Source organism: Porphyromonas sp. HMSC065F10 (assembly GCF_001808555.1).
Taxonomy (GTDB): domain Bacteria; phylum Bacteroidota; class Bacteroidia; order Bacteroidales; family Porphyromonadaceae; genus Porphyromonas_A.
The window spans coordinates 35,954-93,624 of sequence record NZ_KV793784.1; the positions used below are offsets into that span (position 1 = coordinate 35,954).

Here is a 57,671-nt window from a genome sequence, read left to right on the forward strand (position 1 = left end):
TTTCCATAAACTCCCGATAGGTGCCGACCTTCTCCTCCTCGGTCGCCATCCCGATGTGGCACTCGTAGATCAGGAGTGGCTCGTGCCCGAGGATGGGGCGCTTGCTCCGGAAGGTAAAGGGTCTCTCGGGGTCCCATACAACGGCGCTGAAGAGATGCGTCTCCGGATCCTGCACCACATAGTCGGCCCATGCGGGGATGCGTAGACCGCTACCACCATCCCACTCCACGAGGAGCTTGTAGTGCGTGCCGTGAGCGAGTGTGTCGGCGGGTAGTCTCACCTCCCACGATCCATTGCTGAGGGCGCTGAGACGATACGCCTCCTCCTTGGCCCAGCCGTTGCCGTCACAGAGGAGGTAGATGGCTGTTGCATTAGGCGCCCACTCTCTCAGGACCCACTTGCCTCCCTCTATGCGGTGAAGCCCGTAGTAGAGGTACCCGTCAGCAAAGTCGGAGAGGCTGCCATTGGTTTCTTTTGTCAGTTCACGGAGTTTCCACTTGGCATACTCATACCGTCCCTGTATAGGGGACTCGTAGGGCTCCAGCCATGGGTCTTTCTCAATTAGTCGTAGCATAATAAGGTGAGGGTAAGAAGGTGAGTGTCAAAAGGGGTCGCGATAGCGCCTCGTCAGGTCGTCGTAGTGATCGATCCGCCGATCGCGGAGGAAGGGCCACCAGCGGCGGACCAATTCGCATCGCTTGAGGTCTATGTCGATGATCTCCGTCGCCTCCTCGGTGAGCGGAAGCTCCGTGAGCATCTCGCCCTGAGGCCCGGCAGCGAAGGAGCTGCCCCAGAAAGTAATGCCCGCCTCGGGATTATCACCGGGCGCCGGCTCCCGCCCGACACGATTGACAGCGATGACGGGGAGACCATTGGCGACTGCGTGACCGCGCATCACCAACTGCCAGGCGGAGCGCTGTCGCTCCTGCTCCTCCCGGTCGTCCCGGTCGTCGTAGCCGATGGCTGTGGGGTAGATCAGTAGCTCCGCTCCGGCGAGCGCCATCAGTCGAGCCGCCTCGGGATACCACTGATCCCAGCAGACCAGCAGCCCGAGCCGTCCCACGGAGGTCTCTATGGGGTGGAAGCCGAGGTCTCCCGGGGTGAAGTAAAACTTCTCGTAGTATCCCGGGTCGTCCGGGATGTGCATCTTGCGGTATACGCCCGCGATGCTGCCATCGCGCTCCAGCACGACAGCGGTATTGTGGTACAGTCCCGGTGCCCGCTTCTCAAAGAGCGAGGTGACGATCACCACTCCGAGCTCCTGTGCCAGCTGACCATAGAAGTCTGTCGCCGGTCCAGGGATCGGCTCAGCAAGGTCAAAGAGGTCGACATCCTCCGTCTGGCAGAAGTAGAGCCCGTCGTGCAACTCCTGCAGTACGATGAGCTCGGCTCCATCTGCCGCTGCCGATCGGATCTTCTCGCCGAGGCGGAGACGATTGTCCCGGAGGTCGCCGGTATTGTGCTGTTGGATAAGGGCGGTACGCATAGTCACTTGTATTCTTCGTCGATAAATCCCTCGGGAAACTGCATCGTGGCGCAGTGGATCGAGCCGTGCTGACGGATCAGCGGGATGGCGTCCACCGGCACGATCTTCCGCTCTGGGAAGAGGTCACGCAGTGTTGATAGAGCCTCATCGTCCGCCCTATCTCGGTAGGTGGGAGCGAGGATGATGCTGTTGGTGATGAGGAAGTTGGCATAGCTTGCCGGCATGGCGGACCCATCCGTGTCTCTCTTCACCTCGGGCGTCGGCAGTGCGACCAAGCGATACCTCTCGCCATAGAGCCGGTGAAGCTCCTCATCGAGCTTACGGAGGGTATGGTAGTCCGGGTGCCCCTCATCGGAGCAGGAGGCGTAGACGATGGTCTCGTCGTCGCAGAAGCGGGCGAGCGTATCGATATGTCCGTCGGTGTCATCGCCCTCAAGGGGAGAGACCTCCAGCATATCCACTCGGTCTGCGTGCAGTCCCTCCTGGATCGGCTCGGTGATGGCTTGTACATCTGCCTCACCCCGACCGAGATTTCGATTGGGGTCCAGCAGGACAGACGAGGTGGAGAGGATCAGTCCCTCTCCGTTGCTCTCCACGGCACCGCCCTCAAGGACATAGTCGTGACGGGTGATCCGCTTGATGTCTTTAGTGAAAACAGGGAGCTTGGATGCTACCTGATTGTCTCTATCGGCGGCAAACTTAAGTCCCCAGGCGTTGAAGGCATAGTCCACCACTGCCCGCTCGCCTCGGTCGTTGATGACGGAGAGCGATGCGTAGTCGCGCACCCAGGTGTCATTGAGTGGCATCTCTTGCACGGTCAGTCGGTGGGGGTAATCGCCCCGCAGCGGCACGCTTGCCGTATCCTGAGCGAGCAGGATCACCGGCACGTAGTCCAGCAGCGCACGTACCATCAGCAGATAGCAGCTGCGGATCTCAGCGAGATTGTCAGCCCAGTCCATCGTCTCGTCAGGCCACGCCAGCAAGACCGCATCCTGAGGAGCCCACTCGGGGATAAGTCCCTTCGTCATAGCAGTTGAGTTTCTTGTTTCCCTTATGAGACAAAGATAATCTTTTTCGTCAATTTTTTACTTAGCACCTGACCACGGATAAGTACATAGGACAGCAACGCCTAATCTAATACCGGTAAAAGGATTCTCTAATACCGATATTAGTTGCATCTAATATCGGTATTAGAATTGCCTCTGAGGGGGTGACTACACCTGCCTTGAATATCAGCTACTTCTCCACGCCTCACAGAAGTGCTTGTCAGCCGTTGGCCCACTCAGTCTCCCGAGTGGTGTCGTACCCGGCGCTGTGGAAGAGCTCCCTGTCGCGCGATACCACCGAGGCGACTGTCGTCAGCAGTCCGCCGGTGATGGCGGAGTTGATCCCCACATAGAGACCCATACGCTCTGTCTCCGGGGAGAGTAGGGCACGCCCCCCGCTGTATCGGAGGAAGGCGGTCGGACAGGCGAGACGGAAGATGCAGATCGTCTCCAGCACCTCCTCCGGCGAGATAAAGCTCCTCTCCCCGAGCGGAGTGCCGGGTATTGGGTGGAGGAAGTTGATCGGGATGCTCCCCACGCCCAGCTCCGCTTGGTGGAGGGCAAAGTCGACCCTGTCCTCCCGAGTCTCGCCCATACCGACGATGCCCCCGCTGCAGACCTTCAGCCCGACCCGCTTCGCTGCTGCGATCGTCTCCTCCTTGGCGGATTGCGGATGGGTGGTGCAGACGGTGCCGAAGTAGCCGGGCGAGCTCTCCATATTGCAGTGGTAGGTCTCCAGACCCGCCCTGCGGAGTCGACTCAGCTGCTCCTCGGTGCAGAGTCCGAGCGAGGCGCAGAGATGCTTCGCCCCACCTGCTCTCATTGCCCTTAGCTGATCCTCATACCTCAGCATCTCTCCCTCCGTGGGGCGCTTACCGCTCGATACGATGGAGAATCGCCGCACGCCATGCTCTCTATTCTTTGCCTCAGCAGCGACCACCACCTCGGTAGGCAGCACCCCATAGGGATCGATCTCTGTATGGTGTCGTGCGCTCTGGGCGCACCACTTGCAGTCCTCCGGGCAGCGACCATTCTTATCATTGATGATGGCGCAGGTGTCAAATCCATCGCCACAGAGTCGGCGGGTGATCCGGTGGCACTCCTCGTAGAGCTCTTCTCGGGGGGTCTCATCGATGATAGACAGCAGCTCTGCCGCCTCGGTGATCCGGTAGCCGCCGATGATTTTGTCCGAAATCTTCATCTCTCTTTCTTTTCTCTTGGTCTTACAAAGGTAGCGAAATGGCTTGGCAAGCCGGTCAGAGCAAGCATCGTAAAATACTTGGGCTAATATGAGGAATTATTTAAGTATTTGATTAGATTTGCATACGAATGAGATAGACAAGTAACACGTATCACTTCAATACATTATTTATGGACTTCGTTAGTAACGACAAGTTGGTTATCGTAGGAGCTGCTGGTATGATCGGCTCCAATATGGCGCAGATCGCGTCTGTAATGCGTCTTACCCCAAACCTCTGCCTCTTCGATGTATATGAGCCGGGGCTGGAGGGTGTCTACGAGGAGCTGCGCCACTGTGGCTTCGACGGGATGAACATCCACTACACTACCGACGTGAAGGAGGCCTTCACCGGTGCTAAGTACATCGTCAGCTCGGGTGGTGCTCCCCGCAAGGCAGGCATGACACGTGAGGACTTGATCAGCGGCAATGGCGAGATCGCTAAGCAGCTGGGTGAGAACATCCGCAAGTACTGCCCCGACCTGGAGCACCTGACCATCATCTTCAACCCCGCTGACATCACCGGTATCATCGCTCTCCTCCATTCCGGTCTGAAGCCCTCTCAGGTGACCACGCTTGCCGGTCTCGACAGCACCCGTCTCCAGAGCGAGCTTGCTAAGCACTTCGGCGTCCTCCAGCACGAGGTGACCGGAGCCCGTACTTACGGTGGTCACGGTGAGCAGATGGCTGTCTTTGGTAGCAGCGTCAAGGTGGACGGCAAGCCTCTCTCTGAGCTGATCGGTACGGACAAGCTGACTGACGAGCAGTGGGCTGAGCTCCGCCAGCGTGTCATCAAGGGCGGTGCCAATATCATCAAGCTCCGTGGTCGCTCTTCCTTCCAGAGCCCTGCACAGCTCTCTATCGAGATGATCGGTGCAGCCATGGGCGGTCCCGCCTTCCGCTGGCCTGTCGGCACCTATGTCTCCAACGATCGCTACGATCACGTCATGATGGCCTGGGAGACTGTCCTCGATCGTAATGGCGCTCACATCAAGCCGATCGAGCATGCCACCGATGAGGAGATGAAGGAGCTCGATGCCTCCTACAAGCATCTCCAGGACCAGATCGACAATATCATCAAGATGGGTCTCATCCCCTCTGTCGATAAGTGGAGCGAGCTTAACCCCAACATCAAGTAATCCACACCTACCGTTACTATATGAGCGGGGGCGTGTCACACAGACACGCCCCCGCTCTTGTCTCCGCACCTATCAGATCTATTAGAATAAGCTCCTCTTCATCCAGAGCGCCATTACAGGGTCGGTCATATAGGTCTGCCCTTCAGTCGTCTCTATGAGCTCCTTCTTGATCAGAGCATTCCGAACAGAATTGGCATTGGCAGAGGAGCTGAGCCCATACTTGTCGATCACCTCTTGGGAGGTAAATGAGCCGCTGACCCCGTCTGTAATCGCCCTGAGGAAGCTTAGCTGATAGCCGGTCAAGTCCTCTGTCTGTTTCTCGAAGAGAGGGCTATTCTGGCTGATGAGATCACTCTCTGCTTGCTCAATATCACTTGCTGTGGCTACCGAGTCAGACCTGCTCCAGACCAGCCAAGATAGTTGCTGCACATAGGAGGAGTGGTTGTCCACCCTGAGGGCAATCTCTTCAGCAAGCGCCGGAGAGATAGACTTCCCGGTGGAGGCAAAGCGTTCGCATATATATGTGACCCAGTCCGACGTCCCGATCTTGCTTAGGTAGATCACCTCACCGAACTTGTAGAAGGGGTAACTCCGACTACCGAAGAGCTCACTCATGAGGTGTCTTTTGCTTCCAAATAAGCAGTAAGAGACGTGCCTCTGGTGTTGCCACACGCTCCTCAGTTTCTTCTGGAAAGTGAGTGAGTCAGTAAACTCTCCCAATTGCTGAAATTCATCAATGCAGACAACGATACGGCAGTTATTCTTCTTTGCGATCTTCTCCGGTAGCTCAAGGACATCCTCTATACCCTCTTCCTTGCCTCTTATGTCGAGAGAGAGCGATATCTCCGTCGTAGGGTCAGTGCCGAGAGTGAATTTCGGACTGATGCGGGAAAGAAACTCCTTGGCATTCCTCAGTATCTCCTCCCATCGTGTAGCGGTCTGCTGAAGTACTGCTGTGGCATAGGCGTTGCAAAAGTCACTCTCTGTACGACACGCAAAAATATCGAGGAAGATAACCCTTAGCTCGTCACCGGACACCTCCTTGATCGTCTTTTTGACCAGGGATGTCTTTCCCCATCGTCGAGGGGAGATCAGTATGGTATTTATGCCGTGCTTGAAGTTAGATGCCAGGCGCTGCGTATCCTCTCTTCTATCGGTGAAGTGCTCTCCGGATGTGGCAACACCAAACTTGAATGGCTGTATGTCCATAGTGTAAGGAGCTTAACAATTGTACTATGTACAAAATTACCTATTATTTAATTACTAAGAGCGGTCTACTAAGAAGCGTCTTAGTAAGAAGCGACTTAGTAGATCGCCCTTAGTGGGTCGGTCAAGAGGTAGACTTCTGAAGTTTAGCGAATTAAATGAGACGGTTGCCCCCGGTGTAGTGATCGAGGAAGTGGCGAAGAGGCTTAGGGAAAGCGATCGTACCATGTTCCGAGAGGGGTATCTGCTCAGTCCCGTCGGGGTAGGTGGGATCGGTATCGCCCAACGTGCTGCAGATGTGTACTCTCAGGTGGAGGAGCCGGTGGCTCAGTCGATGGTCCTTGAGGGGCAGGGTCTCTATGATCTCCCAGCCCTCCGGAGGTGTGGGCAGGGCGGTCGACTCTCTCTCCAAGACCACTCCGGGTAGCTCGTAGAGTCCCTTCCAGATCCCACGCCGGCTGTCCCGTCGGCGGATTGCTATCTGTCCCCGGTGGAGGAGTAGGAAGTACTCTATCCAACGCTCCCTCACCATGGTCTTGTGTGCCTTGATGGGAAGGAGGTTGACCAGCTCCGTTCCTCTCGACCGGCAGGCGCCTCCGAGGGGGCAGGTGGCGCAGAGGGGACTCTTCGGTGTGCAGATGGTCGCTCCGAGATCCATCATGGCCTGATTGTACCGCCCGGGCTGCTCTCTCTCGAGAAACAGCCCCGCCATCTCGCGGTAGTACCGCTGACCGGGGGTGGTGTCTATAGGCGTGTCGGTCGCTAAGTAGCGACTCAGGACGCGGTAGACATTGCCGTCCACGACAGCCAGAGGGTAGTCAAAGGCGATGCTCATGATCGCTGCGGTGGTGTAGGGACCTACGCCCTTGAGTGCTGCCACCTCCCGCTCCTCACGGGGGAAGACGCCACCATACTCCTCCATGATCTGTCGGGCAGCGTGCTGCATATTGTGTGCTCGAGAGTAGTAGCCCAGCCCCTGCCAGAGGAGCATCAACTCGTCCTCGGGTGCCTCAGCGAGACTCTTCACATCCGGCAGTCGGTCGATAAACCTGAGGTAGTAGTCCCACCCCTGCACCGTCTGCGTCTGCTGGAGGATGATCTCTGACACCCATATCCGGTAGGGATCCCTCGTGCCACGCCACGGGAGCTCCCTGCCATGCTTGTCGTACCAGCGCAGCAGCCCTATACGGAAGGCACTGAGCTCAGCCGGAGTGATTGACTCCGGGGTGAGCTCAGTGCCTTTGCTTATAGAAAGGTCAGTCACTGCTGATCAGAGACCATAAAGGCTGCTGATCGACTCGTGGGTCTCGACGCGGCGGATAGCCTCGGCAAACATCGGCGCAACGGAGAGTACCTTCACCTTATCGCACTTCTTAGTGTAGGGGATAGAGTCGGTCACCACCAGCTCCTTGAGCGCGCTCTGCTCCACACGCTCTGTAGCCGGATCACTCATCACGGCGTGTGAGCACATAGCGCGTACCGAGCGAGCTCCGTGGTCCATCATCAGGTTGGCAGCCTTGGTGATGGTGCCGGCGGTATCGACGATATCGTCCACGAGGAGTACATCCTTATCCTCCACGTCACCGATGATGCGCATCTCGGCGACAACGTTGGCCTTGAGGCGCAGCTTGTGGCAGATGACCATCGGCACGCCGAGGGCGTGAGCGTAGGTATTGGCGCGCTTCGTACCACCGACGTCGGGGGTGGCGATGACGAGGTTTTTGAGATCAATATTCTTCCGGATATAGTCGAGGAAGATATTGGAGGCGTAGAGGTGGTCTACGGGGACATTGAAGAATCCCTGGATCTGGTCCGCATGGAGATCCATGGTGATCAGGCGCGAGATGCCTGCAGCCTGCAGGAGGTCAGCGACTAACTTGGCACCGATGGAGACGCGCGGCTTATCCTTGCGGTCTTGTCTAGCCCAGCCGAAGTAGGGGATCACGGCGGCGATGTAGTGAGCACTGGCGCGCTTGGCAGCATCGACCATAAGGAGCAGCTCCATCAGGTTGTCAGCCGGGGCAAAGGTCGACTGCACGATGTAGGTGTCCTTGCCACGGATTGACTCCTCAAAGCTTCCGGAGAACTCTCCGTCAGCGAAGCGCTCGTACTTGAATTTTCCGAGGTCGCACTTCAGGCTGGAGCAGATCTGCTCAGCGAGGTTCATGCTCTTCTGTCCGGAGAAGATCCCAAATTCGTTCTTGTCCATTGTACTGTTAGGGGTGGTATAATTTCGATTAGATATTAGCTGTTACTTCTGCTCCCTCTTGAGGATCTGCTCCTGCCACTTCCAAGCACTCCGGAGAGAGTCCTCTATCGTTGACTCCGCCCGCCAGCCGAGGTAGTCATTTGCCTTCTTGGGATCGGCCCATACGGCGACGATGTCTCCCTCGCGACGCGGTCCGATCTTGTAGGGGACCTTGACGCCCGTTGCTCGCTCAAAGGCGGTGATCAGCTCCAGCACGCTCTCCCCCTTACCGGTGCCGATATTGTAGTACTCGTAGCTCTCTCCGTCCTTGTGGAGCATCCTGTCGATCGCAGCGACGTGCGCCTTGGCGAGATCCACGACGTGGATGTAGTCCCGGATGCAGGTGCCATCGGGGGTGGGGTAGTCGTCCCCGAAGACGGTCAGCTCCTTGCGGATGCCGGCAGCCGCCTGGGTGATGTAGGGGATGAGGTTGGCGGGGACACCCCGAGGCTCCTCACCGATGTGGGCTGAGGGATGGGCCCCGATGGGATTGAAGTACCTCAGGCTGATTGCCTTGAAGGGTACACCGGAGTGGATCGTGTCGCGGAGGATCTCCTCATTGATCTGCTTCGTATTGCCATAGGGCGAGGTGGCGGGCATAAAGGGTGCCGACTCGTCTACGGGGAGCTTCTCCGGCTGACCATAGACCGTGCAGGAGGAGGAGAAGACGATCCCCTTCGTCCCGTACTCCGTCATGAGTGTCAGCTGATTGATGAGCGAGACGATGTTGTTGTGGTAATAGAGTAGCGGTTTCTCGACCGACTCACCCACCGCCTTGCTGGCAGCGAAGTGGATCACTCCGACAATATCCGGATTCTCCTCATAGATGCGCCTCATCGCTGCGAGATCGTTGCAGTCGGCTTTGTAAAACCTGGGTCTCCGACCGGTGATCCGCTCGATCCCGTCAAGGACTGACTCGTCAGAGTTGGAGAGGTTGTCAACGATGACCACCTCATACCCTGCTTCCTGAAGCTCTACGGTGGTGTGTGATCCGATGAATCCCGTCCCTCCCGTTACCAGTATTGTCTCTTTACTCATTTGCTTTGTATATCTGCGCTGTGCACCACAAAGGTAGCCATTATTTCGGTAGAAAGGTTCACGTCACCTCGGGAAAATTTCTCAGTGGTGAGAAATTCCAATCTTCCACTAAGTTAAATCTACTTTCAGGTCGCTGTGAAAACTAATCTCCACAAAAAAATGCCGGAGCTCGCTCTTGATTAGAGAGAAAGCTCCGGCACTTTTTGTGAGGAAGAAGGTCTATGACCTTGTCCTTATACCACTCCGGTGAAGCCCATGAAGGCAAGCGACAGTATGCCGGCGACGAGAAGTGCTGCGGGGATGCCCTGCATCGCCTTGGGGAGTGTGGTCTTGGCCAGCTGCTCGCGGATCGTCGCAAAGAGCGAGATTGCGATCGTGTAGCCGATACCGGTCGAGAAGGCGTACATCATCGCCTGAGAGAGGTTGTAGTCCTTCTGGATCACGAGGATGGCGACACCGAGGATGACACAGTTGGTGGTGATCAGCGGGAGGTAGATCCCGAGCGCCTGGAAGAGTGCCGGGGAGACCTTCTTGAGGACTGACTCGAGCATCTGCACAAGTGCAGCGATGACGAGGATGAAGACGACATTCTGCAGGTAGCCGAGGTTATTCGGGTCGAGGATCCCCTTCTGGAGACCGAAGGTGACCAGCACGGCAAGCACCATCACGAAGGTGACGGCAGCACCCATACCGAGGGCGGTATCGAGCTTCTTCGACACGCCGAGGAAGGGGCAGATACCGAGGAACTGGGCGAAGACAATATTATTGACAAATATTGCGCCGATAAGTATGACTAAATACTCCATATCTTACTCTATATGACTTACTCGATGATGAGACTTACACACCCTCCTTGGCAGCCATGGGCGTCTCGTGAGGCTGATCTTTGAGGAGCTCACGCTCAGCAGCCTCGCGCTCGCGGCGCTCGGCACTCTTCTTTCGTCTCTCCATAATGACGTTATTGGCAGCGATCATATACCCAAGGACAATAAATCCTCCGGGCGCAAGGACGAAGACGAGCGTGCCGTAGTCGGCGGAGAATATCTCCATGCCAAAGAGCTTGCCTGACCCGAGGATCTCACGGAAGCATCCGAGGAGCGTCAGGACGAAGGTGAAGCCCAGACCGGAGCCGAGCCCGTCAACGAGGGAGTCTGCAACGCCATTCTTGGAGGCGAAGGACTCCGCACGACCGAGGACGATACAATTGACGACGATCAGGGGGAGGAAGATGCCGAGGGCATCGTAGAGGGCGGGGGCATAGGCCTGTACCACCATCTGGACGATCGTGGTGAAGGCTGCGATCACGACGATGAATGCCGGGATACGCACGCCATCGGGGATGACACTCTTGAGGAGCGAGATGACGACGTTGGAGCAGACGAGCACAAAGGTCGTCGCCAGTCCCATACCCATACCGGTCTCAGCACTCGAGGAGGTGCCGAGGGTGGCACACATGCCGAGGAGAGAGACGAGGATGGGGTTCTCTGTGATGAATCCGTTGAGGAATACTTTACCTTTATTCATGTCGAAATCAATTTTCAGCGTTCTCGTAAGCAGTGCGTGCCTGAGTGGCGATGGCGGCTGTGCGGCTGATGGCATCAAGGAATGCACGACTCGTCACCGTGGCGCCACTGATGGCATCAATGTCTCCTCCATCCTGAGTGACCTTGAGCGGAGTCTCAAGAGAGCGCCCGCGGATGTCAGACGTGGGGTGACCATTGTCCCTAAACCACTGCGCCACCTGACCCCCGAGCTGCTCGCTCTCCGACTCTTGGAGGACGGCGTAGTCGAGGAGGTGGTTGCCTGCGTCCAGTGCAGCGACGAAGAGCATAGGGCCATTGTACCCACTCTCTGTGGGGGTAGTGATTGCTGCTCCCTGCCAGATGCCTCCCCTGGTGGCGGGATAGATGGTGTAGCTGTAGCCGGTGGCATCGGTGATGACACTCTGCTCGGCGACGGGATCATTGTCATGCTCAGGGAGGAGAGACAGGAGCAGGTCGCTGTCTACCTCAGTCGGCTCGGCAGTCTCATCGGCAGTCTCGCCGGAGTGACAGGTCGCTTCATCGATGGACTGTACGCCTCGCATCGCCTTATTCACCGCATCGAGGAAGGCGCGGCTGGTGATGGTGGCAGCGGTGATGGCATCGACGGTGCCATTGTCCTTGGTCACCTTAAGCGGCTCAGTGAGGGACTTGCCACGGACATCGCTGGAGGGGTGATCCTCGCTGTGGAACCAGTGGGTCACATGAGCACCCAGTCCAGGGGTCTCATTTTGCTCCAGGACGGTGTAGTCGATGAGGTTATTGTCGTTGTCGATGCCGACGAGGATGCGGACATCGCCGCTGAATCCATTGTGCGACGTTGACTCAACGGCATAGCCTATGGTCTCGCCACCCTTTGTTGCGGGATAAACAGTGAGGCTGTCGCCATCAACGGCGACCTTAAATTGCTCCTTGTACGGATCATTGTCGTACTCCGGGGCAACAGCCTTGATGCCGTCAAGGGTGGTATTGATGATCTGCTGGGCGATCACCTCTGAGGTCTGGCTGTTGATGAACGCGAGGAGACCTCCTGCCACCGAGCATACGAGCACGAGGCAGATCAGCATATGGGGTAGGGTGGATGATAGCTTCTTCATGATACTCTGTGTGATAAGCGGTTCACTTGCGGAATAAGCGAGGCTTGATGTACTGATTGATCATCGGCGTGAAGCCATTCATAAAGAGGATGGCAAAGGACATACCCTCGGGGTAGGAGCCCCAGAAGCGGATCACCATTGTGATCAGTCCGATCATCACTCCGTAGAGGATCTGACCGCCCTTACTCATAGGAGAGGTGACATAGTCGGTCGCCATAAAGATCGCTCCGATGAGCATACCACCGGTCATCAGTTGCAGGACAGGACTCATATACATAGTCGGGTCAATAAGCCACATAATGCCGGAGAAAACGAATGCGGTGCAGAGGATCGTGACAGGGATGTGCCAGGTGATCACCTTGCGGAGGAGGAGGTAGACAAAGCCTATCAGAAGGGCGATGGCAGATACCTCACCAAAGGACCCGGAGAGCTGTCCGAGGAACATCTCTGTCGCTGAGGGAAGCATATCAAGGCTGTAGTCGGGCGAGCCGGCGAGTACCCCCTTGGCAATCGCCAGTGGTGTCGCTCCTGTGGTGGCATCGGTGCCGACGGCCAAGATCTGATGTGCCGGCGGGTAGATGGTCATCTGCTTGGGAAAAGAGACAAGCAGGAAGACACGACCGAGGATGGCGGGATTGAAGATATTATTCCCCAAACCTCCGAAGGGCATCTTGGCCAACGCAATGGCTGCGAAGTCTCCGATGAGGAGGATCCAGATCGGGAGATTGGCGGGGACATTGAGTGCCAAGAGGAAGCCGGGGATAATCGCGGAGCCATCGGTGATGGTGAGCTCTTTCTTCCCCATCACGAAGCGAGTGATGAACCACTCGAAGAACATCGATGCGACGATCGACGTCACCGTCAGACCGAGGGGTGCCCAGCCGAAGAAGATGACCGAGGCGATCAGCGCCGGGATCAGTGCGATGATCACGTCATACATATTTCGTTCGATAGAGTCGTGTATGTGGACGTGGGGCGACGGGGAGACGAGTAACTTAGCTGTAGTATCAGACATGGGATGCTGTTATCTCAAAATCAAGTGATGACTCTTACTTACGTGCGCGACGGATGGCCATGACACGCCCCTTGCCCATACGGATATGGTCGAGGAGGGGACGATTGGCGGGGCAGATGAAGCTGCAGCTACCGCACTCAATGCAGTCGTAGACATGGTTTGCCTCCAGTGCATCCCAGTCCTTATATACGGTGTCTCGCATGAGGAAGGCGGGATTGAGACCCATAGGGCAGGCTCCGACACACTTGGCGCAGCGGATGCAATTGCGCATCGGGCGGCGCTTGGTGTCCTCCTCGAGCAGCATCAGCACGCCACTGGTCCCCTTGGCAACAGGGATCTCGTCGGAGTAGACCGCCTTACCCATCATCGGACCTCCGCTCACTAACTTGGCTGTGGAGCGAGGCATACCACCGGCCGTCTCAATGAGCTCGCTCAGAGGAGTGCCGATGCGGACAAGGAGGTTGCAGGGATTCTTCACCGCCTTGCCGGTCACGGTCACAACGCGCTCCACGAGAGGCTTATGCTTCTGTACCGCCTCATAGACAGCGAGGGCAGTACCGACGTTCTGCACGATGGCACCCTCGGTGACGGGGAGCTTACCTGAGGCGACGCGACGCTTGAGCACCGTGTCGATCAGCTGCTTCTCACCACCCTGGGGGTACTTCACCTTCATCGGGACGATCTCGATACCGGGCATGGAGGAGGCGAGCTGAGTGAGCTTGTCGATCGCATCGCGCTTATTATTCTCTATCGCCACGTAGCCCTTGGTGACGCTTACGGACTTCATCAGGATCTGCAGCCCGATAAGCACCTCCTCTCCCCGCTCAAGCAGGGTCCGGTGGTCTGCCGTGAGGTATGGCTCACACTCGGCACCATTAATGATGACGCACTCGGGGGTGGCGTCCTTGGGAGGCATAAGCTTGACGTTGGTGGGGAAGGTGGCGCCACCCATACCTACGATGCCGCACTCAGCGATGCGCTGGATGATCTCCTCGCTCGACAGCTTGATGTCGCGCACGATCTCGGGGGTGCGGTCGATGGTCTCCTCCCATATGTCCTCGCCATCACACTGAATGGTGATGCAGGGCTTCTGGTATCCGGAGGCATCGAGGATGGTCTCGATCTTCTTGACCTTACCGGAGACGGAGGAGTGGATATTGGCGGAGACGAAGCCGTCTGCCTTGGCAATCAGTGTGCCCACCTTGACCTCGTCGCCACGGCTTACCACCGGAGTGGCGGGCTTGCCGATGTGCTGACCGAGCAGGATGGATACGGTCTTGGGGATAGGCTGTACCTGGATGGGAGAGTCGTGAGAGATCTTATTCTCCTCCGGGTGTACACCGCCCTTCGAAAATGTCTTCAGGAACATATTATGTAGTCTGTACTTACTTCTGAGGTTGTGAGAAAAGGGAGATTAGGCCTCGGCAGGGGTCTCCGCCGGGGTGGTCACCGCCTTCTCCTCGACAGGCTTCTCCACCTTGGGCTTACGCGCGGGGAAGTTGACCTCGTGAATCGCGCCCGTGGGGCATACCTCTACGCACTTGCGACAGAGACGGCACTTGGTATGGTCGATGTAGGAGAGGTTGTCGCTGATCGTGATGGCGTCAAACTTGCACTCCTTGAAGCACTTGCTGCAGCCAATGCAGGCATTGGCGCAGATCTTCTTATTGATCGCTCCCTTATCCTTATTGACGCAGGAGACGAAGATGCGGCGGTTTTTCTTTCCTTTCTTCCGTAGCTCGATGATATTGCGAGGGCAGGCCTTGACGCACTGACCGCAGGAGGTACACTTGTCCTCATCGACCTCGGGGAGACCGGTGGCGGGATTCATGTGGATGGCATCGAAGTCGCAGACGCTCACGCAGTCGCCGCATCCGAGACAGCCATAGGTACAGAGGGTCTCGCCACCATAGAGAGAGTGAGCTACGGCACAGCTCTTGACACCGTCAAAGATATTGACTCTGGGGCGTGCCTCGCAGGTGCCATTGCAACGGACGACAGCGATGAGGGGATCCTGCTCCTCGACCGTGCGACCGAGTATGTCGGCCACGTCCTGCATCACCGCATTTCCCCCTACGGTGCAGAAGAGCCCATCGAGGGTCTCGTGCTCTACGCAGGCCTTGGCAAAGGAGGCGCAGCCGGGATAGCCACAGTTACCGCAATTGGCGCCCGGGAGCGCCCCTTGCACCTCCCCGATGCGAGGATCCTCCTCGACCTTGAAGGAAGTCATTACCCAATAGATCAGCAGGGCGATGATCGCTGCTGCCAGGGCTAGAAATAGAATAGTGAAAATCATGGATGAATATGATTACCGGACAAAACTGTCTCGTGAAGAATAATCTCAGTCGTGCGTCCCTCTCAGTGGTCGGATGCGGAATGTAAAGATGCGCTTGAAGTGATCGCGAAGCACCCACAGGAGTACCGCATAGAGCGACACCGTGGCAAGGATCACCCCGATGAGCGCCATCTCCCCGATGCCGAGGTACTTGGGGAGTAGCACCGCCTCAAGGATAATCAGTACTAGGGGGATGATGTAGGCATAGGTAGATGCCTGGAGGACCTTGGGGTCGTCAGCGATGATCTGCACGGGATCGCCCACCGAGAGCCCCACCGGGATATCTCGCGTGATCGTAACCGTCCGCATACGCATATCCGATGCCGTACAGGCTCCCCGTGCATGGCACGATGAGCACGCTGACATCTGCAACACCTCTACCTCAACCTCTGTGGGGCGGATGGCGGTCACTTTTCCGATCCTACACTCCATATAAAACTGTTGTCTCTTAGTCCTTTGGTGGTCGTTCCTGTCTTCCGCTACACCTCTTCCGTGGAGTACGGAGTAGGCTTAGACTTACTTGTCGGCAAATGTAGCGAAATAATCTTGACTTTTAGGCTTTTTTCTACTTCTTTGTCACCTGCGGTTTACAAAATTCTTGCAAAAGGTCTGTCGGTGGACTCTAAAACGGGTCTCGCGTGATCATAGTCCTGACAATCTGTCGGAGCTTATGGACCTCCTCCATCCGTAGGTCCCAAGGTATAGCTGATATTAGTGTCGTCTAATACCGATATTAGACGTCACTAATATCGGTATTAGAGATCACTAATATCGGTATTAGAGATACGGCTCTGTTGACTCTTGATTAACTGTCTGATATGGAAGGTCCATAAAGATCCCCGTCTCGTCGGGAAGTTGTCCCTGCTGACCATCCCATCCGATAGACGTGGTCTATTATGCGATCGCTCTAAGTAAAAAAAGGTCACCGAGACCTTAGTCCCGATGACCCTATGAGTTTATGAGGCCCCTCTATGTGGGAGAGGTCTGCGCACGATGGCTTACTTGCTGATGAGAGCGTCAATAGCCTCCTTGAGCTTGTCCTTAGGCTGAGCGCCTACCTTCCGCTCCACCACCTCACCGTCCTTGATGAAGAGGATCGTGGGGATGCTGATCACGCCGTAGCGGGTGGGGATCTCGGTATTGGCGTCTACGTCCATCTTGCCGATGAGGACCTGCTCTGCATCGTACTGCTTAGCAAATTCGTCGATCATCGGAGAGACCATACGGCAGGGACCGCACCACTGTGCCCAGAGGTCTACGACCATTGCCTTGCCTGACTTCAGGTGCTCATCAAAGTTAGCGTCTGTAAATTCAAATGCCATAATCTGATTTATTAGTTATAAAGTATAATACTACAATACTATCTATCTATTTCCGTGCCATCCTCAGCTGAGCTGATATCGGATCCCCTCAAAGCCCTTGAGGCTGTCAATAAAGTCACTTGTGACGGAGAGTCGCCGGCTGTGGTTGGTCATCTTGAGGGTGATCTTACTCTGTCGGTCGGTGACGAATATATTGAGTGAGACACTGCCCGGCTTCAGCTCGCCGGCGCCACTCACGAGGGTGTCGTAGAGCTCCTCGGTGATTGCATCCTCAGGGATGGTAATGTCAAGGGTGGAGAAGGCGGTATCTACTACCTGATCCAGCAGCTGGATCGACTGCACTTCGCGGAAGGGACGGCCGCCCTCCCACTTAGGAGGATTGACCTTTACGGTGACAAGGATGTAGAGCCCCTCCTTGCCAAAATTGCGGTAGGTGGTGAATTGGTCCCCAAAGAGGTAGAGCTTCCCCTCGCCATCGTAGTCCTGTATCGTCAGGATCCCATAGGGATTGCCACTCTTGGAGGTCCTCTCGGCATAGTCTGTCACGACGCCTCCGAAGCGTAGGGCGCCCTTGCCGGCGTAGCTGTCGAGTCCGTCGGTCACCTCGCTGCAGGGGATGTTGCAGAGCTCCCTGAGGATCAGGGCATACTTATCGAGGGGAGAGGCGGTGATGTAGATACCGAGTAGCGCTTTCTCCTTATTGAGCTTCTCGATGTCGCTCCACGGCTGTGCGCGGTGATCGGGTGAGGGGCGGGACATTTCTTGGAAATTGGTATCTCCGAAGAGTGAAGCCTGGCTGGACATCCGGGAGGATCGGCTATCCTCGCTGAAGCGAAGCAGCTTATCGAGGAAAGTCTCTTTCTTGGGCGTATCGTCGGGGTCGAGGAAGTCCTCGCGGGTGAACGTGCCAAAGGAATCAAAGGCGCCACTCAGCACCAGCGACTCGCAGGTCTTCTTCGTAGCTACGCTGGCAGGGATTCGCTCAAAGAAATCGTAGATGTCGGTGTAGGGACCATTCTCCTTCCTCTCGTTGACGATGTCTTGTGCGGCTGCATTGCTAAAGCCCTTGATGGCGCCGAGACCGAAGCGGATGTCTCCACTCTTATTGGCGGCAAAGGTGCACTCCGACTCATTGACATCCGGGCAGAGTACCTTGATCCCCATTTGCTGGCAGGTACCTATGTACTTGGTGATCTTGGCAAGGTCGCTGAGGTTGATGCTCAGCACGCCCGCCATATACTCGCTGGGGTAGTGAGCCTTGAGGTAAGCGGTCTGGTAGGAGATCCAGGCGTAGCAGGCGGCGTGGCTCTTATTGAAGGCGTAGGAGGCAAATTTCTCCCACTCGGACCAGATGTGCTCCAGTGTATCGTCGGGGTAGCCGTTTGCCCGACCGCCCTCGAGATACTTCACCTTGAGTGCTTGCATCATCTTGATCTTCTTTTTCCCCATCGCCTTACGGAGGTTGTCGGACTGACCGCGGGTAAAGTTGGCGATCTTGCGTGACAGGAGCATCACCTGCTCTTGGTAGACGGTGATCCCGTAGGTCTCTGCCAGGTCCTCCTTCATTACCGGGAGCTCGTAGGTGATCTCCTCCTTGCCGTGCTTGCGTGCGATGAATGAAGGGATGTTGTCCATCGGTCCCGGGCGGTAGAGGGCGACCATGGCAATGAGGTCCTCAAAGACAGAGGGCTGCAGCTCCTTGAGAGAGCGCTGCATCCCGGGGGACTCAAATTGGAAGATCGCCATCGTGTCTCCCTCGCTGAAGAGCTTGTAGGTCAGCTCATCATCAAGGGGGATGCTGTTGATGTCAATGTCGACCTTGTGATTGAGCTTGACGTTGTCTAATGCGGCACGGATGATCGATAGCGTCTTCAGCCCGAGGAAGTCCATCTTGATCAGCCCGGTGGACTCGATGACGCTGCCATCATACTGGGTGACCAAGATGTCCTTATTGGTCAGGCTGTCGAGGGTGACCCAGGAGGGGACGACGTCCGAGATCGGCACTTTGCTGATGATGATGCCACAGGCATGGACGCCGACGTTGCGCACCGTGCCCTCCAGCTGCTCGGCGTACTTCAGCACCTCTCTCTGCGTTATGTCGGGGCCATACAGGATGTCATTGAGCTCCGGGACGTTCTCTCTGGACATCTTGATGGAGGGGTCCTTCTTGTCACCGATGCGGTCGGGGATCAGCTTGGCGATGGCATTGGTCTCAGGCAGGGGGAGCTGTAGCACACGCCCCATATCCTTGATCGAACTCTTGGCTGCCATCGTGCCGTAGGTGACGATGTGTGCTACGTGATCTGCTCCATACTTCTCGGTCACCCACTCAAGGATCTGCTGTCGCCCCTCGTTATCAAAGTCGACATCAATATCCGGGAGAGAGATGCGGTCAGGATTGAGGAAGCGCTCGAAGAGCAGGTGGTACTTCAGCGGGTCGAGGTCGGTGATCGTGAGCGAGTAGGCGACGATGGAGCCGGCGGCAGAGCCACGTCCCGGCCCGACGATGATGCCGAGCTTTCGCGCATTGATGATGTAGTCCTGCACGATGAGGAAGTAGCCGGGAAATCCCATGGTCTTGATCACGTCCAGCTCGTAGTCCAGTCGCTCTTTTACCTCATCGGAGAGCTCCTCACCATAGCGCTTCTTAGCTCCCTCGTAAGAGAGGTGCCTGAGGTAGTCGTCAGCGTCGGCAAAGCCCTCCGGGATCGGGAAGTCAGGCATCAGTGGGTCACTGTCGATGGAGTAGATCTCCACCTTGTCGAGGATCTCAGAGGTATTGCTCAGCGCCTCGGGCACGTCAGAGAAGATCGCACTCATCTCCTCTGTGCTCTTGAGCCACTCCTGCTTGGTATAGGTAAGCCTATTGGGGTCGTTGAAGGTCTTGCCTGTGCTGAGGCAGATCAGTCGCTCATGAGCCTCTCCGTCATCCTCATGTGCGAAGTGGGAGTCATTGGTGGCAATGAGCTTCACACCCTCTTCCCGTGCGAGTTGCATCAGTACCTTGTTGACTTTCTCCTGCTTTACAAAGGTCTCCTGATTGCCCCGTGGCTTAGTGGTCTTGTGTCGCTGTAGCTCTAAGTAGAAGTCCTCACCGAAGAGTCCCTTGAACCACCGGATGGCGCTCCTCGCCCCCTCGATGTCGTCGTGGAGGATGTGCTGGGGGATCTCGCCTCCGAGGCAGGCGCTGGAGACGATCAGCCCCTCGTGGTACTTCTCAAGCAACTCCTTGTCTATCCTCGGCTTATAGTAAAAGCCGGTCGAGAAGGCCTCTGATGCCAGCTTGATCAGATTGTGGTACCCCTGCTTATTCTTGGCCAGCACTATGAGGTGGTACCCGCTTCGGTCCTCGACCGAGCTTTTATTCTCCCGGCCATTTCGGGCGCAGTAGCACTCGCAGCCAAAGATCGGCTTGAAGATCTTCTTCTTCTTCTCCTCTATCTCCTGTCGGATCTGCGCCTTCGCTGCCTCGTCGGACTCCTCTGCCAGCCGTGCCGTAAGCTCCTTGATCTCGCCCTTGATCGGCTTATTCTTGCTATTGCAGTAGTCGTGCAGCGTCTTGATGCCGTACATCACGCCGTGATCAGTCAGTGCCATACCACGCTGACCATGTGCGATCGCTGTATCCACCAGCGTCTCCACCGAGGAGGCCCCATCAAGGATGGAGAAGAAGGAGTGGACGTGGAGGTGTACGAAGGATTGCGAGTCTGCCATTATGCTGTCTTATCTTAGGTCTCTATAGGTGTCAAAAAACTGCTCCTCGGTCATCATCTTTACACCGAGTTGCTCCGCCTTGGCGAGCTTAGCCGGTCCCATATTTTCGCCATGGACGAGGAGTGAGGTCTTACCGGAGATACTGCTGCCGACACGCGCCCCATGGCGGGCAAGCAGCTCCTTGAGCTCATCGCGAGTGATGGTGTGGAAGACTCCGCTGATCACGATGGTCTGACCGGCAAAGGTATCAGAGGTGGGGCCGGTCTGCTCCTCCTCCTTGATCTCGAAGTGGAGGCCTGCAGCCTTTAGATTAGCGACCAACTGCCGGGACCGGGGCTCCTCGGCGTAGTCCCTCACGCTCCGGGCGATCATCGGACCCACCTCTGGGATGCTCTGCAGCTCCTCCTCGGAGGCCTCTAATAGTTTGTCAATCGACCCGGCATACCGGGCAAGTGTCTCCGCCACCTTGCTCCCTACGAGGGGGATGCCGAGGGCAAAGAGTACCCGCTCAAAGGGCTTCTCCTTGCTCTCCTCGATGCTCTTAAGGAGGTTCTCCGCCTTTGTCTCCTTGAAGAGCGGCAGTCGGAGCAGATCCCTCTCGGTGAGCGTGTAGAGCCGGTCCACTGAGCGCAGACCGAGGATCGTGGTGAGGGCGTTAATGCTGCTCGGACCGATGAAGATGTCCATCGCCTTGCGACTGCAGAAGTGCTCTATCCGCCCCTCTACCTGAGCAGGACAGTCCCACTTATTGGGGCAAAAGAGTCCCGCCTCGCCCTCATGCCGGATGAGAGTGGTGCCACAGGATGGGCAGCTCTCTGGCATAGAGACCGGAGCTCCCACCTGCTCGTCTCTCAGGTCCTTGCGCACAAGGGTGATCTTGGGGATGATCTCACCCCCTTTCTCCACCGACACGAGGTCTCTCTCATGGAGGCCTAGGTTGCGGATGAAGTCCTCATTATTGAGTGTCGCACGGGAGACGGTGGTCCCGGAGAGCTCTACCGGCTCCAGCAGTGCTACCGGTGTGACGATGCCGCTTCGCCCAGTCTGGTAGCGAACTTCCAGAAGCCTCGTAATAGCCTTCTCGGCATCGTACTTATAGGCGATCGCCCACTTAGGACTTTTTGCCGTCATCCCGATCCGCTCATGGAGGGAGTAGTCGTTGACCTTCAGCACCACCCCGTCAGTCGCCACCTCTAGCTCGTGCCGGTGGAGATCCCAGTAGTTGAGATACTTGTCGACCTCCTCCACAGAGTGGCAGAGGGCGCTGTGAGTGCTGACGGGGAGCCCCATCTCTCGCATCCGCTCCAGCCGATCGGAGTGACGCTCCGGCAGCCAGTCCTCATCATCGCTGAGGAGGTAGTAGAAGCGCGCCGTTGGCCGCCGGTGGCTCACCACGGCGGCGATATTCTCCCTCGTCTTGATCGTACCTGAGACAGCGTTGCGAGGGTTGGCAAAGGGAGCCTCGCCCGCCTCCTCGCGAGCCGCATTCAGCCGCTGAAATTCCCGCCAAGGCAGCAGGATCTCTCCCCGGACCTCCACTCGGTCTGGGAGATTATCGCCCTTGAGCCGGAGCGGGATCGCCCGGATTGCCCTGATTGCCTGAGTCACATCCTCGCCATACTGCCCGTCCCCTCGGGTGAGAGCTTGGTGCAGTAGTCCCTCCTCGTAGATTACGGAGATGGAGACGCCGTCAAACTTTAGCTCAGCTACCAGCTCCGGTGCCTTTCCGACCGCCTCAGTGAGTCTGCGGTAGAAGTCCTCCACCTCGCCTATGCTGTAGGTATTGGCAAGTGAGAGCATCGGCACTCTGTGGGCGACAGCAGTGCCTGTGGCGACTCCGCCGATGAATTCGCTTCCCACCCGCTGTGTAGGCGAGTAGGGTGTGATCAGCTCCGGATAGGATCTCTCGAGAGACTCCAGCTCCTTCATCAGGAGATCAAAGTCCCTGTCGCTGATGGTGGGAGCCGAGAGGACGTAGTACCGATACTCGTGCTCCTCCAGCTCGTGTCTCAGCTGCTCTACCCGTCGGCGGGCTTCGTCGAGGGTCATTACTTCAGGAGGAAAGTCGAGGAGACGGTGATACTTGCGGTCTTATCTATGTCAGAGGTGTTGAGCGTTCCTCCCCAGGAGTAGCTCTCATTGGCGTAGCGTCCCAGGATTTGGAAGACGCCCATCTGAGACTTCTGCAGAGCACCAAGGCTGCCGTGGCTCGCCTTGGCGATCGATGCGGCGCGGTCGCGTGCGTCTGCGGCTGCGGCATCGAGCATCTCCAGCTTGAGGTCCGCCATCTTGGTGTAGTAGTAGCTGGGGTAGCCCACATTGACGGTGACGTCAAGGTTGATGAGCTCGCCTACTGCCTTAGCAGTCTTGTCGATCTTGTCCACGTCCTCTGTGGTGAGCACGATTGACTGGCTCACATCATAGCCGTCGTGCTCCTCTACATAGCGATCCTGATTCTTATTGTAGTAGCCATTGACGCGCTCATTGTAGGAGACACCGAGCATCTCCATCTCCTCGTCGGTAAACCCGTGCGAGTGGAGGAAGCCTACCACGACTCCCCTCTGTCGCTCCACCTCGTCAAATCCCAGCTTAGGCGACGAGCTGTGGTCGGTGATCGTGAGCGTCCAAGTGGCGAGATTGCTGCGGAAGGATCGCTCTGCGCTTCCCTTCACAGTGATGGTACGAGGTCCGTCATTGCGGTGACGGAGGGCCGATGCCCCGATCCAGACTGAGAGGACGACAGTGACAGCAATGATCAGAGTGCCGAGTATATTTCTTTTGCTATTCATGGATGAAGTGGTTGAATGGTGTCGATGCATTACTTTTCGCAGTGCATACAAAACTACTAAAAAAGGCTCACCTTAGTGTCCTTTTCTGAGCCCCCTTTAGGGCAGAAGAATTAGAATTCCTACGGAAGATATTCGCGTGCAGTAGATTAAGGATAGTAGTCAGACAACAAAGGTTGCTAGCCCCGTCTCCATCCTTGCGTATGGTCTGTGGCTCCGGACTATCGGTTTTCCCCGCTGCACGAGAGAGGGATAAAGAGACATCTCAGAGGGTGATCACCGGCAGATCCATCTTATCCGGATCCTCGGAGAAGCGTGCGTCCCGCACGATGAGCCACTCCTTGGCGTAGGTGTTGTAGAGGTCGATCCGGAAATTCTCCGCTCCGAGCCGATCCATGGCGGTGGTCACCTTGCGCACAGTGATCGTGCTGACATCGAGTGCTGGGAGGTAGGTGGGTCGGGAGGTCTGCTTGGGATTTGGCTGACGGATCAGCAGGCGACAGAGCACCAGCTTATCGAGCGTGTCATTGACGACGATGATCGGCAGGTGGCACTCCTTCGCCAGCTCCTCGCCATCGTACACCTCGCCCTCGTGCTTAAAGGCGAGGCAGATCTTCTTCATCAGCACCACTGCAATGAAGTCTCTGAATCGCCTCGAGATGTGCTCGCTCTCTGAGCGGAAGTAGTAGTACTCCACATTCTGTATCGAGTAGGCGAGCTGCGCACCGAAGAGCGCTATCACCCACGACATCTGGACGAAGAGGAGAAGCAACGGAACGGCAGCAAAGCTTCCGTAGATCGCATTGTACTTACTCACCCACAGCTGACCGGTAATATAGATCATCTGGAAGAGCTGGAAGACCACGCCCGACAGCGTCCCCGCCATCAGCGCAGGACCTGTGCGGACCCGAGTATTGGGCATAAACTTATACAGCGCCGTGAAGATCAGGATCCAGATCAGGTAGAGACCAAAGCCGCTGAGGAAGGAGAAGAGTGGCGATAGTGAGAGCTCGCCAAAGAGCTTGAAGCTCGAGAATGAGCGGATGAAGACGTTGACTCCGCTCGTCAGTGTGATGAGGAAGGGGAGGATCAGGAAGTAGGCGAGTGACCAGAGGATCCGTCGGCTGTAGGGGCGAGGCTCCTTGATATGCCACACCTCATTCATCACATCCTCAATATTGAGCATCAGTCGGACCACAGTGTAGAGCAAGGTACCCACTCCGATGATGATGAAGGTGTTGCTGTGGACCACATTCATATAGCTCTCAACGAAGTCAAAGGCCTGAGTCAGCTCCGTGTAGTGTCCCGGGAAGTAGTCGTAGAGCTGCCTCTGGACGGAGCTCTGCATCCCGAAGCCTGCTGCGATGCTGAGGACCACAGCCAGCATGGGGATCAGGGCAAGGAGGGTGGTGTAGGTGAGGGCAGAGGCCTTTCGCCCCAAGTTGCCATCCGTATACTCGCGGATCGTGATGACGATTACCTGGAGTACTCGGACCATCCACCGCTGACTACCGCGCAGGTCATCCTCACGGAGACGCCATATCTCATTTGAGAAAAAGCGCTTCGCCTTCTTCCCTCGGCGTGTCACGCGTGAGAAGAAGCCCTTCCGCTGCTCCTTCTCGCGTCTCGCCCGGATAGTCTGTAGTCGCTCCTCATAGCTGGGGAGGTCGTTACTCTGATGGCTGTCCCTCTGCTCGGTAGGCATATCTCTCGTGTGAGGTCGGTGATGGTATGGTGATAATAAAAAGAGTGATCCCCCTCCCTCAGGAGTGAGTGGTAAGCCGGGTTCTGTCGTCTTGGTGCTCTCACCAAGCGTCCCTGTCATTAATCTTGGGTGGCGGTTGCCCGACACCTCTATCGATCTACCCCCCGGCATCGGACGAGCAGCCCTCAGTCGCCGGTATACATGATTTTTCCCCTCACGTCTGCGTACGGCAGCCCTCGTCACCGACGGCTCGGTGAGCTCTTGCCTCACCTTTTCACCCTTACCTGCGAGCAGGCGGTCATTCTCTGTTACGCATCGAGCGCCTCACGACGCCTTCCCGTTAGGAAGCGTGATGCTCTATGTGGCCCGGACTTTCCTCCCGAGACCTAAGCCTCGAGCGACAGGGTCACTCACTCATAGGGAGTGGATCACTCTATAGTGCAAAGGTACGATTTTACCTCTTCGAGACCTTTGCATAATACCCCATCTGCGGCGTCACATTCGAGATTCGGGCTTGGTCATGTGCGTAAGCACACTCCCTTCGCCCTCACTCTCAGTCCCTTGCATCTGGGGCATTCTGCAAAGTCCCTGCCGAAAAAGCACCGCTTTTTCGGCGAAAGACCATTTTGCAAAGGTCTTTCTTCACCAGCTCTGCGAAAAGCTCTTGATCACAACGATCAAGAGGGTGTGCCGAGACATCGGCACACCCTCTTGAGACTAAACTATGTATAGGGGGATTAGTTATCCTTCTTGATATTGGGCAGCTCGAGACCGAGGTTCTTCTTCCGGTCGTAGGCCTTGAGGTAAAGGCTTAGGAGGAGCGCCAGTACTCCGAAGGAGGTGAAGATCAGCATAGCGGGGGTGTAATTGAGAGCCTGCCCTGCCACTGCACCGGGATTGGTCTCATCGAGGACACGACCGATGATCATCGGGACAGACATCAGTCCGATATTCTGGATGAAGAAGGTGGCAGAGTATGCCGAGCCGAGTACCTTGGCGTCAATCACCTTAGGCATGCTGGGCCAGAGGGCGGCAGGCACGAGTGAGAAGGAGATCCCGAGGAGCACAATGGCACCAATGGCGATCCCGAAGGAGAGCTTATCCGTTGTGAAGGGGTAGAGGGCAAAGATCCCGTGACAGACGATCATCAAGATGGACCCCAGGATCAGCATAGTGGCACCCTTGCCCTTCTTGTCGAGGTAAAGCCCCAGGAAGGGTGTGATGACCATCGCTCCGATCGGGAAGAGACTGAAGATGCTTGATGCCGTCTCTGTACTCAGACCGAGATTACTCTCGAGCATGTTGGTCGCGTATTTCTGGAAGGGGAAGATCGCAGAGTAGTAGAGCACGCAGAGTAGCGCCACGATCCAGAAGGTCTTGATGCCAAAGACCTTGCCCAGGTCCTTAAACTTAAATGGCTCCTCGTCCTCGACGATGGTGACACTCTGCTGCTTGTCCAGCTTGCGATCCAGCACGCCATATACGAGGTAGAGGAAGAGACCGATCACCAGCAGGATGAAGACAAAGAGTACCGGTGCCTGCACTGCCTGGATGCCTTGGGCGGCAGTCATATCCGGACCAAACTTCTCTACCATCGCATTGTAGATGCGAGGAGACGACTGGAAGACAGCAAAGACGCCCAGTCGGGCTACCGCCATCTCGACGCCCATAGCCATTGCCATCTCCTTCCCCTGGAACCACTTGACGATCGCTCTCGATACGGTCACACCGCCCATCTCGGTACCCATGCCGAAGATGGCAAAGCCTGCGCAGGCGAGTGCCGCAGACGGGGGGAAGTCAGCGGGGACAATGCTTGATACGAAGCCGTAGAGGAAGCCGCCGTCATGGAAGGTATTGCTCAGTGCATAGACCTTGATGCCGGCACCCAGCACCATTAGCGATCCGGAGAGGATGGCGGTGAAGCGCACGCCCATCTTGTCGAGGATGATCCCGGCAAAGATCAGGAAGAGGCAGAAGACGTTGATGAAAAACTCGCTCCCCGCATAGGTGCCGAAGACTGATGAGCTCCAGCCGAGATTTTGGTCCAACTGAGTCTTTAGGGGTGAAAGCACATCGACGAACATATATGCGAAGAGCATCGTCAGTGCGATCATAATCAGGACGCCCCACCGGACGTACCACTTGTCTCGGAGGGTCTCTCCGTGCGGCATCGTTGCTTGTGCCGTCTCTACTGTACTCATTAGAGATTTTGTTTATTGGTTGTGATAATAGTATCCTATTCCCCTCCTTCCCGTCTTGGCAAATGTAAGGAAAAAGATTTCTTCTCCACCTTATCTTCTCCGCCTTTTTAGGAAAAGCGGGCCTATTTATCCCTCTCTCTCTCTTCGGCTGAAGAGTCGGAAGGCAATCCGGCTACTGATCCAGCCCACTACGAGGATGATCGCACTCACCATAAGGAGGTCGCTCCCTCGCAGCTCCACAGGGTAGGCATCGATGAGCAGAAGGCTGGTATCTCCCCCCAGCTTGAGCCACCCCCAAGTCGCTTGACCAAGGACCAGCAAGATCCCTGTCACCAGTCCGATGACGAGACCGCTTAGGGTCAGTAGGTAGCTCTCTATATGCAGGATGCTGTCGATGGTACTCGGTGTTGCCCCAAGGGAGAGGAGCACCTGTGTGTCGTCACGCTTCTCCACAATCAGCAGTCCAAGGGTGGAGATGACACTGAATAGACAGAGGATGAGGACGAAGACGAGCATGAGGAAGGTGATCCACTTCTCAATCTCCAGTACGCGGTAAGCCTGGGGATTCTGTTCATAAATGTCCAGGACCCTGTACCCCGGGCCGAGTGCCGAGGTGAGCTCACGATCGTCTATGTGATCTGTGGCGAGGTAGGTGACTACGTCCTTGTCATACATAAGCAACTCCCTCAGCAGTGCGATCGGCATGTAAACCGCTTGCTCGTCTGCCTCCTCATCATCGACCTGGAAGACCCCGCCCACATAGAGGTCTCGTGTGACAAAGCTCCTCTGAGGGAGGATGGTCGACATCCGACCCAGTCGCCTCGGCAGCACGATGGTCAGGGGTGTCTGATAGCCCACACCGGCACCCAGCCGTGCTGCCACACCGACGCCGAGTACCGCAGAGGGATAGTCCTCATCTCCTGTGTCAAAGTCTCCTCCCACCAAGTGGTCGGCTATCGGGACCACCTGCTGATAGTTGCTGTCGATACCGATAAGGGTCACCGGCATCGCATTGTCCCCGCACTTGGCAAGCGCCTGTGTCGTCAGGACCGGTGCTGCTGTCACTCCGGGAGGCAGGGTGACGGCTGAGGCAGAGTAGTCCTGCCCGGCATCGCTACGGATCTCGGTGGTGGGGCAGAGGGTGGCAAATTGATCCGTCGTGAAGCGCTCAAATCCATTGAAGACCGAGAGTGCCACCACCATCACCATCGTCACGATGGCAATAGCCGTCACAGCGACGATGGCAATCACATGGATCGCCTGCGTACTCTTGCGTGAAAAGAAGTACCTCCACGCGATGAAGAGTGCCGTGCTGAGACTTCTTGATCCGGATCCCATGAGCCGCCCCTCCCTTACTCGTCGTCTAAGCTGGAGATCCACCCCTCCGACTCCTCGTCTCTCGTGTAGTCGTGAGTGGGATTGGCGTCCAGCAGTTCATCTATCTTGCGGGCGTACTCCTCTGACCGGTCGAGGTAGAAGTAGAGCTCCGGTATCACCCTCATGCGGCTGGCAAGGCTGTTGCCGAGGTCATACCTTATGGTTGATGTATTGGCCTGAAGGGTCTTGAGGATCTCGGGTCCCTTGGCATCAGGGAAGATACTCAGGTAGCAGCGTGCAGAGCTGAGGTCGGGAGCCAGCCGTACCTCCGTGACGCTGATGATCACGCCACGCGTCAGCCTCGTATCTGCGAGGAGGAGTTCGCTTAGCTCCTTCTGGATCATCCGTGCTGTGCGTGCGGTTCGTATCGGATTCATATCGGTATTTATTTCTTGTAGATAAGTGTAAGACCATCTCGGAGAGGGAGCAGGACCTTCTCCACGGAGGCGTCCTCTGCGATTAGGTCGTTGAAGGAGCGGAGCGACTCTGTCTGCGGGTCGTGACAGTCGCTCAGTGCCACCTTGCCACCCCAGAGGGTGTTGTCAGCGATGAGGAGAGCTCCCGATCTCATCGCCGGGACGATGAGGTGGTAGTAGTCGGGGTAGCCCCGCTTGTCTGCGTCCAGGTAGATCAGGTCGTACGCTGAGAGGTCCATCGTGGTGAGCAGTTCTTTCGCATCGCCTATGAGGCTGGTCACCTTCTCGTGAATGTCCGTCTCGCTGAGACTGGCTCTAATCACAGGCTCCATCTCATCGTTGACATCGATGGTGGTGAGGTGTCCCCCATCGGGTAGACCCTCAGCGAGGCAATGGGTGGAGTAGGCAGCGTAGGTCCCCAGCTCCAGCACCTTACTTGCACCTGTGATCCGGACCAGCATCTTGAGGAAGCGCCCCTGCAGGTGCCCGCAATTCATGCGGGGATACATCAGTCGCTCGTCAGCCTCCCGTGTAAGCCGAGTGAGGATCGCCGGCTCCTTGTCGGTATGGTGCTCAGCGTACTCGGCGATGGCCAGCTCTCTCAGATGCTCACTTACTGAAGCTATCGGCATGGAAGTCTATAAAGTCCTTCATCCGGTACATCTCCAGTGTATTGGTCCCTATGTGAGGATTGAGCATCCCGCCGCAATAGACGATGGTGTCATCGGTGGAGATCGTCTCTTGGTCAAGGAGGTACTTGATCCCTCTCAGGAGGTAGTGTCGGTTGTCCTCGCCATGGGCCTTGTCTTTCTCTAAATAGATGGCTGTGACACCATAGGAGAGGGAGAGCTGACGGGCAACGGCCTTATGGGAGCATAGCGCTAATATGGGGCGATCTCCACGGTAGGAGGAGAGGGTACGTGCGGTCCGTCCGGAGTAGGCATCGCTGATGATGGCGCTCACCTCGGGGAAGAGGGAGAGCGAGTCGACTGCACACTTGGAGAGGAAGCGGGTCAGGTCCGGGCCCTGCTCCCGTGGGCAGGTCAGCTCGGAGAAGAAGTGCGTCGGAGGGAGCTGCTCTGCAGCACGTATGATCTTCGTCATCGTCCGTACAGCCTCCACTGGGTACTTCCCGTTGGCGGTCTCACCGCTGAGCATCACAGCATCCGTATTCATCATGATCGCACTGGAGACGTCACTCACCTCGGCGCGCGTGGGGCGGGGGTTTTGGATCATTGTGTGGAGCATCTGCGTGGCTACGATGACCGGCTTATTCTGATCGATGCACATCTGTATGATCGTCCTCTGGATCGTCGGGATATTCTCCAGATCCACCTCTATGCCGAGGTCACCGCGAGCGATCATGATGCCGTAGGAGGCCTGTATGATCTCGTCGATATTGTCCACGCCCTCCTGGTTCTCTATCTTGGAGATGATCTTAATATCACTATGTCCGCTGTCGAGGATCTTCTGTATCTCATCGACATCCTTCCGTGACCGGACGAAGGAGTGAGCTATGAAGTCAACGTCGTTAGCCATAGAGAAGAGGATAGAGTCTCTATCTCTCTCAGTGACAGCGGGTAGGTCGATGCTGACATTGGGTACATTGACGCTCTTATGGGAGCCTATAGTCCCGTCATTGAGCACCGTGCAGTAGAGGGTTGTCTCGTCCTTGCGGATTACCCTCAGGCCAAGGAGCCCGTCGTCGAAGAGGACAGCTGCTCCCTCCGGTACATCGTGGATGAAGCCGGGGTAATTCACATTAATCACCTCCCGGGTGCAGGGTGCTGTCGGGTCCGCCTGGATCTGTATCTGCTGGTCTGTCTCCAGCTCAATCGGTGCTCCGTCGGCGGTAGCTGTTGTCCGGACCTCAGGTCCCTTGGTGTCCATCATAATGGCGACGCTGTCGCTGACAGCGCGGACGTTGTGGATCACTCGCTCAAATCCCTCATGAGTCATATGGGCTGAGTTCATCCTGACGACGTTAACGCCGGCGTCAAAGATTTGTCTCAGAAACTCTTGGTCGCAATGCAGGTCTGACACTGTAGCGACGATCTTAGTAGACTTTAGATACTCCTTTACCACGATACTTACTTTTTGCTATAGGTTGATTACTTATCTCTTATCCACGTCTGGCACAGAGGTTGGCAAGGGCAAGGCGATATCCGTCCAGCCCGAGGCCTATGATTGCCCCCTCGCAGACAGGCGTGAGCACATCCCTCTCTCGGAAGTCCTCACGTGCATGTGTATTGGTTATGTGAACCTCTATCAGCGGCGCCTCCACCATCCGTAGCGCATCGGCTATGGCATAGGAGTAGTGGGAAAAAGCGCCCGCATTGATGATCACGCCGAAGGCATGCCGCACCTCGTCCTGCTGCAGGTAGTCGATCAGGTCTCCCTCGTGATTGGACTGGAAGTAAATGATATCCACAGAGGGGAAGAGCTCCCTCAGCCTCTCTAAGTAGTCCTCAAAGGCGGTCGCTCCATAGAGCTCGGGCTCGCGGGCTCCGAGCCTATTGAGATTAGGTCCATTGATGATATGTACGGTACGCATAGCTGTCGCTTAGTTGCCGAGTGAGAAGCTGTATCTGCCTATCTTGTACCCGTCGGCAAAGATCTCCGCCACGTAGCTCCCCTCCGGTAGATACTCCTGTATGTCCCAGTAGAGACTCACCTGAGTCGGCTCACCGCTATACTCGATCTGACGTGAGACAGAGTAGGGTACCTTACCGCTCTCGAAGGGCATCGTGCCGCTCTCCCCGGGCTGCTGCATCAGAGAGCCATCGGGCTTGCTGAGCCGGACGTAGATCGTCTTCATCCCCGGCTCCGCAGTGACGTTGCGGTCGACCTGGAAATTGATCTGCAGCTGCTTCATGCTCTTGATCCGCTTTGTGTCGCGCCCTCTGTTATTAAGTCCTACCGTGTGAAAGTTACTCACTGAGAGCTTAGCTGCGAGCTGTACCTTCTCCGTGAGGTCTGACTTCTCTTCCTGTAGCTGTCTCTGGCGGGAAGTGACACGGCTGATCTCCTCGCGCTGAGCCTTGTTTTCTGTCCTAAGGGCTTCGTTGGCTCTATTGAGCGAGTCTATCTGGATGACATAGCTCTTGAGGATCTTGCGTAGGGTGTCGAGCTCGCGGCGGAGGCGACTGATCTCAGCTGCATCGGTGCTCTTGACCTGCTTCAGCTCCTCCATTAGTCGCTGCACCTTAGCCTGCTCTTGCTCCAGTCGCTTCGCTATGGAGTCATTGCTGATCTCAAAGCTAAATTCCTCATACTGCATATTCAGCTCATCAAACTGGTCCTGCAGCATCTGCTTATCCAGTGCTGACAGCTCCCTCATATCGTTAATTGTCCGTTGCTGTTGCACTAAGTAGTACCCTCCTCCGGCCAGCAGGAGCAGCAGTAGGCTGATCCCGACAATGAGGAGTGCCTTACGCTTACGTTGCTTATCCTCTTGCTCTGTCCTTTCTTGATCCATCTCGGGTTATTTCTTTACCACGATATCAAAGTGATTTTCCCTCCACTTCATCGACACCGGCTGTAGCTTCTTATACATCTCCGGGTATAGGGATTGGCTTGTCTCCTCATCAAGGTTGGTGATCCTCACGGTAAGCAGCTGCGGCTCCATCGGGTCCATCGTGGCCCTCCAGTGGAGGTGTCCCAGCTCTGCAAGAGAGCGCTTGATGCGCGTACTTAGCGGTCCTGTGATGAAGTGCTCCGGTGAGGGTAGGGTAAAAGGGATCTCCTGCAGCCGGTTCCAGTCGGCATCAAATAGCGTAACCACCGACTGAGCCGGTACTATGGTGCTGGTGGCGATGAGACAGATGTAGTAGCTCTTCCCATGTGGCAAGAGTCCCACCTCCAGCTCCGTTAGTCGGTCGAGTGAGAGCCTTAGACCTTGCTCGCTTCGGCTCATCACACTCATCTCCCCGCCAAAGCGATTGACCACCGAAACGCCCTCCGGACTCTCCAGGAGCTCGGCACGAAGGGTGCTGTCGGGCAGTAGGGGGATTAGTTCATCCGGCATCCGGCGGAAGACCTCGTCTACCGACTGAGCCTGCAGTCCTACCGCGAGGGAGATATGGGCGAGGAGACCAAGTAGTGTAAGAAAAGTATATCGACGCATCGGTCAGAGGCTATTGAGTAGGTCCAGCTTTCCCCGCTCGATCAGTGTCAGCACCAGCTCACCGAAGAGGGTATTCTGCCACGCAAACCAGCTGCGAGTGTACTTCGTCGGGTCGTCCTTGTGAAACGACTCGTGCATCAGCCCCGTGTCGGCGTCGGTTGCGAGGAGCTGCTTCATACAAGCGCGGATCTCCTCATCATCGGTGGAGGTGAAGGCGCGCATCATAATGCTCATCGGCCACACCATATCGTATCCCACGTGGGGTCCGCCAATCCCCTCTCCGGCACTGCCACGGAAGAAGTATGGGTTACTCTCGCTCCAGACCAAGCGCCTTGTATTCTGATAGATCGGATCATCGAGTGCTACGTCTCCCAGGTAGCCCATGGCGAGAAGGCTCGGGACATTGGCATCGTCCATGAGGCTGACATTCCCATATCCGTCCACCTCATAAGCATACACTTGACCATAGATCGGGTGCGAGACCACAGCATACTTTGCGAGTGCCTGCTCCACCTCGTCAGCCAGCTCCTCCAGCCCGGTCGCCAGTGCCTCATCGGCATAGCCCTTCCTAACCATCTCAGCAGCCTTACGGCATGAGGTGACGGCAAAGAAATTGGAAGGGATGAGGAATTGGTAGTGTGTCGCATCGTCTGAGGGGCGGAATGAGGAGACGATCAGTCCCACGGGATTCACCGGCTCACCCCACCCCTGACATGACTTAGAGTCTGTACTCCGCTCCGTCTGGCGCATAAAGGAGTAGGGCCCTCTATTCTCCTTGCGTTGCTGCTCGCATAGAGTCTGCAGCACGAGGCGCATCGCCCTGTGGAAGTCCTCGTCGAGGATCGAGCTGTCGCCTGTCGCTGCCATATAGGCGTAGGCCAGTCGTATCGGATAGCAGAGCGAGTCGATCTCCCACTTCCTCTCATGCACCCCCGGGCGCATCTCTGTCATGTCGGTCGCCCAGTAGGTGGTCAGGTCCCCATCGAGGAAGGCGTTGGCATACGGGTCGAGGCATATCTGCTTCATCTGACGGAGGATCACCCCTCTGAGCATCTCCGCAAGTAGCGGATCCTCGTCAGCGAGAGCTATATAGGGGTAGACCTGTGCGCCCGAGTCTCGCAACCACATCGCTGCTATATCTCCTGTGTAGACAAAGGTGTCCGGTCGTCCCTCCTCATCGTGCCGGAAGTGGACCGTCGTGTCGAGGGTGTTGGGGAAGCAATTCCCAAACATCCAGCGCAGCTTGGGATTGGTCAGCTTACTCTGCACCTCACGGATCATGCGCTCGACCGCATCGGAGCGGAAGAGACGATCCTCCATCGGTGGGCGCTTGCAGACGTACCGGGTGGCATCCTGCTGTATAGTCTCTGCGATCGGCTTGTAGTCGTAGACACTCTCTTGGGCCCTCACTACCTGAGCGGAGCAGAGTAGGGCAAGCGCGGAGAGGAGTAATGGGTGTTTCATGATCACTTCAGCTCTATGTAGTCCTTGTTGATTAGGTGAGGCTCGACCATAATCACCTGTGGTGCACCGTCACGGATCACCTCAAAGATCACCTTCGTCACTCCGTTATCGGATGCGGCGGCCTTCGCCCCCGCTGATACGATGTAGGGATTGTGGGCAAAGAGGTAGCTGAAAGCCCCCAGGTAAGCCTCTTTATCCAGCTCACTCGCCACCACATCGTATGACTGAGGGTCCCAGTACATACACTGGCGGAAGCCGTTATCATCGGGGTAGACAGTTGACTTGGCGCGGTACTTCCACGTCTTACGGAGGAAGGTCTTGTAGACCGAGCTCATCTTGTCTACCGAGCTCACCAGAGCGCGACCGTTGATTGACTTGATCCGATCTCCCACCCTCAGTCCGGCAGTCTCTGCGGGGCTGCCGGGTGTGATGTGACGAATGACCTGCAGGTCGTTCATATCGTATCCCACACCGGTCAGTAAGTACTGATCACGGTGCAGGACGAAGGTCGGATTCATCACATAGCGGACGAAGGGGTAATTGGCCAGCATGAGGTAGCAGAAGTTGGCCACATAACGATCGGGGTCGTACTCCTTATTGAGCAGTTCGCGAGCAGTCACGCTCCACACCTTAGTGTTGTCCTCACTGTCGATCAGCTCGATGTCCACTGTCATCCGATACTTACCGGAGAAGTTGGGAGTATTGATGCTCAGGAATGGATAATGGTCTACCTCGTAGCGACCATCCTTACGGGTTACCAGATAATTTTTAAATCCCGGATCCAAGTTCGCCTCGCTTCCGGGGCGGAAGTTCGGATTGCTCTCAATGGTGGGCTTGTAGACGATGCTCAGCTGACCACCGGTGGGCAGCTCCCTCAGTCCCTTACCTACCAGCTCTTTTGCGAGGGCACGAGCGCCGGGCTTCGTCCCGATCTCCTTGTCTGCAAAGGAGAATGTGCTGTACTTGATGAAGTCACGCTTTGTGGGAAGGGTGTAGATAAAGGGCATAGTGAAGCGTCGTGTGGTGACATCCTCAAGACTATACATGCTGAAGGCCTGTGCCAGAAGTTCCTCAGTCAGGATCCCTGAGGGGAGGCACTCCTTCCGCAGCGCCACGTCCCACGATGATGTGCCGGGACGGCGCATCTTCAGTGACACCTGGTCGTGAGAGGGGTCGAGGATCATCGCAGTGATAGACTCCTCTGAGAGCTTCTGGGTGTCGCGTCCCTCGATCTGGAGGATTACATCGCCCGGGCGGATGCCGGCTTTGTCGGCCGGGCTTCCGGGGATCACCTCCACGACCACGGCATGAGAGTCGCCCCAGCTCTCTTGGTAGCTGATCTGGTACAGTAATCCTACGTCGCAGCGGATGCCCGACTCACCCACTTTCTGCCCATACGACAGCGATGCTCCGACCACGAGGGCCATACATAGGAGCCACATCTTCTGACACACTCCATTCATATCATTCAGGATCTATCTGGTGCATAATTGCATTCTATATACAATACAAAGGTAGATATTTTTCTACTCATCCTCTCGGATCCTATTAAGTATGACTATCTCGCATTTTGATGTGCTAGGTGGGGGTGACTTTGCTGTGATGCGCATAAGCTGTGGTGTCCCATGCCCGATGGATGTGGTGCTCGATCTAATACCGATATTAGAGAATTCTTTTATCGGTATTAGACTTCACTAATATCGGTATTAGAGATTTCCATAAGGAGTGGGCTGCTTGGGTAGAGGTGATGCACGAGTGCCGGAGTCTTTTGATCGCAGATAAATTGATAGATTTGTGGAGAGATGACTTGTTAAGGGGTGCTGGGGGAGTAGCCCGCTGTGTATCTGTAGTACTACATATGCTTACTAATAATGGAGTCCCCTACGTGGGGTGGACGGGAGAGCGCTTTGTCAGCTTCCTGCCTGAGAAGATGAATCGTCACGGACTGATCGCCGGTGCGACCGGTACCGGAAAGACAGTCACCTGCCAGATGCTGGCGGAGATATTTAGCGACCTTGGCAGCTCGGTCTTTCTCGTGGATGCGAAGGGAGACCTGACCGGTATGGGGCAGCGGGGTGGTAATAAGTCTTCCGTCACCAAGCGGGTGGACCAGTATGGTCTGCGGAGCGAGGGGTATGAGGAGAAGGGCTATCCGGTTCGCCTCTGGGATCCCTTCGGTGAGCAGGGTACTCCTATGCGGATGACCATCTCCGGCATAGGACCGATGCTCCTGGAGCGGATCCTTGAGCTGAATGACGTGCAGAGTGGCCTGCTGGAGATCGCCTTCCGGGTGGCGGATGATAATGGCCTCCTCCTCTACGACCTAAAGGACCTCCAGGCGATGCTACGCTATCTCTCAGAGCATCGTAAGGAGATATCCGCCACCTATGGCAACGTCTCCACCGCCTCTGTCGGTGCGATCCAGCGCTCTCTCCTCAGGCTGGAGCGTCAGGGTGGGGATAGGATATTTGGCATGCCGGACTTTGACCCCAAGGATCTGCTCACCGCAGAGGGCGGGCAGGGGGTGATCAATATCCTGGAGGCGAAGGAGCTGATGAAGTCACCTCGTCTCTACAGCAGTCTACTTGTGTGGCTGCTGAGCTCCTTCTACGACAACCTCCCGGAGGTCGGTGATCCCGATCACCCGGCGTTGGTCTTCTTCTTTGATGAGGCACATCTGCTCTTTGACGACATCAATAAGCCATTGCTGGAGAAGCTGACACAGGTGATCAAGCTGATCCGCTCCAAGGGGGTGGGGATCTACTTCATCTCCCAGTCGCCCTCCGACATCCCCGATGAGGTGCTGGGTCAGCTGGGGAATAAGGTGGTGCATGCCCTGAGGGCTTACACGCCGTCCGATATGAAGCGAGTGAAAGCGGCAGCGGACACCTTTCGTCCCAATCCTGCCCTCGATATGACGGAGACGATACAGGGACTTGGCACCGGAGAGGCTGTCGTGAGCTTCCTGGATGACCATGGGGCACCAAGTATCTCGGAGAGGGTGAGCGTGCTACCACCGCAGTCCTACATCGGTCCCCTGACAGATGAGGAGCGAGAGACGCTTATCCGACAGTCGCCTCTGGAGCGTGTCTACCGCGAGAGCGTCGACCCGAGAAGTGCTTACGAGGATCTGGCAGATCGGGAGGAGCAAGGTCGCCTGGAGGAGCAGCAGAGGGCGGAAGCCGAGAGACGCGCCAAGGAAACTAAGGCGAGCGCAAAGTCTCAGCAGGACGACTTCTCTGATCTGCTTGGTGGAATACTCAAGTCGGCTACCCGAGCTATGGGATCAAGTGCCGGGAGAGAGATCACGAGGTCCATCCTTGGCACTCTCTTAGGCGGTAAGCGACGACGCTAAGGACGGTCTATCCTCTTAAAACAAATCTTACTTTGGTTGAGTAGAGTGCAAATTGGCATAAAATCAGTACATTTGCCAACCGTAAAAGTACCCTGCTCCCACCGTATAGGATGAAGGAGGGGACTGCAAGTGAATGACAAAGAAATCAATAATCACTACATACTTATAAGAGACTGATGCAGAATAAAGGCTTAGTAAGGTGGACAACCATCCTCTTAGTACTGATCAGTGCGTACTACCTCTCCTTTACGGTAGTGGCATCGATCTATGAGGGTAAGGCTAAGGAGTATGCTGCAGGCGATGTGAATAAAGAGATCGCCTACCTTGACTCTATGGCTCCTCAGAAGGTTTGGCTTGGATCCACTCTCAAATCGGTTCGTGAGAATCAGATCGGACTGGGACTCGACCTCAAGGGCGGTATGAATGTCGTCCTGGAGCTCAACGTGGCTGATGTGCTGGATAACCTCTCCGGTCACAGCCAGGATCCCACATATCGTCAGGCGCTGACCAATGCCATCGCAAGGCAAGACCAGACGCAGAAGGACTTTGTCTCCCTCTTTGTCGATGAATTCCACAAGCTTGACCCCAACGCTCGTCTGGCTGCCGTCTTTGGCACCCTGAGCAATAAGGAGAGTATCAATACCAATAGTAGCGATGACGAGGTGGTCTCCTTCCTCCGTCGCTCAGTCAATGATGCGATTGACAGCTCACACAAGGTGCTGCGCAATCGTATTGACCAATTTGGTGTCGTAGCGCCGAATATCCAGAAGCTCGAGGGAAGCAACCGCATCCTCGTGGAGCTGCCGGGTATCACTGAGCCGAAGCGTGTGCGCAAGCTGCTCCAAGGCAGTGCTAATCTTGAGTTCTGGGAGTGCTACCTCGGCTCTGAGGTGGGAGACTATCTCGTCGCTGCCGATCAGGTATTGGCTCGTCTCCACTCCAACTCTGAGCGTACTGCTGCAGCGGAGGTGACTGAGACTGCTGAGGAGACCTCTGGAGAGGTTGCCGACGCTGTCGAGGCTGCCGCTGACAGTGCCAAGAGTGCTGCCAAGGCCCTGGCACAGAAGATCGCTGCCGGTGCCGACTCAACCGCAGTGGCTGAGACTGCTGAGGCGCAGACAGCAGCATCTAAGGATAATCCTCTGCTCTCTCGCCTGCAGCTCTCTCGCGGCAGCTCCGCTGCCGTGGTCGCTGTGGCCCGTAAGGCTGATCGTGCCGCCATTGACTCTATGCTGAGCCTGCCACAGGTGAAGGATGTGCTGCCACGTGACCTGGTCCTCCGCTGGGGCTCCAAGGAGCTGAGCGAGGGGAGCAACGTCTTCGAGCTGTTTGCTCTCAAGGGCTCTCGCCGGGGCAATGAGCCGGCTCTCGCCGGTGACGTGGTCACCAGTGCTAAGAGTGAGATCAATCAGCAGCAGGGACGTCAGGATCCGGGTGTCTCTATGACTATGAATCCTGAGGGTACCAAGGAGTGGGCTCGCCTGACGAAGGAGAATGTCGGCCGCCCTATTGCCATCGTCCTCGATGATGTGGTCTACTCTGCACCTAATGTCATCAATGAGATCCCCAATGGTACCTCACAGATCACCGGACACTTCACTGTAGATGAGGCGACCGACCTTGCCAATACCCTTAAGTCGGGTAAGATGGCTGCCTCTGTACGTATCGTGCAGGAGGATGTCGTGGGACCGTCTCTCGGTGCTGCAGCTATCAAGGCAGGAGTGATCTCCTTCCTTGTAGCCCTTGTGTTGCTGATGATCTATATGTGTCTCATCTACGGCCTCGTCCCGGGTATCGTCGTCGATCTGGCGCTTTTGGTCAATCTCTTCCTCACTCTCGGTATCCTTGCCTCTATCCATGCTGTCCTGACCCTGCCCGGTATTGCAGGTATGGTGCTCACGCTGGGTATGGCTGTGGACGCCAACGTGCTCGTCTTTGAGCGTATCAAGGAGGAGCTTAAGAAGGGTAAGACAATGCTGAAGTCGATCCAGGAGGGGTATGGTAATGCCTTCTCTGCGATCATCGACTCCAATGTCACCACGATCATGACCGGTCTGATCCTTTACTTCTTTGGTTCAGGTGCGATCCGTGGCTTTGCTACCACGCTGATCATCGGTCTGCTCATCTCTCTCCTCACCGCTGTCTTCATGACCCGTGTCATCTTTGAGACCCGGGCAGAGAAGGGCAAGATGAATGGGGTCACCTTTGAAACTCCCATTTCTCGCCACTTCCTCGAGAATACCCATATCGACTTCATCGGTCTCCGCAAGGTCGGTCTTACCGTTGCCGTTGCGATCCTTGCGATCGGTGGCGTGATGATGACCACGATCGGCATTCCGAGAGGTATTGACTTTACGGGTGGTCGTAATTATGTGGTGAAGTTTGATCACAACGTGACGCCTGCCGAGATCTCCTCTCTCGTGAGCCCCGCTCTTGATGGCCACGTCAGTGTGATCCGCATCACTTCAGAGGATCAGGTACGTATCTCGACCAACTACAAGGTGGAGACCAACACCCCCGAGGTGGATAAGGAGATCGAGACCAAGCTCTATGAGAGCCTGCAGTCACAGCTGCCCCAGGGCACGACCCAGGACCAGTTTGTCGAGCAGAATATCCAGAGCTCGCAGAAGGTGGGTGCCAGTGTCGCTGATGACATCAAGACCGGTGCCACCATCGCTGTGATCCTCTCCCTGATCGTGATGGGTATCTACATCCTGATCCGCTTCAAGGACTACGCTTTCTCTGTAGGTGCCTTCGCATCGGTGACCTTCAATACCTGTGTGATCATCGCCTTCTATGCGATCCTCTGGAAGATCATGCCCTTCACCATGGAGATCGATATGAACTTTATCGCTGCCGTGCTGGCGATCATCGGTTACTCGATCAATGATACCATCGTCGTCTTTGACCGTATCCGTGAGGAGCTGAAGTATCACCCCGATATGGAGCGTAAGGAGCTCTTCAATCGCTCACTCAATATCACCCTTACTCGTACGATCAATACCAGCACGAGTACCCTGCTGGTGGTGCTGATGATCTTCTTCTTCGGAGGTGCCAGTATGAGGAGCTTTACCTTCGCTATCATCCTCGGTATCGTCTTCGGTACACTGAGTACCCTCTTTGTGGCCTCTCCGATCGCCTGGATGATCAATAACCATAATCACAAGAAGTCTCAGCAGAAGCTTGCCGCTCGCCGGTAATCCTTTACACTGAGTGTTGTCTGAGTCCGACCTGCCGAATACTCGGTGGGTCGGACTTTTTTTGCCATTCTCCTATATGTATTAGGGTGTCGCAGTGAGAGCTCCTGAGATACCAGCCGCACGAGGGGCTATTATCTCGCCGAGTCCTCTAATGGTCTCCTCACTGATGCGTTCATCAAGATCAGACCGGACGGGGCTTTATCACACCTCATCAGATGGTATGTTTTATGGGAAAATAGTATATCTTTGTCTACACAGACAACCAATAGATATCAAAGTCAAGTAATAGTCTTATGAACGTAAAAAAGTGGATGCTCGCTGCGGCTGCCCTGCTGCTCTCTGCATCATTTTCCTCAAGCGCTAAGGCGCAGAAGGTGCTTACGGAGGGTCCTCTCAATGAGGTGAAGATCAATCTTCCCATGGCCCTTGCCGGCAATATTGAGCTCTCCTATGACCGGATCTTGCTGGAGGATCTGTCACTTGGCGTCGCTGCCAGTGCTGCGTGGGAGGACTCCTATCCCTACAAGTATGCGGTCGTGCCCTATACCCGGTGGTTCTTCTGGAAGCATCGCGGGCAGGACGAGTTCCCCGGTGCCGGCTTCTTCATCGAGGTGAATGCCGGTTTCTTTGGTTGCAAGTACACCAAGAATTATACCGTATCCAATGGATTAAACGGAGGGCTCAATATAGATAGTAAGGACGCCAACGGCTTTGGTGCCGGTCTCGGTCTCGGCATCGGCTGGAAGTGGATCTCCAAGAGTGGCTTCGTCGGTGAGATCTACACCGGCGCCGGACGAAACTTCGTCTCGGCAACGAAGGATGCTGTCCCTGCATACATCCGTAGCGGCATCAGCCTGGGCTATCGCTTCTGATCCTTGCAGATCCATACATAGAGAGTGGGCAGCTTCCCTTTTGATCGGGAGGCTGCCCACTCTTTTTTGCCTAATGGTCAGGGGTGCTCTAAAGTCAGTCAGCTCTTTCACGGTCAGCTCTTTACCCTTCCTCTTCTCCTCCCTATAGAGTCCTCTCCCCGGTATGATCCACTGGGTGACCTCCTCTCGCTCCACCTCTTGCTCACGCTTGCCCATCACCTTAGCATCGGTCTTGGACACCATTGTGTACGATCGCACGATCGTGGAGACTTCGCCGAGAGGCGTCTTCCGTGTCTCTCTCCGGAGGATCTTGTCCCCCTCCACGGTCATGGTGAGGTGGAGATTAAGCAGTCCGAGGAACTTGACCTTCGCCTTTACCTCCAGTGTCTGATCGGGAAAGGTCTGATCGGGTGTACCCTGCAGGGGGAGCATCCTAAAGCGGTCCCCGCTGAGGCAATTGATCTCGACCTTGGCAAGCTTAGCAGCCTTACCGCTCATCTTCTGACGGACTAAAGTCCTCAGTTCATCTATGGAGTAGTAGACGCCGTCAGGCAGTACTATCTCAGATATTGGGAACTCGTCTGAGTCGCCCAGTGTGCTGCTCCAGACGTTATTGCCCTGGACACGGCGAAGAGTCAGCTGCTCGGTCGAGCTTCTCCCATCCTTCCCGGTCATCGTATAGGTCACCTGGGTGCCTATAGGATCGGAGGGAGTAAAGATCTGGGCTGATGCCGAGAGTGCTGTAAGCAGCAGCGGAAGTAGAGTGATGGTCAGTTTTCTCATATCGGTTTCTTGCTTCGTAACTTGATATCCCAAATGTAGCAAAAAGAGAGGAGCTGCCCCACATGACCGGGACAGCTCCTCTTATCTTATCTCAGAGTGAGACTAAATAAGTCACTCCTGCATCGCAGCCTCGGAGTCCTTGCGGTGCTCGATAGCAGCCTGTGCCGCTGCCACGCGAGCGATCGGGATGCGGTAGGGTGAGCAGCTGACGTAATTCAGTCCGACAGAGTCGCAGAATTTTACGCTCGACGGCTCACCTCCGTGCTCACCGCAGATACCGCACACCAGCTCGGGACGGGCCTTGCGACCACGCTCGGCAGCGATACGGATCAGCTGACCCACACCGTCCTGGTCGAGTACCTGGAAGGGATCCACATTGAGGATCTTCTTCTCGAGGTAAACGGGGAGGAAGGACGCAATGTCGTCACGTGAGTAACCAAAGGTCATCTGCGTGAGGTCGTTGGTACCGAATGAGAAGAACTCTGCTGAGGCAGCGATCTTATCTGCCGTCAGAGCTGCACGGGGCACCTCGATCATCGTACCGATCTTGAAGTCAATGCGAGTGCCCTCCTCCTTGAAGAGTGCCTCTGCAGTCTCGGTGATGATGCGCTTCTGCTCATTGAACTCCTGCACGATACCTGCCAGCGGCACCATGATCTCGGGGATGGGGTTGTGTCCCTCCTTCTTCAGCTCAATGGCTGCACCGAGGATCGCTCTCGTCTGCATCATCGTGATCTCGGGGTAGGTGTTGCCGAGACGGCAGCCGCGGTGACCAAGCATAGGATTGTGCTCAGCGAGCTGTTGCACCCGATCACGGATATACTTCACCGTCACGCCCATATCCTGAGCCATCTCCTCCTGACCCTTGGCATCGTGGGGGACAAACTCGTGCAGCGGCGGGTCAAGCAGTCGGACGATCACTGGATAGCCATCCATGGCGAGGAAGATCGACTTGAAGTCCTCCCTCTGGATCGGGAGCAGCACCTCGAGTGCCTTATACCGATCCTCAGCAGTCTCGGAGAGGATCATGTGGCGGATCGCCTTGATCTTCTTCCCGTCAAAGAACATGTGCTCCGTACGGCAGAGACCGATACCTACGGCGCCAAACTTACGGGCCACCTTTGCATCGCGCTCGGTGTCCGCATTGGCACGCACGACCATGCGGCTGTGCTTAGAGCAGAGGTCCATCAGCATCTGGAAGTCCTCGTCCAGCTCGGGTGCCTCGGTCTTGAGCTCTCCCTCGTAGATACGACCGGTGGAGCCGTTGATAGAGATGTGATCTCCCTCGTGGAAGACCTTATCCCCTACGGTGATGGTGCGAGCCTTGTAGTCGATATTGAGTGCTCCTGCACCGGTGATACAGCACTTACCCATACCACGTGCCACCACAGCTGCGTGGCTGGTCATACCACCACGTGCGGTGAGGACGCCGTCGGCTACCTGCATACCGGCAAGATCCTCCGGTGAGGTCTCGTCGCGGACCAGGATCACACGGTGGCCCTCCTTAAGGTGGAGCTCCTGAGCATCGTCAGCAAAGAAGCAGATGATACCGGTAGCGGCACCGGGGGAGGCGGGCAGACCGCGAGCGATCAGTGTGGCACTCTTCTCCATCTTCTTGTCAAAGACCGGGTGCAGCAGCTCGTCCAGCTTATTGGGCTCAATGTGCTCGATGGCAGCCTCCTCATCGATCATGCCGTCCCGGAGCAGGTCCATGGCGATCTTGACCATCGCCCGACCGGTACGCTTACCATTGCGGGTCTGGAGGAACCAGAGCTTACCCTCCTGGACGGTAAACTCCATATCCTGCATATCGTGGTAGTGCTGCTCCAGCTTGTGCTGGATCTCGAAGAGCTCCTTGTAGATCTCAGGCATGGCCTCCTCGAGAGAGGGGTGCTCGGACTTGCGCTCCTCCTCGCTGATCCCCTTGTACTCGGCAAACTGACGAGAGCCCTTGAGGGTGATCTGGCTTGGGGTACGGATACCGGCGACGACATCCTCGCCCTGTGCGTTGATCAGGTACTCGCCGTTGAAGACATTTTCACCTGTGGCGGCATCGCGTGAGAAGCATACACCGGTCGCACTGGTGTCGCCCATGTTGCCGTAGACCATCGCCATGACGGTAACTGCCGTTCCCCACTCCTCGGGGATGCCCTCCATACGACGGTAGAGCACGGCGCGCTCATTCATCCATGAGCTAAAGACGGCAAAGATGGCACCCCACAGCTGCTCGTGGACATCCTGGGGGAAGGGCTTGCCGGTCTTCTCCAGCACAGCGGCCTTAAAGCGCTTCACCAGCTCCTTCAGGTCCTCCACCTCCAGATCAGTATCCTCGGTGACACCCTTAGCCTTCTTCACCGCACGGATCTCCAGCTCGAAGGGGTCGATGTCGTCCTTATTCTCAGGCTTTAGTCCCAGTACTACATCTCCGTACATCTGGACAAAGCGGCGGTAAGAGTCCCAAGCGAAGCGGGGGTTGTTGGTCAGCTTGGCAAGTCCCTCGACAGCCTCATCGTTGAGACCAAGGTTGAGGATGGTGTCCATCATACCCGGCATAGAGGCAGGAGCACCGGAGCGGACCGAGACGAGGAGCGGATTAGCCGGGTCACCAAAGGTGCGACCTACAAGTGCCTCGATCTTACCGATATTGACCTTGACGTCCTCCGCGAGGGACTTGCGGATATTCTCTGCGCCCTCGGTCTGATAGTCTCTGCAGACCTCTGTCGTGATTGTAAATCCGGGTGGCACCGGTACGCCTACGAGGTTCATCTCGGCGAGATTAGCTCCCTTACCACCGAGGAGCATACGCATATCTGCGCGACCCTCGGCCTTGCCGTTGCCAAAGGAGTAAATCTTCTTACTGCTTTCGCTCATACTATTTGTTTCTTTTGATTTATTTTGGATTGCAATCCTATTTCTATTGATAAGCTTTCTGAGAAGCACTCTCGTGCCTACACTACAAAGGTACAGACGATTGCCCTATATTGCACGGAAAAGACTGATTAGGGTAAAAAATATCTAATTGTGCCCACCTGCTATTTTTCTGATTTGTTCTTTTTGACAGATAATTTGTCCTTTTGTGCATTCATGTCGAGGGGGAATTATTGTAGGCGTGCCCCCCACTTGAGGAGAGGCAATTCTTTTACCGGTAAAAGAATCTTCTAATACCGATATTAGAGTTGTCTAATATCGGTATTAGTGATGTCTAATATCGGTATTAGTTTGCAGTGAGTTTGCAATGGCTTTTTTGCCCCACCATTTCCGACCTCTATCACTCTGGTTTCTGGCGAAAAAGCTAAGTTTGCCGACGTATCACCAATAATAGCATTCTCTAAAATGAAATCTCCCTCAGAGATCGTCGCCTCAACCTACGCAACGGCAGAGACAAAGAGCTCGCTCTCTCTTATTAATATGGTGCTCCTCGGCTTCCTCGCCGGCGTCTATATCGCTATGGGAGGCACTCTGGCGACTCTGGCTGGAGGTGGCTTCGACGCTGCAGCAGCAGGTAATCCGGTGCTGCCTAAGCTGCTGAGTGGCTTTTTCTTCCCCCTCGGTATCATCCTCGTCGTCATTGCGGGGGCGGAGCTTTTTACCGGCAACTGTGCCGTGCTGGTGCCGGCGGCGATGCAGGGTAAAGTACGATGGGGGCGTGTTCTGCTCAACTGGGGAGTGGTCTGGTGTGCCAACTTCCTCGGTGCGCTCTTCTGGGACTACTTCCTCGTCTATCTCACGGGACTGATGGAGCCTGAGGCCTTTGGCACCTTTATCCGCACCACTGCGGAGACGAAGGCCTCGCTCTCCTGGGGTGAAGCCTTCGTGCGTGGCGTGGGGGCTAATTGGTTTGTCTGTCTCGCCATCTGGCTGGCGACGGCGGCGGACACGATGTCCGGGAAGATGATGGGGCTCTGGTGTCCGGTGATGGCCTTTGTGGTGATGGGCTTCGAGCACTCTATCGCCAATATGTACTACATACCCACCGGCATGATGTATGGCGCTGAGGTGAGCCTCTCCCAGCTCCTGCTCGACAACCTCCTGCCGGTTACTCTTGGCAACATCGTCGGCGGTGCCCTCTTCGTCGGTGCGCTCTACGGCTGGATCTACAGGAGGAGCCAGAGGTAAAATAATAAATGGAAAAGGGGTACCTTTGTGCAGGATCTATATCCGTTGGACGACAAAGAATACATAGCACAGACTATCATGGCCATCATTACCAGCGAAATCTCCCATACCTTCGGTGAGTATCTCCTTATCCCCGGACTTACTACACGCGACTGCACCCCGGACAACATCTGTCTCCGGACTCCTCTCGTGAAGCACAAGAAGGGCGAGGAGCCCTCCCTTCACCTCAATATCCCCTTCGTCTCAGCGATCATGCAGGCGGTCTCGGATGACCGGCTGGCGATTGCGCTGGCGCAAAATGGAGGGCTCTCCTTTATCTACGGCTCTCAGCCCATCGAGGATGAGGCGGAGATGGTGCGGAGGGTGAAGAAGTTTAAGGCCGGATTTGTCCAGAGTGACTCCAACCTTACACCTGACCATACGCTGCAGGATGCGCTTGACCTGATCAAGCGGACCGGGCACTCCACCATCGCAGTGACCGATGACGGCAAGCCCAATGGTAAGCTCCTCGGTATGCTCACCACGCGGGACTACCGCATCGGGGTGACGCCCTTCGATACCAAAGTGAGGGATATGATGACCCCATTTGACAAGCTTACCACGGGGTACGAGGGGATCACCCTCTCGGAGGCTAACGATGTTATCTGGGATGCGAAGCTGAATACTCTCCCCATCATTAATAAGACGGACCACCTCTGCTCCCTCGTCTTCCGTAAAGACTACGATAGCCACCACGCTAATCCCAATGAGCTCTCGGACAAGGAGACGAAAACCCTCCTCGTCGGTGCCGGCATTAATACCCGCGACTACATGGAGCGGGTACCGGCTCTGGTGAAGGCAGGTGTGGACGTTGTCTGTCTCGATTCCTCTGACGGCTTCTCCGAGTGGCAGGCGGATGCGCTAAGGTGGGTGAAGAGCAATTACCCCGATCTCCCCATCGGTGCTGGTAATGTGGTTGATGCGGATGGCTTCAATTACCTCGCCGCTGCAGGTGCCGACTTCATCAAGGTCGGTATCGGAGGCGGCTCGATCTGCATCACACGTGAGCAGAAGGGTATCGGCCGAGGTCAGGCCACCTCGGTCATCGATGTGGCTGCGGCTCGAGACAAGTGGCTGGAGGAGAAGGGAGAGTACATCCCGATCTGCTCCGATGGCGGTCTCGTACACGACTACCATATGGTCCTCGCCCTCGCTATGGGAGCTGACTTCCTGATGATGGGTCGCTACTTCGCTCGCTTCGATGAGAGCCCCGGTCGTCTCCTCAAGATCAATGGCAATTACGTCAAGGAGTACTGGGGTGAGGGCTCCAATCGTGCCAAGAACTGGCAGCGGTACGACGATGGCGATAAGGCGCCGGTGCTGGGGCAGATGAAGTTTGAGGAGGGCGTAGACAGCTACGTCCCCTACGCCGGAGAGATGAAGGACAGCCTTGAGTCTACGATCAATAAGATCAAGGCAACGATGTGCAGCTGTGGGTCGACGACCTTAGAGCATCTCCGCAAGCACTCTAAGGTTACGGTAGTCTCTCAGACCTCAATCACGGAGGGTGGGGCGCACGATGTGATCCTGAAGAGCAGTGCCAAGGTGGACTAATAGAAAGTTTTGCATACAAAAAGAGACCGCATCATCGTCAGTGCGATGGTGCGGTCTCTTTTTTTGATTTCTTATGTGGGCTTAGCCCTCACGACCAGTCAGGATCATCCGATAGTAGTCGTGTCCCATAAATTTCATTGTCCTATCACGGCGGAAGCCAAGGCTGGCGTAGTATGCCTCTAAGCGAGGCTTATCTACATCAACAAGCAGTGAGACTACGCTGTACCCCAGTTCCTCAAGCCCGTAGGCAACGCTACTCTCCATGAGTCTCAGTCCTATGCGGTGCCCGCGGGCGGCAGGGAGGAGGGCCAGGGTATCGAGGTAGTACTCTCCCGGGCCGGTCTCTGTGTCACTTGGTCCCGCCCCATCCAGAGCGGCAAAGGTGAAGGCTCGCTTAGCCTCGTAGTCATCACCCGGGTAGGAGATGAGACAGCCCACTACCTCATCATCGACCTTAGCCACAAGGGTATTGCGATAGGAGTAGAGGGTGTCCGTCCGACCGCAGATGTCCAGCAACCACTCGTAGAGAGTAGTCTGCTCTTCGTCCATCTCGTCCACGAAGTTGTACCGATCGATGGCTGCCATGGCGCACTTAGCGATCATGGGTACCATCTCCGGTATCCCTCGGGATATGGTGATCTCAGGATCTACGGTCATGTTGGACGCTACTTAGTACTCCTCTTCGTTGAAGAAGAAGTCCTCCTTGCTCGGATAGTCGGGCCAGATGTCCTCGATGGACTCGTAGCTCTCACCATCGTCCTCGATCTCCTGAAGGTTCTCGATCACTGCCATGGGAGCGCAGGTACGCTGAGCATAGTCTATCAGCTCATCCTTGGTGGCAGGCCATGGTGCATCGTCCAGCTTGGAAGCCAACTCTAAAGTCCAGTACATATATTACTTCTGATTGATGGTTTCTACTTCGTTTTTCTGCCTAATTATTAGGCGGGTGCAATGATAGACAATTTTCTCCTAATGGCAAAAATCCACTTACACATCGAGGTGGTAGTGGTGTATCCCGAGCTGCTCGTACGCCTCTACGAGTGCGGTCTCGTCATCGCTCAGGATCAGGACGTGGTCACCTACTTCGAGGGGAGTCTCCCCCTTGGGGATGAAGTAGCTCTCGCCCCGCTTCACGAGGATGGCGAGGGTGTGATTGGGGATGCTCATATCCTTCAGCAGGTTGCTCCTCTCAATCATCGCGGGGCTGACGGTCATCTCAGAGAGCGTGCTGGTGAAGTTTTCCGGCAGATCCACGTCCCTGAAGACCGGCGTCCTCACCTCTTCGTCGACCAGTCCGAGCCACTTCGCTACGATCGTCACACTGCCGCCCTGCAGTGTCAGCGAAATGAGGGTGATGAAGAAGACGACGTTGAAGATCATACGAGCCTCAGGCAGTCCCTCTACGAGGGGATAGGTGGCAAAGATGATCGGCACCGCCCCGCGCAGCCCCACCCAGCAGGTGTAGAGCATCGCATTGAGCGGCATTTTCTTGATAAAGGGGAGGAGCGTCAGTGCTACGGAGAGGGGGCGACCCACCAGCATCAGGAAGAGGCCGATGATGATTGCCGGGAGAGCTACGCCCGCCAGCTCGTCGACATTGACTAATAGCCCGAGTGCGAGGAACATCACCAGCTGGCAGAGCCACTGGAAGCCATCGAAGAGGCGCATCGTGCTCTTCTTATACAGCACCTCCGAGTTGCCTACCACTAATCCCGATATATAGACTGCGAGGTAGCCATTTCCTCCCAGCCCCGCCGTCGCTGAGTAGATGACAAAGGCGACGAAGAGCAGGAGGAGCGAGTGGAGTGCCGGCGAAGAGAGCTTCACTTTATTAACAAACCAGACCGCTCCCTTGCCTAATCCGTAGCCCAGTACCCCGCCGATGCTGAATTGAAGGACAAACATCCAGAGGGCATTGCCGATCGAGGAGTCGCCCGTATGGATCATCTGCAGCAGGATCAGTGTCAGCATATAGGCCATCGGATCATTACTCCCGGACTCAAATTCCAGCAGCGGCTTGACATTGTGCTTGAGGTGCATCTCCTTGGACCGAAGGATCGAGAAGACAGATGCCGAGTCGGTCGAGGACATCACCGCCGCACAGAGCAGCGCCATAGGGAAGGAGAGCGATTGCACCTCACCCGGCATCCAGGGCTGACGAAAGAGGAAGTAGATGAAAGTCCCCGTCACCAGCATCGTCAGCAGTACACCCACAGTCGCAAGAAGCGTTCCCCGGACCATCACCGGCTTGATCTCCTTGTAGTCGGTGTCCATACCGCCCGTAAAGAGGATCATTGTCAGGGCAATGATACCGATGGTCTGTGCCTCAGAGGCGGAGTTAAACTCAAGATAGCCCGCATAGCCGGCAAACATCCCCACGCCTAAGAATAGGAGTAGGGAGGGGATGCCAAACCTAAAGCCGGCCTTGCTCAGTACTAAGCCTATGATCGCCAGGAGTGAGGTGTAAAAGATCAGCTGCTCTATCGACATAGTGGTATAAGGGGCTTAATTGGTAGTATAAATAAAAAACGAGATGCTGTCTCTCCACGAGTGGAGTAGGCAGCACCTCGGCTGGAGAAGTGACCCGGGAGGGGCTCGAACCCTCGACCCATTGATTAAGAGTCAATTGCTCTACCAACTGAGCTACCGAGTCATACTTTATTTCCCCTGTTGGTAGGGGGCTCTCTTGTGGATTGCTCTGCAAAGGTACAATAATTTTGCAGAAAGACAAGGTGCTGTGAGAGCTAATTTGACCGCGATGTATCTACTAGGCTTATCATCAGTTGATTAAAAATCCTATTTTTCACTGTCCTTCTCCGTCTGATCGATGATCAGGTCGACATAGACCGGGTAGTGGTCGCTGAATCCACCGGTATAGTGTGTCCCCTGGAAGCTTCGTCTCGGTCGGTGACGTTGGTCCTGGAGGTAGTCCGGTGCATAGATCTCCATCGACTGACCTCTCACCCTGATGGCGCCTGCCTCGTCAAGGAGCGTTCCGGAGACGATGATCTGGTCCGGTAGCCAATACTGTTTTGCGAAGTAGTGTGACCCCTTCCCCTCCTCCTCTTTAGGGGAGGCGAGGTTGTAGAGCTGGTGCGGTCGGATCTCTGACGGCTCGTCTCCGGGAGGGATCGCTTGGAGCCCCATGGTGAGAGCGGTATTGTGCGGGGCGTCGTTGAAGTCACCCATGATCAGTACTCTGGCATCCGGCCGCTTGTCAAAGAGGTCTTGTATCACTCGGTAGAGCTTGGCACAGACTCGCTCTCTGTCCGGAGAGGTGGAGCGCACCCCACCTCTCCGGCTCGGCAGGTGGACGACGAATACGTCAAGGAGCGCCCCGCTATGCCTTTGCTCAAGCGTCACCCAAAGCGTATTGCGCCCGCTACCGGAGCGCTCGCGCTTTGTCCTCGGGTCGCACCGGAGGGGGTAGCTGAGCAGATCCCCGTAGTGAGGGATCTCATGGGCGTCTACGCGGCGAAAGACCTTAGGGTCCCACAGGAGCGCCACGTCAATCCCTCTCGGATCCGCCCCACGGCTGACAGACATCCTGTAGTCCATCCGCCGGAGAGGCTTGGCATCGGTTAGGTCGCGTATCACCTGGACGTTCTCGATCTCGATGAGACCGATGAGAGCAGGGTAGTCCCACTCCCCTATGCGAGAGAGGGTGCGGGAGATACTCTCCACCTTACTCTGGTACCGCCCCTTCGTCCAGTGGTATGCTCCACCGGGGAGGAAGTCCCGATCGTCTGTCTCGGGGTCATCGATAGTGTCGAAGAGGTTCTCCACATTATACGAGACCACCCTCCGCCGGATCACCTGCTCACTCTCCTGTCCCATACCGGTCAGTGTGGCAATGAGGGTGAGAAGGAGGAGTGCGAGACGCCGTGACATGGCATCACCGGCTTACTTGCCTGCCTTGGGGGCGCGCTTAAGGATGTCGAGGATGTAGTCCCAAAACTTCCCTACAGATGCCACCTCCAGACGCTCGGCCGGTGAGTGGACATAGAGCATCGTCGGTCCCACGGAGATCATATCAAGCTCCGGCCGTTTTTGGCGGAAGAGACCGCACTCCAATCCGGCGTGGATGGCGTACACCTTGGGATCCGTGTCGTAGAGGGCTCGGTAGCTCTCGCAGGCAATCTTGAGGATCTGGGAGTCGGTATTTGGCTCCCAGCCGGGGTAGGGACTGTGCTCGTAGACACCTGCTCCGATAGCCTCAAAGGTAGCACGCACCATATCGCCCACCATGTCAATCTGAGAGTCGATCGAGCTTCGCTGGCTGGTGACTACCATCAGAGCGTCCTCCTCGTCCTCATTCCGCATCTTCACGGAGGCGAGATTGGTCGATGTCTGTACCAGCCCATCGATCTCGCGACTCATCTCGATCACGCCGTGAGGGCAGGCGACGAGAGCAAAGATCAGGTCATTAGCCGTGTCGGTGTCAATGCAGTAGTCCGGCGTCTCCACCGTATCCAGCTCGACCTTCAGCCCCGGCTCCATCACCTTATACTCGTCCTGCAGGTGGGAGCGGAAGACGTTGACAAAAGCGGCCAGAGCATCCCGATCCTCAGGTGCCACACCGATGACGGCATGTGCCTCGCGGGGAATGGCATTATCAAGGTTGCCCCCCTTGATGGAGGCGAGGACATACTCCACCTCGTTGCCGAGACGGAAGAGAAGTCGGGCCAGCAGCTTCACCGCATTGGCATACCCCTTATCGATCTCGCTCCCTGAGTGTCCACCGTGGAGACCGCGAACCTCTATCCGGGCGTAGTGCAGCTCCGGGTAGGCGTAGGCACGCTCATACTCCAGCTCGGCTACCGTGTCCTTACCTCCGGAGCAGCCGATGCAGATCTCGCCCTCCTCCTCGCTGTCGAGATTAATCAAGATCTTGCTCTCTATGAAGTCGGGTGCCATCTCCATGGCTCCCGTAAGTCCGGTTTCCTCATCGCGGGTGAAGAGGCACTCAATTGGACCATGCTCGATCGAGTCGGAGGCGAGGATCGCGAGGCAGACCGCATCACCGATCCCGTCGTCAGCACCCAGCGTCGTGCCGCGGGCGTGTACCCAGCCATCCTCTACATAAGTCTGGATGGCGTCGGTCTCGAAGTTGAAGTCCACATCCTTATCCTTCTCGCACACCATATCCATATGGCACTGGAGGGCGATGCTCTCCCGGTCCTCGTAGCCCGGAGTGGCGCCCTTACGTATCAGGACGTTGCCCGCGTGATCCACCTCGCACGCCAGCCCTTGCTCCTTGGCAAAGTCCTGCAGGTAGGCGATCATCTTCTCCTCCTTCTTGGAGGGGCGGGGGATACGGGTGATTTGGTCGAAGTAGTGAAAGACCTCCTTCGGTTGCTGATCGATGACTTTATCGCTCATGGTAGTTCAGTGGTAGTTATTGGTTTTTTATGTTTCCGTAAAGATACCAATTTCTGCTTACCCATAGGCATGATCCCTGCGTGGGAAGTGTATGAAAAAAAGCTCCCACCGAAGCACATGTCACCGGTGGGAGCAAACCTATCAAAATCTTTCTTACTGTGTCGAGGTTACTTGTCGAGCTTCTGGAAGAAGTAGTTGCCGGTGAGGTCGTTGAAGTAGACGTTGTACTTCCCTGCCTCCTTGGCGGTCACCTTCCAATTCTCTCCACCGCTGACAATGCCAAAGTCGGTGGGGAATTGATCCTTCTCTTGACCACCCCAGCTTTTGGCCCAAGCGGCATTGGCGCGGAGCTTAAAGTCGCCCTCCTTCAGCACGATCTCTCTACCGATCCAGAGGTGTGGCTCGGTCTTGGACTGCTCGAGGAAGAGGTCGTGATCCCAGTCGATACCGGCGGTACCGATGATACCGATCTTGTCGAAGGTCGGCTTGGACGAGACGTCGATGGACGTAAAGCTGATGGTCGCCTGAGCGGGATCGAGCTTGCCCCTATTGACTGTGAAGGTAACGTGGTAGTACCCGGCTGCTGACCCGGCGGGGAGCTTAATATCGTCACCGTTCATATCGAGCTTGCCGTCCTTTAGACCCAAGATATTTTTCCACGCGCCAATGCTGGCTTCGGGGAAGATCTTGAAGGCGGCATCCGCCTTGAGGTAGCCGTAGTAGTGGTAGGCCAGGGCGTTGTTGTCGTCGGCAAAGAGGAGGTGATCGTTGTTTTTCTCCTTCCACACAGGCGCGCCATCTCTGCCGCTGAGGTTCCCCACGAGGAAGTAGAGGTCAGGTCGGGAAGTGGCGAAGAATGGGGTGATCGTTAGCTCCAGTGGTGCCGAGGTGGTCTTATAGGTCTCGAGGGCGTGGTCGTTGCCCTTGTCGGCCAGAGGAAGTGCCTCCACCGTAACGGAGACCTTGCCCGGAGTGTCGCCCTCCATCTCCAGCTCGGTGACGAGCCGCTTATTGAGCTCCTGGAGCGGGAGGGAGATCTGACGTGTGCCGGCGGGTACCGGGATGTCAAGTCGCTTGTCGCTACCCTCGCGGGAGAGGATGACGGTGTAGGTCGCAGGGATCTTATCGCCGTACTTGGCGGCGCTCCAGCTTAGATCGAGCGTGCCGCTGCTCTCAGGGGTGATCGTCAGCTCTGAGGAGGCGGGCTGATCGAGCACGGCGGGAGACTTGGAGGAGAGGACGGCATCGAAGCTCTCCATCGGATCCTCGGTGCTACATCCCGCCACGAGGGAGAGGATGAGGGCGACGAGAGTCGCAGATGCCAAGTGATATATTCTATTCATGGTCTGAGTCATTTGCTTTGGGGACGAAGGTTAGGATTGGCGAGCGCATCAGAGGCGGGGATGGGGTAGAGCAGCCTGTCGGCAGTCATCGCTGCACCGGAGGCTTTTCCACCCTTCCACTCCCAGAGATAGCTGCCAGAGGTGAAGAGCCCGAAGCGGATCAGGTCGGTACGACGATGTCCCTCCCAGTAGAGCTCTCGCCCGCGCTCGTCGATGATCTGCGATAGCTCGAGGCTACCTGCAGGCGCGATGCCGGCGCGGCTGCGGATCTGATTGAGATAGTCCAGTCCCTTGCCCTTGTCGGCAGCTCCACGTGCAGCACACTCGGCATAGATGAGGTACATCTCAGCGAGACGGAAGAGGGGGAAGTCCATATCGCAGTAGTCGGGATGGCTGCCCGGCTTGCCGTCGCTGGTGACGTTGGTGTACTTATAGACGTGGACCCCTTGGTTGAAGTCGCTGAGCTTCTCGATGGTGTCGGTCGACTTGAGCAGCAGATTGCGACTGTCAGTCGATCCAAAGAGCTTGGCAAAGGTCGGTGTGGCGCGATTGCCACCCCACAGGCTATTGGTACCGAGAATGGGGAGGAGACCTTTCTCCTTCAGCAAATCACGCATATCCTTGTTGTAGGAGGCTCCGACAAGGAAGGTGGCAGAGCCGTAGCTATGAGCGTTTTGTCCATCAGACACGATGGAGAGGATGATCTCATCGGTGTACTTGTGGTTGTCCGCCCCAAAAAGCTCTCTGTATTTCCCATGCAGTTTGTACCCCGCGGCGATGACCTTCTCAGCATACTCTGCCGCCTCAGCATAGTGCTGAGTGCCGGTGTAGACCTCTGCATTGAGGTAAACACGAGCGAGTAGCGCCTGTGCTGCGGCTTGGTCGGCACGGCCGTACTCCTGCTGGCGTGCGGGCTTGAGGAGTGGCTCTATGGCCTTTAGCTCCGAGACAATGAAGTCATAGAGGTCCTTGCGGGCGATCTTCTCGGGCGCCGTCTTCCCGGTCGGTGTCGTTTCCGTGACGAAGGGGACATCCCCAAAGAGGTCCATCAGCACCCAGTACTGATAGGCACGGATGAAGCGAGCCTCCGCTTTCATCTGCTCCTTTTCCTCAGACTTGATGGGGGATTTGTCCACATTGGACAAAAACTCACTGGCATACTTGATCTGAATGATGGAGCGGTAGTAAGCTCCGGCGATGAAGACGGTGGTGGCATCCCAGGTGCCATCGCTCAGCCCCTTGACTGCCGCATCGTTCCAGGCACACTTGACCTCGTCCGTCGGAAGCTCCTGTAGGTTGAAGAATGCTCTGGTAAAGCCTGTGAACCCGTCGTCGATGTCGGCGACATCGCCCTCTGTGAGCGCCCAGGCGCCATAGACCTTGGCAAAAGCCTGTCTAGTGCCCAGCTCTGTGGAGTAGACTTTGGGTCCGGTGACATCATTGGTAGGCAGCCGGTCGAGATCACGGACGCAGGAGGCGAGGAGTAGCCCTGTGAGTAGGGTCGAGATGAGTATGGTAGTAGTCTTCATAATCTTTTTCATAACTTAAAAGGTGAGACCCAGACTAAGAGAGTAGGTGCGGGGGATGGGGTAGAACTGGTGGTCGATCCCACCGGAGACCTCGGGGTCAATGCCCTTGTACGAAGTGAGGGTAAAGACATTCTGTACCGTCGCTCCGAGGTTGATCCCTACAGTGTCGTGGAAGAGGCGACCGAAGTCGTAGCTGAGGGTCAGATTATCCATCTTGAGGAACGAGGCATCTCGGACGTAGTAGTCGGAGAGATAGTGGTAGTTGACAAACCCGGATGCGCTGTAGTCGTGCGTCGCATTGCTGATCCACCCGAGAGGATTTTTGATCGATGTGAGTGTGCCATTGTCGCTGGAGACGTTGTCGTAGATCTTATGGCCGGTATTGGCACGCAGCGAGGTGGAGAGGGTGAGCCCCTTGTACCGGAGGGAGGTGCTGAGACCGAAGAGGAAGTCCGGTGCCGGCTTGCCACAGTGGTACTTATCGTAGTTATCGATCTTACCATCGCCATTGAGGTCAGCAAATACACCCTCTATAGGCTTTCCTTTTGCATCATAGACCTGCTTGTAGACAAAGAAGGAATAGGGCTCGTAGCCCACGGAGTGGATCTGGACATTCTGACCGGTACCACCACTGATACCGCCCACTTCTGCACCCAGATAGGTAGGATCCTCGACCTGAGTCAGTTGAGTGATCTTGGTCTGGTTGTAGGTGGCATTGAAGTTGAGCACCCAGTTCCAGTCCTTGGTCTCGATCGGGATGTAGTTCACAGACAGCTCGGCACCCCTATTGGTCATAGAGCCGATGTTGGTGAGGAGCCTGTTGGAGAAGTTGGCTCCCGCCGGGACCGGAATCGTATTGAGCAGATCCTTGGTGTGCTTGACGTAGAGGTCGATTGATCCGTAGAGGCGTCCCTTTAGGAACCCGTAGTCAAGACCGATATTGGAGGTAGCCGTCTGCTCCCACTTGATCTCGGCATCGTAGGCGGCAGGCTTGTACAT

At 56.1% G+C, this 57,671-nt stretch carries 44 protein-coding genes, 1 tRNA gene, 1 other RNA gene and 1 pseudogene (1 of these 47 cut by a window edge); 5 read left to right on the forward strand and 42 right to left on the reverse strand.

Annotated features, from left to right (window positions below; genetic code table 11):
* The 4 genes and pseudogenes from HMPREF2890_RS04795 to bioB all read right to left on the reverse strand — a co-directional run.
* Positions 1-574: pseudogene (locus HMPREF2890_RS04795) on the reverse strand (1,4-alpha-glucan-branching enzyme); the annotation flags it as partial.
* Positions 575-601: 27 nt separating this feature from the next.
* Complete coding sequence (locus HMPREF2890_RS04800) at positions 602-1,486, reverse strand: carbon-nitrogen hydrolase (protein ID WP_070466107.1); 885 nt, start codon at positions 1,484-1,486, stop codon at positions 602-604.
* Between the two features lie 2 nt (positions 1,487-1,488).
* A complete protein-coding gene (locus HMPREF2890_RS04805) occupies positions 1,489-2,514 on the reverse strand; it encodes an agmatine deiminase family protein (protein ID WP_070466109.1) in 1,026 nt (341 codons plus the stop codon).
* Between the two features lie 238 nt (positions 2,515-2,752).
* A complete protein-coding gene (gene bioB / locus HMPREF2890_RS04810) occupies positions 2,753-3,733 on the reverse strand; it encodes a biotin synthase BioB (protein WP_070466112.1) in 981 nt (326 codons plus the stop codon).
* A gap of 170 nt (positions 3,734-3,903) precedes the next feature.
* Here bioB and HMPREF2890_RS04815 point away from each other — a divergent pair, with 170 nt between their 5' ends.
* Positions 3,904-4,908 (forward strand): malate dehydrogenase, encoded by a 1,005-nt coding sequence (locus tag HMPREF2890_RS04815; RefSeq protein WP_070466114.1) that lies wholly within the window; start codon positions 3,904-3,906, stop codon positions 4,906-4,908.
* 81 nt (positions 4,909-4,989) lie between these two features.
* Here HMPREF2890_RS04815 and HMPREF2890_RS04820 read toward each other — a convergent pair whose 3' ends face one another.
* From HMPREF2890_RS04820 to HMPREF2890_RS04950, 27 genes are all read right to left on the reverse strand, one after another.
* On the reverse strand, positions 4,990-6,117 hold the full coding sequence (locus tag HMPREF2890_RS04820) for an AAA family ATPase (RefSeq protein WP_070466116.1): 1,128 nt from the start codon (positions 6,115-6,117) through the stop codon (positions 4,990-4,992).
* 151 nt (positions 6,118-6,268) lie between these two features.
* The gene (gene mutY, locus HMPREF2890_RS04825; RefSeq protein WP_070466118.1) at positions 6,269-7,378 is read right to left on the reverse strand and encodes an A/G-specific adenine glycosylase; all 1,110 of its coding nucleotides are present in this window, start codon (positions 7,376-7,378) and stop codon (positions 6,269-6,271) included.
* Positions 7,379-7,384: 6 nt separating this feature from the next.
* Complete coding sequence (locus HMPREF2890_RS04830) at positions 7,385-8,323, reverse strand: ribose-phosphate pyrophosphokinase (RefSeq protein WP_070466120.1); 939 nt, start codon at positions 8,321-8,323, stop codon at positions 7,385-7,387.
* A gap of 42 nt (positions 8,324-8,365) precedes the next feature.
* A complete protein-coding gene (galE, locus tag HMPREF2890_RS04835) occupies positions 8,366-9,400 on the reverse strand; it encodes a UDP-glucose 4-epimerase GalE (RefSeq protein ID WP_070466122.1) in 1,035 nt (344 codons plus the stop codon).
* Positions 9,401-9,633: 233 nt separating this feature from the next.
* Positions 9,634-10,206, reverse strand: a complete 573-nt coding sequence (locus HMPREF2890_RS04840) for an electron transport complex protein RnfA (RefSeq protein ID WP_070466125.1) — start codon at positions 10,204-10,206, stop codon at positions 9,634-9,636.
* A 34-nt stretch (positions 10,207-10,240) separates the two neighbouring features.
* Positions 10,241-10,924 carry an electron transport complex subunit RsxE gene (rsxE, locus tag HMPREF2890_RS04845; RefSeq protein WP_070466127.1) on the reverse strand — a complete coding sequence of 228 codons (684 nt, stop codon included), beginning with the start codon at positions 10,922-10,924 and terminating at the stop codon, positions 10,241-10,243.
* A gap of 7 nt (positions 10,925-10,931) precedes the next feature.
* Positions 10,932-12,038, reverse strand: coding sequence for an FMN-binding protein (locus HMPREF2890_RS04850; protein ID WP_083289807.1), 1,107 nt, complete (start codon positions 12,036-12,038; stop codon positions 10,932-10,934).
* Between the two features lie 22 nt (positions 12,039-12,060).
* Entirely contained in the window at positions 12,061-13,053 is a 993-nt protein-coding gene (locus HMPREF2890_RS04855) for an RnfABCDGE type electron transport complex subunit D (protein WP_070466132.1), read from the reverse strand.
* 34 nt (positions 13,054-13,087) lie between these two features.
* The gene (rsxC, locus tag HMPREF2890_RS04860; protein WP_070466134.1) at positions 13,088-14,422 is read right to left on the reverse strand and encodes an electron transport complex subunit RsxC; all 1,335 of its coding nucleotides are present in this window, start codon (positions 14,420-14,422) and stop codon (positions 13,088-13,090) included.
* A gap of 45 nt (positions 14,423-14,467) precedes the next feature.
* Entirely contained in the window at positions 14,468-15,349 is an 882-nt protein-coding gene (locus tag HMPREF2890_RS04865) for a Fe-S cluster domain-containing protein (protein WP_070466136.1), read from the reverse strand.
* Positions 15,350-15,394: 45 nt separating this feature from the next.
* Positions 15,395-15,820 (reverse strand): SoxR reducing system RseC family protein, encoded by a 426-nt coding sequence (locus HMPREF2890_RS04870; RefSeq protein WP_070466138.1) that lies wholly within the window; start codon positions 15,818-15,820, stop codon positions 15,395-15,397.
* 566 nt (positions 15,821-16,386) lie between these two features.
* Complete coding sequence (gene trxA / locus HMPREF2890_RS04875) at positions 16,387-16,710, reverse strand: thioredoxin (protein WP_070466140.1); 324 nt, start codon at positions 16,708-16,710, stop codon at positions 16,387-16,389.
* A 63-nt stretch (positions 16,711-16,773) separates the two neighbouring features.
* The gene (gene dnaE / locus HMPREF2890_RS04880; RefSeq protein WP_070466142.1) at positions 16,774-20,424 is read right to left on the reverse strand and encodes a DNA polymerase III subunit alpha; all 3,651 of its coding nucleotides are present in this window, start codon (positions 20,422-20,424) and stop codon (positions 16,774-16,776) included.
* A 9-nt stretch (positions 20,425-20,433) separates the two neighbouring features.
* Entirely contained in the window at positions 20,434-22,473 is a 2,040-nt protein-coding gene (gene ligA / locus HMPREF2890_RS04885) for an NAD-dependent DNA ligase LigA (RefSeq protein ID WP_070466144.1), read from the reverse strand.
* Positions 22,473-23,213 carry an SIMPL domain-containing protein gene (locus tag HMPREF2890_RS04890; RefSeq protein WP_070466146.1) on the reverse strand — a complete coding sequence of 247 codons (741 nt, stop codon included), beginning with the start codon at positions 23,211-23,213 and terminating at the stop codon, positions 22,473-22,475. Before HMPREF2890_RS04890 ends, ligA begins: the two co-directional genes overlap by 1 nt.
* Before the next feature lie 262 nt (positions 23,214-23,475).
* Positions 23,476-24,915 (reverse strand): YihY/virulence factor BrkB family protein, encoded by a 1,440-nt coding sequence (locus HMPREF2890_RS04895; protein WP_083289808.1) that lies wholly within the window; start codon positions 24,913-24,915, stop codon positions 23,476-23,478.
* A gap of 57 nt (positions 24,916-24,972) precedes the next feature.
* An RNA gene (gene rnpB, locus HMPREF2890_RS04900) (RNase P RNA component class A) lies at positions 24,973-25,332 on the reverse strand.
* 320 nt (positions 25,333-25,652) lie between these two features.
* On the reverse strand, positions 25,653-27,086 hold the full coding sequence (locus HMPREF2890_RS04905) for an MFS transporter (protein WP_070466148.1): 1,434 nt from the start codon (positions 27,084-27,086) through the stop codon (positions 25,653-25,655).
* Between the two features lie 156 nt (positions 27,087-27,242).
* On the reverse strand, positions 27,243-28,454 hold the full coding sequence (locus HMPREF2890_RS04910) for an ABC transporter permease (RefSeq protein WP_070466150.1): 1,212 nt from the start codon (positions 28,452-28,454) through the stop codon (positions 27,243-27,245).
* Between the two features lie 14 nt (positions 28,455-28,468).
* Positions 28,469-28,870 (reverse strand): ribosome-binding factor A, encoded by a 402-nt coding sequence (locus HMPREF2890_RS04915; protein ID WP_070466152.1) that lies wholly within the window; start codon positions 28,868-28,870, stop codon positions 28,469-28,471.
* An 8-nt stretch (positions 28,871-28,878) separates the two neighbouring features.
* Positions 28,879-29,541 carry an O-methyltransferase gene (locus tag HMPREF2890_RS04920; RefSeq protein WP_083289809.1) on the reverse strand — a complete coding sequence of 221 codons (663 nt, stop codon included), beginning with the start codon at positions 29,539-29,541 and terminating at the stop codon, positions 28,879-28,881.
* Positions 29,519-30,994: a pyruvate kinase gene (gene pyk, locus HMPREF2890_RS04925; protein ID WP_070466154.1), complete on the reverse strand. Its 1,476-nt coding sequence runs from the start codon at positions 30,992-30,994 to the stop codon at positions 29,519-29,521. Before pyk ends, HMPREF2890_RS04920 begins: the two co-directional genes overlap by 23 nt.
* 37 nt (positions 30,995-31,031) lie before the next feature.
* Positions 31,032-31,463 carry a type II 3-dehydroquinate dehydratase gene (locus HMPREF2890_RS04930; RefSeq protein ID WP_070466156.1) on the reverse strand — a complete coding sequence of 144 codons (432 nt, stop codon included), beginning with the start codon at positions 31,461-31,463 and terminating at the stop codon, positions 31,032-31,034.
* A 9-nt stretch (positions 31,464-31,472) separates the two neighbouring features.
* A complete protein-coding gene (locus HMPREF2890_RS04935; RefSeq protein ID WP_070466158.1) occupies positions 31,473-32,387 on the reverse strand; it encodes a hypothetical protein in 915 nt (304 codons plus the stop codon).
* Between the two features lie 6 nt (positions 32,388-32,393).
* Positions 32,394-33,035 (reverse strand): DUF3256 family protein, encoded by a 642-nt coding sequence (locus tag HMPREF2890_RS04940; RefSeq protein WP_070466160.1) that lies wholly within the window; start codon positions 33,033-33,035, stop codon positions 32,394-32,396.
* A gap of 3 nt (positions 33,036-33,038) precedes the next feature.
* Positions 33,039-34,499 (reverse strand): glycoside hydrolase family 125 protein, encoded by a 1,461-nt coding sequence (locus tag HMPREF2890_RS04945; protein ID WP_070466163.1) that lies wholly within the window; start codon positions 34,497-34,499, stop codon positions 33,039-33,041.
* 2 nt (positions 34,500-34,501) lie between these two features.
* A complete protein-coding gene (locus HMPREF2890_RS04950; RefSeq protein ID WP_070466165.1) occupies positions 34,502-35,962 on the reverse strand; it encodes a PDZ domain-containing protein in 1,461 nt (486 codons plus the stop codon).
* A 395-nt stretch (positions 35,963-36,357) separates the two neighbouring features.
* On the opposite strand from HMPREF2890_RS04950, the gene HMPREF2890_RS04955 reads away from it, so the two are divergent.
* On the forward strand, positions 36,358-37,854 hold the full coding sequence (locus HMPREF2890_RS04955; protein ID WP_070466167.1) for a helicase HerA-like domain-containing protein: 1,497 nt from the start codon (positions 36,358-36,360) through the stop codon (positions 37,852-37,854).
* A gap of 176 nt (positions 37,855-38,030) precedes the next feature.
* Positions 38,031-41,054 (forward strand): protein translocase subunit SecDF, encoded by a 3,024-nt coding sequence (secDF, locus tag HMPREF2890_RS04960; protein ID WP_070466170.1) that lies wholly within the window; start codon positions 38,031-38,033, stop codon positions 41,052-41,054.
* 668 nt (positions 41,055-41,722) lie between these two features.
* Here secDF and HMPREF2890_RS08970 read toward each other — a convergent pair.
* Positions 41,723-42,709: a hypothetical protein gene (locus tag HMPREF2890_RS08970; RefSeq protein WP_148130678.1), complete on the reverse strand. Its 987-nt coding sequence runs from the start codon at positions 42,707-42,709 to the stop codon at positions 41,723-41,725.
* A gap of 111 nt (positions 42,710-42,820) precedes the next feature.
* Positions 42,821-45,580: a pyruvate, phosphate dikinase gene (ppdK, locus tag HMPREF2890_RS04975; protein ID WP_070466176.1), complete on the reverse strand. Its 2,760-nt coding sequence runs from the start codon at positions 45,578-45,580 to the stop codon at positions 42,821-42,823.
* A 462-nt stretch (positions 45,581-46,042) separates the two neighbouring features.
* Between ppdK and HMPREF2890_RS04980 the strand changes: the two genes are divergently transcribed.
* Both HMPREF2890_RS04980 and HMPREF2890_RS04985 read left to right on the forward strand, forming a co-directional pair.
* A complete protein-coding gene (locus HMPREF2890_RS04980; protein ID WP_070466178.1) occupies positions 46,043-46,825 on the forward strand; it encodes a formate/nitrite transporter family protein in 783 nt (260 codons plus the stop codon).
* A 78-nt stretch (positions 46,826-46,903) separates the two neighbouring features.
* Entirely contained in the window at positions 46,904-48,418 is a 1,515-nt protein-coding gene (locus HMPREF2890_RS04985; RefSeq protein WP_070466180.1) for an IMP dehydrogenase, read from the forward strand.
* A gap of 81 nt (positions 48,419-48,499) precedes the next feature.
* Here HMPREF2890_RS04985 and HMPREF2890_RS04990 read toward each other — a convergent pair whose 3' ends face one another.
* From HMPREF2890_RS04990 to HMPREF2890_RS05030, 9 genes are all read right to left on the reverse strand, one after another.
* Positions 48,500-49,075 (reverse strand): GNAT family N-acetyltransferase, encoded by a 576-nt coding sequence (locus HMPREF2890_RS04990; RefSeq protein ID WP_070466182.1) that lies wholly within the window; start codon positions 49,073-49,075, stop codon positions 48,500-48,502.
* A gap of 12 nt (positions 49,076-49,087) precedes the next feature.
* Positions 49,088-49,309 (reverse strand): DUF2795 domain-containing protein, encoded by a 222-nt coding sequence (locus HMPREF2890_RS04995; RefSeq protein WP_018106532.1) that lies wholly within the window; start codon positions 49,307-49,309, stop codon positions 49,088-49,090.
* A 96-nt stretch (positions 49,310-49,405) separates the two neighbouring features.
* On the reverse strand, positions 49,406-50,908 hold the full coding sequence (locus tag HMPREF2890_RS05000) for a potassium/proton antiporter (RefSeq protein WP_070466184.1): 1,503 nt from the start codon (positions 50,906-50,908) through the stop codon (positions 49,406-49,408).
* 90 nt (positions 50,909-50,998) lie between these two features.
* Positions 50,999-51,071, reverse strand: a tRNA-Lys gene (locus tag HMPREF2890_RS05005).
* A 143-nt stretch (positions 51,072-51,214) separates the two neighbouring features.
* Positions 51,215-52,309 carry an endonuclease/exonuclease/phosphatase family protein gene (locus tag HMPREF2890_RS05010; RefSeq protein ID WP_070466186.1) on the reverse strand — a complete coding sequence of 365 codons (1,095 nt, stop codon included), beginning with the start codon at positions 52,307-52,309 and terminating at the stop codon, positions 51,215-51,217.
* A gap of 12 nt (positions 52,310-52,321) precedes the next feature.
* Positions 52,322-53,800 carry an aminoacyl-histidine dipeptidase gene (locus HMPREF2890_RS05015; RefSeq protein ID WP_070466189.1) on the reverse strand — a complete coding sequence of 493 codons (1,479 nt, stop codon included), beginning with the start codon at positions 53,798-53,800 and terminating at the stop codon, positions 52,322-52,324.
* Between the two features lie 167 nt (positions 53,801-53,967).
* Positions 53,968-55,143, reverse strand: a complete 1,176-nt coding sequence (locus tag HMPREF2890_RS05020; protein WP_168160417.1) for a SusE domain-containing protein — start codon at positions 55,141-55,143, stop codon at positions 53,968-53,970.
* A gap of 8 nt (positions 55,144-55,151) precedes the next feature.
* Entirely contained in the window at positions 55,152-56,684 is a 1,533-nt protein-coding gene (locus tag HMPREF2890_RS05025) for a RagB/SusD family nutrient uptake outer membrane protein (protein ID WP_070466195.1), read from the reverse strand.
* Positions 56,685-56,687: 3 nt separating this feature from the next.
* On the reverse strand, positions 56,688-57,671 hold the final stretch of the coding sequence (locus tag HMPREF2890_RS05030) for a SusC/RagA family TonB-linked outer membrane protein (protein ID WP_070466197.1). The gene runs 2,034 nt beyond the window's last position; the window shows 984 of its 3,018 coding nt (coding positions 2,035-3,018); its start codon lies off the right edge, out of view; its stop codon occupies positions 56,688-56,690.

What these genes read in the sequence shown, in the direction of transcription:
- HMPREF2890_RS04800 (WP_070466107.1), bottom strand. Translation starts at nt 1,486, where the DNA reads ATGCGTACCGCCCTTATCCAACAGCACAATACCGGCGACCTCCGGGAC.
- HMPREF2890_RS04805 (WP_070466109.1), bottom strand. Translation starts at nt 2,514, where the DNA reads ATGACGAAGGGACTTATCCCCGAGTGGGCTCCTCAGGATGCGGTCTTG.
- bioB (WP_070466112.1), bottom strand. Translation starts at nt 3,733, where the DNA reads ATGAAGATTTCGGACAAAATCATCGGCGGCTACCGGATCACCGAGGCG.
- HMPREF2890_RS04815 (WP_070466114.1), top strand. Translation starts at nt 3,904, where the DNA reads ATGGACTTCGTTAGTAACGACAAGTTGGTTATCGTAGGAGCTGCTGGT.
- HMPREF2890_RS04820 (WP_070466116.1), bottom strand. Translation starts at nt 6,117, where the DNA reads ATGGACATACAGCCATTCAAGTTTGGTGTTGCCACATCCGGAGAGCAC.
- HMPREF2890_RS04830 (WP_070466120.1), bottom strand. Translation starts at nt 8,323, where the DNA reads ATGGACAAGAACGAATTTGGGATCTTCTCCGGACAGAAGAGCATGAAC.
- galE (WP_070466122.1), bottom strand. Translation starts at nt 9,400, where the DNA reads ATGAGTAAAGAGACAATACTGGTAACGGGAGGGACGGGATTCATCGGA.
- HMPREF2890_RS04840 (WP_070466125.1), bottom strand. Translation starts at nt 10,206, where the DNA reads ATGGAGTATTTAGTCATACTTATCGGCGCAATATTTGTCAATAATATT.
- rsxE (WP_070466127.1), bottom strand. Translation starts at nt 10,924, where the DNA reads ATGAATAAAGGTAAAGTATTCCTCAACGGATTCATCACAGAGAACCCC.
- HMPREF2890_RS04850 (WP_083289807.1), bottom strand. Translation starts at nt 12,038, where the DNA reads ATGAAGAAGCTATCATCCACCCTACCCCATATGCTGATCTGCCTCGTG.
- HMPREF2890_RS04855 (WP_070466132.1), bottom strand. Translation starts at nt 13,053, where the DNA reads ATGTCTGATACTACAGCTAAGTTACTCGTCTCCCCGTCGCCCCACGTC.
- rsxC (WP_070466134.1), bottom strand. Translation starts at nt 14,422, where the DNA reads ATGTTCCTGAAGACATTTTCGAAGGGCGGTGTACACCCGGAGGAGAAT.
- HMPREF2890_RS04865 (WP_070466136.1), bottom strand. Translation starts at nt 15,349, where the DNA reads ATGATTTTCACTATTCTATTTCTAGCCCTGGCAGCAGCGATCATCGCC.
- HMPREF2890_RS04870 (WP_070466138.1), bottom strand. Translation starts at nt 15,820, where the DNA reads ATGGAGTGTAGGATCGGAAAAGTGACCGCCATCCGCCCCACAGAGGTT.
- trxA (WP_070466140.1), bottom strand. Translation starts at nt 16,710, where the DNA reads ATGGCATTTGAATTTACAGACGCTAACTTTGATGAGCACCTGAAGTCA.
- dnaE (WP_070466142.1), bottom strand. Translation starts at nt 20,424, where the DNA reads ATGGCAGACTCGCAATCCTTCGTACACCTCCACGTCCACTCCTTCTTC.
- ligA (WP_070466144.1), bottom strand. Translation starts at nt 22,473, where the DNA reads ATGACCCTCGACGAAGCCCGCCGACGGGTAGAGCAGCTGAGACACGAG.
- HMPREF2890_RS04890 (WP_070466146.1), bottom strand. Translation starts at nt 23,213, where the DNA reads ATGAATAGCAAAAGAAATATACTCGGCACTCTGATCATTGCTGTCACT.
- HMPREF2890_RS04895 (WP_083289808.1), bottom strand. Translation starts at nt 24,915, where the DNA reads ATGCCTACCGAGCAGAGGGACAGCCATCAGAGTAACGACCTCCCCAGC.
- HMPREF2890_RS04905 (WP_070466148.1), bottom strand. Translation starts at nt 27,086, where the DNA reads ATGCCGCACGGAGAGACCCTCCGAGACAAGTGGTACGTCCGGTGGGGC.
- HMPREF2890_RS04910 (WP_070466150.1), bottom strand. Translation starts at nt 28,454, where the DNA reads ATGGGATCCGGATCAAGAAGTCTCAGCACGGCACTCTTCATCGCGTGG.
- HMPREF2890_RS04915 (WP_070466152.1), bottom strand. Translation starts at nt 28,870, where the DNA reads ATGAATCCGATACGAACCGCACGCACAGCACGGATGATCCAGAAGGAG.
- HMPREF2890_RS04920 (WP_083289809.1), bottom strand. Translation starts at nt 29,541, where the DNA reads ATGCCGATAGCTTCAGTAAGTGAGCATCTGAGAGAGCTGGCCATCGCC.
- HMPREF2890_RS04930 (WP_070466156.1), bottom strand. Translation starts at nt 31,463, where the DNA reads ATGCGTACCGTACATATCATCAATGGACCTAATCTCAATAGGCTCGGA.
- HMPREF2890_RS04935 (WP_070466158.1), bottom strand. Translation starts at nt 32,387, where the DNA reads ATGGATCAAGAAAGGACAGAGCAAGAGGATAAGCAACGTAAGCGTAAG.
- HMPREF2890_RS04940 (WP_070466160.1), bottom strand. Translation starts at nt 33,035, where the DNA reads ATGCGTCGATATACTTTTCTTACACTACTTGGTCTCCTCGCCCATATC.
- HMPREF2890_RS04945 (WP_070466163.1), bottom strand. Translation starts at nt 34,499, where the DNA reads ATGAAACACCCATTACTCCTCTCCGCGCTTGCCCTACTCTGCTCCGCT.
- HMPREF2890_RS04950 (WP_070466165.1), bottom strand. Translation starts at nt 35,962, where the DNA reads ATGAATGGAGTGTGTCAGAAGATGTGGCTCCTATGTATGGCCCTCGTG.
- HMPREF2890_RS04955 (WP_070466167.1), top strand. Translation starts at nt 36,358, where the DNA reads ATGCTTACTAATAATGGAGTCCCCTACGTGGGGTGGACGGGAGAGCGC.
- secDF (WP_070466170.1), top strand. Translation starts at nt 38,031, where the DNA reads ATGCAGAATAAAGGCTTAGTAAGGTGGACAACCATCCTCTTAGTACTG.
- HMPREF2890_RS08970 (WP_148130678.1), bottom strand. Translation starts at nt 42,709, where the DNA reads ATGAGAAAACTGACCATCACTCTACTTCCGCTGCTGCTTACAGCACTC.
- ppdK (WP_070466176.1), bottom strand. Translation starts at nt 45,580, where the DNA reads ATGAGCGAAAGCAGTAAGAAGATTTACTCCTTTGGCAACGGCAAGGCC.
- HMPREF2890_RS04980 (WP_070466178.1), top strand. Translation starts at nt 46,043, where the DNA reads ATGAAATCTCCCTCAGAGATCGTCGCCTCAACCTACGCAACGGCAGAG.
- HMPREF2890_RS04985 (WP_070466180.1), top strand. Translation starts at nt 46,904, where the DNA reads ATGGCCATCATTACCAGCGAAATCTCCCATACCTTCGGTGAGTATCTC.
- HMPREF2890_RS04990 (WP_070466182.1), bottom strand. Translation starts at nt 49,075, where the DNA reads ATGACCGTAGATCCTGAGATCACCATATCCCGAGGGATACCGGAGATG.
- HMPREF2890_RS04995 (WP_018106532.1), bottom strand. Translation starts at nt 49,309, where the DNA reads ATGTACTGGACTTTAGAGTTGGCTTCCAAGCTGGACGATGCACCATGG.
- HMPREF2890_RS05000 (WP_070466184.1), bottom strand. Translation starts at nt 50,908, where the DNA reads ATGTCGATAGAGCAGCTGATCTTTTACACCTCACTCCTGGCGATCATA.
- HMPREF2890_RS05010 (WP_070466186.1), bottom strand. Translation starts at nt 52,309, where the DNA reads ATGTCACGGCGTCTCGCACTCCTCCTTCTCACCCTCATTGCCACACTG.
- HMPREF2890_RS05015 (WP_070466189.1), bottom strand. Translation starts at nt 53,800, where the DNA reads ATGAGCGATAAAGTCATCGATCAGCAACCGAAGGAGGTCTTTCACTAC.
- HMPREF2890_RS05020 (WP_168160417.1), bottom strand. Translation starts at nt 55,143, where the DNA reads ATGAATAGAATATATCACTTGGCATCTGCGACTCTCGTCGCCCTCATC.
- HMPREF2890_RS05025 (WP_070466195.1), bottom strand. Translation starts at nt 56,684, where the DNA reads ATGAAAAAGATTATGAAGACTACTACCATACTCATCTCGACCCTACTC.